At 43.8% G+C, this 44,879-nt stretch carries 42 protein-coding genes; 20 read left to right on the top strand and 22 right to left on the bottom strand.

Annotated features, from left to right (window positions below; all coding sequences use genetic code 11):
* Positions 1–49 precede the first annotated feature (49 nt).
* From AB4407_RS12665 to AB4407_RS12650, 4 genes are all read left to right on the top strand, one after another.
* Positions 50–727 (top strand): tellurite resistance TerB family protein, encoded by a 678-nt coding sequence (locus AB4407_RS12665; RefSeq protein ID WP_372120797.1) that lies wholly within the window; start codon positions 50–52, stop codon positions 725–727.
* Positions 728–932: 205 nt separating this feature from the next.
* Entirely contained in the window at positions 933–1,136 is a 204-nt protein-coding gene (locus AB4407_RS12660) for a YaeP family protein (RefSeq protein ID WP_102435085.1), read from the top strand.
* A 1-nt stretch (position 1,137) separates the two neighbouring features.
* Positions 1,138–1,329 carry a DUF4250 domain-containing protein gene (locus AB4407_RS12655; RefSeq protein ID WP_009847437.1) on the top strand — a complete coding sequence of 64 codons (192 nt, stop codon included), beginning with the start codon at positions 1,138–1,140 and terminating at the stop codon, positions 1,327–1,329.
* Positions 1,330–1,560: 231 nt separating this feature from the next.
* Positions 1,561–1,887 (top strand): hypothetical protein, encoded by a 327-nt coding sequence (locus AB4407_RS12650; protein ID WP_372120796.1) that lies wholly within the window; start codon positions 1,561–1,563, stop codon positions 1,885–1,887.
* 375 nt (positions 1,888–2,262) lie between these two features.
* On the opposite strand, the gene glyA is transcribed toward AB4407_RS12650, so the two are convergent.
* Positions 2,263–3,513 carry a serine hydroxymethyltransferase gene (gene glyA / locus AB4407_RS12645; RefSeq protein ID WP_009847439.1) on the bottom strand — a complete coding sequence of 417 codons (1,251 nt, stop codon included), beginning with the start codon at positions 3,511–3,513 and terminating at the stop codon, positions 2,263–2,265.
* Positions 3,514–3,860: 347 nt separating this feature from the next.
* On the opposite strand from glyA, the gene AB4407_RS12640 reads away from it, so the two are divergent.
* Positions 3,861–4,463, top strand: a complete 603-nt coding sequence (locus AB4407_RS12640; protein WP_372120795.1) for a YitT family protein — start codon at positions 3,861–3,863, stop codon at positions 4,461–4,463.
* 181 nt (positions 4,464–4,644) lie between these two features.
* Here the strand turns inward: AB4407_RS12640 and treC are convergent, their stop codons facing one another.
* From treC to gmhB, 5 genes are all read right to left on the bottom strand, one after another.
* Positions 4,645–6,330 carry an alpha,alpha-phosphotrehalase gene (gene treC / locus AB4407_RS12635; protein WP_372120793.1) on the bottom strand — a complete coding sequence of 562 codons (1,686 nt, stop codon included), beginning with the start codon at positions 6,328–6,330 and terminating at the stop codon, positions 4,645–4,647.
* 139 nt (positions 6,331–6,469) lie between these two features.
* Positions 6,470–7,894 (bottom strand): PTS trehalose transporter subunit IIBC, encoded by a 1,425-nt coding sequence (treB, locus tag AB4407_RS12630; RefSeq protein WP_372120792.1) that lies wholly within the window; start codon positions 7,892–7,894, stop codon positions 6,470–6,472.
* Positions 7,895–8,098: 204 nt separating this feature from the next.
* The gene (gene treR / locus AB4407_RS12625) at positions 8,099–9,043 is read right to left on the bottom strand and encodes a trehalose operon repressor TreR (protein ID WP_372120791.1); all 945 of its coding nucleotides are present in this window, start codon (positions 9,041–9,043) and stop codon (positions 8,099–8,101) included.
* 90 nt (positions 9,044–9,133) lie between these two features.
* Positions 9,134–9,475: an MliC family protein gene (locus AB4407_RS12620; protein WP_372120790.1), complete on the bottom strand. Its 342-nt coding sequence runs from the start codon at positions 9,473–9,475 to the stop codon at positions 9,134–9,136.
* A 77-nt stretch (positions 9,476–9,552) separates the two neighbouring features.
* Positions 9,553–10,137 (bottom strand): D-glycero-beta-D-manno-heptose 1,7-bisphosphate 7-phosphatase, encoded by a 585-nt coding sequence (gene gmhB / locus AB4407_RS12615; RefSeq protein WP_372120789.1) that lies wholly within the window; start codon positions 10,135–10,137, stop codon positions 9,553–9,555.
* Between the two features lie 207 nt (positions 10,138–10,344).
* Between gmhB and metN the strand changes: the two genes are divergently transcribed.
* The 3 genes from metN (at position 10,345) to AB4407_RS12600 (ending at position 12,972) form a co-directional block, all read left to right on the top strand.
* On the top strand, positions 10,345–11,379 hold the full coding sequence (gene metN, locus AB4407_RS12610) for a methionine ABC transporter ATP-binding protein MetN (protein ID WP_372120788.1): 1,035 nt from the start codon (positions 10,345–10,347) through the stop codon (positions 11,377–11,379).
* Entirely contained in the window at positions 11,369–12,052 is a 684-nt protein-coding gene (locus tag AB4407_RS12605) for a methionine ABC transporter permease (protein WP_372120787.1), read from the top strand. The genes metN and AB4407_RS12605 overlap by 11 nt, the downstream gene beginning before the upstream one ends.
* Positions 12,053–12,162: 110 nt before the next feature.
* On the top strand, positions 12,163–12,972 hold the full coding sequence (locus AB4407_RS12600) for a MetQ/NlpA family lipoprotein (RefSeq protein ID WP_372120786.1): 810 nt from the start codon (positions 12,163–12,165) through the stop codon (positions 12,970–12,972).
* Positions 12,973–13,089: 117 nt separating this feature from the next.
* On the opposite strand, the gene AB4407_RS12595 is transcribed toward AB4407_RS12600, so the two are convergent.
* Positions 13,090–13,866 carry a Zn-ribbon-containing protein gene (locus AB4407_RS12595; protein WP_012604630.1) on the bottom strand — a complete coding sequence of 259 codons (777 nt, stop codon included), beginning with the start codon at positions 13,864–13,866 and terminating at the stop codon, positions 13,090–13,092.
* A gap of 4 nt (positions 13,867–13,870) precedes the next feature.
* A complete protein-coding gene (gene syd, locus AB4407_RS12590; RefSeq protein ID WP_372120784.1) occupies positions 13,871–14,416 on the bottom strand; it encodes a SecY-interacting protein in 546 nt (181 codons plus the stop codon).
* A 131-nt stretch (positions 14,417–14,547) separates the two neighbouring features.
* Between syd and queF the strand changes: the two genes are divergently transcribed.
* From queF to xni, 5 genes are all read left to right on the top strand, one after another.
* A complete protein-coding gene (gene queF, locus AB4407_RS12585; RefSeq protein WP_372120783.1) occupies positions 14,548–15,393 on the top strand; it encodes an NADPH-dependent 7-cyano-7-deazaguanine reductase QueF in 846 nt (281 codons plus the stop codon).
* A gap of 55 nt (positions 15,394–15,448) precedes the next feature.
* Positions 15,449–17,707 (top strand): tetratricopeptide repeat protein, encoded by a 2,259-nt coding sequence (locus AB4407_RS12580; RefSeq protein ID WP_372120782.1) that lies wholly within the window; start codon positions 15,449–15,451, stop codon positions 17,705–17,707.
* Between the two features lie 118 nt (positions 17,708–17,825).
* Complete coding sequence (locus AB4407_RS12575; RefSeq protein ID WP_372120781.1) at positions 17,826–19,391, top strand: diguanylate cyclase domain-containing protein; 1,566 nt, start codon at positions 17,826–17,828, stop codon at positions 19,389–19,391.
* 287 nt (positions 19,392–19,678) lie between these two features.
* Complete coding sequence (ppnN, locus tag AB4407_RS12570; RefSeq protein ID WP_372120780.1) at positions 19,679–21,046, top strand: nucleotide 5'-monophosphate nucleosidase PpnN; 1,368 nt, start codon at positions 19,679–19,681, stop codon at positions 21,044–21,046.
* A gap of 141 nt (positions 21,047–21,187) precedes the next feature.
* Positions 21,188–21,961 carry a flap endonuclease Xni gene (gene xni / locus AB4407_RS12565; protein ID WP_372120779.1) on the top strand — a complete coding sequence of 258 codons (774 nt, stop codon included), beginning with the start codon at positions 21,188–21,190 and terminating at the stop codon, positions 21,959–21,961.
* Positions 21,962–22,110: 149 nt separating this feature from the next.
* Here xni and AB4407_RS12560 read toward each other — a convergent pair whose 3' ends face one another.
* The 3 genes from AB4407_RS12560 to AB4407_RS12550 all read right to left on the bottom strand — a co-directional run bounded on the left by AB4407_RS12560 (position 22,111) and on the right by AB4407_RS12550 (position 25,135).
* On the bottom strand, positions 22,111–23,472 hold the full coding sequence (locus tag AB4407_RS12560; RefSeq protein ID WP_372120778.1) for a sodium-dependent transporter: 1,362 nt from the start codon (positions 23,470–23,472) through the stop codon (positions 22,111–22,113).
* Positions 23,473–23,760: 288 nt separating this feature from the next.
* Positions 23,761–24,555: a YggN family protein gene (locus tag AB4407_RS12555; RefSeq protein WP_372120852.1), complete on the bottom strand. Its 795-nt coding sequence runs from the start codon at positions 24,553–24,555 to the stop codon at positions 23,761–23,763.
* Between the two features lie 106 nt (positions 24,556–24,661).
* A complete protein-coding gene (locus tag AB4407_RS12550; protein WP_372120777.1) occupies positions 24,662–25,135 on the bottom strand; it encodes a GreA/GreB family elongation factor in 474 nt (157 codons plus the stop codon).
* Between the two features lie 145 nt (positions 25,136–25,280).
* Here AB4407_RS12550 and AB4407_RS12545 point away from each other — a divergent pair, with 145 nt between their 5' ends.
* The gene (locus tag AB4407_RS12545) at positions 25,281–27,215 is read left to right on the top strand and encodes an ATP-dependent DNA helicase RecQ (RefSeq protein ID WP_372120776.1); all 1,935 of its coding nucleotides are present in this window, start codon (positions 25,281–25,283) and stop codon (positions 27,213–27,215) included.
* A 109-nt stretch (positions 27,216–27,324) separates the two neighbouring features.
* Here AB4407_RS12545 and dinB read toward each other — a convergent pair whose 3' ends face one another.
* Complete coding sequence (gene dinB, locus AB4407_RS12540) at positions 27,325–28,401, bottom strand: DNA polymerase IV (protein WP_372120775.1); 1,077 nt, start codon at positions 28,399–28,401, stop codon at positions 27,325–27,327.
* A 163-nt stretch (positions 28,402–28,564) separates the two neighbouring features.
* Between dinB and AB4407_RS12535 the strand changes: the two genes are divergently transcribed.
* A complete protein-coding gene (locus tag AB4407_RS12535) occupies positions 28,565–29,800 on the top strand; it encodes a response regulator (protein ID WP_372120774.1) in 1,236 nt (411 codons plus the stop codon).
* 135 nt (positions 29,801–29,935) lie between these two features.
* Here the strand turns inward: AB4407_RS12535 and nqrM are convergent, their stop codons facing one another.
* The 9 genes from nqrM to bolA all read right to left on the bottom strand — a co-directional run bounded on the left by nqrM (position 29,936) and on the right by bolA (position 38,053).
* Positions 29,936–30,190, bottom strand: a complete 255-nt coding sequence (gene nqrM, locus AB4407_RS12530) for a (Na+)-NQR maturation NqrM (protein ID WP_009848378.1) — start codon at positions 30,188–30,190, stop codon at positions 29,936–29,938.
* 16 nt (positions 30,191–30,206) lie between these two features.
* On the bottom strand, positions 30,207–31,211 hold the full coding sequence (locus AB4407_RS12525; protein ID WP_372120773.1) for an FAD:protein FMN transferase: 1,005 nt from the start codon (positions 31,209–31,211) through the stop codon (positions 30,207–30,209).
* Between the two features lie 174 nt (positions 31,212–31,385).
* The gene (gene nqrF, locus AB4407_RS12520) at positions 31,386–32,612 is read right to left on the bottom strand and encodes an NADH:ubiquinone reductase (Na(+)-transporting) subunit F (RefSeq protein ID WP_017631923.1); all 1,227 of its coding nucleotides are present in this window, start codon (positions 32,610–32,612) and stop codon (positions 31,386–31,388) included.
* Positions 32,613–32,641: 29 nt separating this feature from the next.
* On the bottom strand, positions 32,642–33,238 hold the full coding sequence (gene nqrE / locus AB4407_RS12515) for an NADH:ubiquinone reductase (Na(+)-transporting) subunit E (RefSeq protein WP_009848375.1): 597 nt from the start codon (positions 33,236–33,238) through the stop codon (positions 32,642–32,644).
* Positions 33,239–33,245: 7 nt separating this feature from the next.
* Complete coding sequence (locus AB4407_RS12510) at positions 33,246–33,878, bottom strand: NADH:ubiquinone reductase (Na(+)-transporting) subunit D (RefSeq protein ID WP_008223083.1); 633 nt, start codon at positions 33,876–33,878, stop codon at positions 33,246–33,248.
* The gene (locus AB4407_RS12505; RefSeq protein WP_372120772.1) at positions 33,878–34,645 is read right to left on the bottom strand and encodes a Na(+)-translocating NADH-quinone reductase subunit C; all 768 of its coding nucleotides are present in this window, start codon (positions 34,643–34,645) and stop codon (positions 33,878–33,880) included. Before AB4407_RS12505 ends, AB4407_RS12510 begins: the two co-directional genes overlap by 1 nt.
* Positions 34,635–35,879 (bottom strand): NADH:ubiquinone reductase (Na(+)-transporting) subunit B, encoded by a 1,245-nt coding sequence (locus AB4407_RS12500; RefSeq protein WP_372120771.1) that lies wholly within the window; start codon positions 35,877–35,879, stop codon positions 34,635–34,637. The genes AB4407_RS12505 and AB4407_RS12500 overlap by 11 nt, the downstream gene beginning before the upstream one ends.
* A gap of 5 nt (positions 35,880–35,884) precedes the next feature.
* Positions 35,885–37,225 (bottom strand): Na(+)-translocating NADH-quinone reductase subunit A, encoded by a 1,341-nt coding sequence (locus AB4407_RS12495; RefSeq protein WP_372120770.1) that lies wholly within the window; start codon positions 37,223–37,225, stop codon positions 35,885–35,887.
* 519 nt (positions 37,226–37,744) lie between these two features.
* Positions 37,745–38,053, bottom strand: a complete 309-nt coding sequence (gene bolA, locus AB4407_RS12490) for a transcriptional regulator BolA (RefSeq protein ID WP_009848370.1) — start codon at positions 38,051–38,053, stop codon at positions 37,745–37,747.
* A 174-nt stretch (positions 38,054–38,227) separates the two neighbouring features.
* On the opposite strand from bolA, the gene AB4407_RS12485 reads away from it, so the two are divergent.
* The 4 genes from AB4407_RS12485 to AB4407_RS12470 all read left to right on the top strand — a co-directional run bounded on the left by AB4407_RS12485 (position 38,228) and on the right by AB4407_RS12470 (position 41,973).
* The gene (locus tag AB4407_RS12485) at positions 38,228–39,379 is read left to right on the top strand and encodes a methyltransferase (RefSeq protein WP_372120769.1); all 1,152 of its coding nucleotides are present in this window, start codon (positions 38,228–38,230) and stop codon (positions 39,377–39,379) included.
* 66 nt (positions 39,380–39,445) lie between these two features.
* A complete protein-coding gene (locus AB4407_RS12480) occupies positions 39,446–40,015 on the top strand; it encodes a YajG family lipoprotein (RefSeq protein WP_372120768.1) in 570 nt (189 codons plus the stop codon).
* Positions 40,015–40,563, top strand: a complete 549-nt coding sequence (locus tag AB4407_RS12475) for a peptidylprolyl isomerase (RefSeq protein ID WP_372120767.1) — start codon at positions 40,015–40,017, stop codon at positions 40,561–40,563. The genes AB4407_RS12480 and AB4407_RS12475 overlap by 1 nt, the downstream gene beginning before the upstream one ends.
* A 51-nt stretch (positions 40,564–40,614) precedes the next feature.
* On the top strand, positions 40,615–41,973 hold the full coding sequence (locus AB4407_RS12470; protein WP_372120766.1) for an AmpG family muropeptide MFS transporter: 1,359 nt from the start codon (positions 40,615–40,617) through the stop codon (positions 41,971–41,973).
* A 98-nt stretch (positions 41,974–42,071) separates the two neighbouring features.
* Here AB4407_RS12470 and AB4407_RS12465 read toward each other — a convergent pair whose 3' ends face one another.
* A complete protein-coding gene (locus tag AB4407_RS12465) occupies positions 42,072–43,418 on the bottom strand; it encodes a DUF4397 domain-containing protein (protein ID WP_372120765.1) in 1,347 nt (448 codons plus the stop codon).
* A 513-nt stretch (positions 43,419–43,931) separates the two neighbouring features.
* Here AB4407_RS12465 and AB4407_RS12460 point away from each other — a divergent pair.
* Positions 43,932–44,819 (top strand): outer membrane protein OmpK, encoded by an 888-nt coding sequence (locus AB4407_RS12460; protein WP_372120764.1) that lies wholly within the window; start codon positions 43,932–43,934, stop codon positions 44,817–44,819.
* Positions 44,820–44,879: the final 60 nt, after the last annotated feature.

Genomic DNA, 44,879 nt, shown 5'->3' with positions numbered 1-44,879 from the left:
CACTTACTTACTGTGATTGGTATTAGACACGATTACATTGGAGGTATCGATGGATATCAAAAGCTTACTTAACCAAGCCCTTAAGTCAGATCTCGTTAAACAAGGTACTCAGAAGCTTTCCCAAGGCTCTTCAAGTTTAAGTGGCCTAACTAGTAAGAGTATCAACAAAAGCACGCTCGGAGCCTTCAGCGCAGGCGCAGTGGGCGGCGGACTCTTAGGTGCGTTAATGGGCTCTAAGAAAACCAAGAAAATGGGTAAGAAAGCCGCTGGTATTGGTGGCGCAGCGGCACTTGGCGCACTCGCTTACAAGGTCTATAACGACTATCAGTCTAAACAAGGCCAAACACCGAATGCCGAACAAGCTCAATTTGATGAGAACGACTCAAACCATAGTGTGCTGATTCTAAGATCGATGATTGCCGCATCCAAAGCCGATGGCCATGTCGATGAAGAAGAAATGGCTAAGATTGAACAAGCCGTCGAGAACATGGGCGCCGATTATCAGCTGACCAAATTGGTGTCTGAAGAACTGCACAAGCCACTCGACCCAAGTGAAATAGCTCAGTTAGCAACGTCACCTCAACAAGCCAGTGAGATCTACTTAGCCTCTTTGATTGTAGCGGATGAGCAGAACTTTATGGAAAAGGCTTACCTCAAAGAGTTAGCAAAGCAGCTCAACTTAGCTGATGAGGTCACTTATCAGCTTGAACAGCAGATCTCTAGTTAAGCGGTAATTATCAGGCACATCAGTAAATATCACACTAAGCAGTAATATCCAACTAAGTAACAAGTTAGTAAAGTGATACATTGAGCATCAACAGAATGAGATATTGAGCAAGAACAAACTAACTCTGAACTTAGTCAGATCCACTTTGTTTTTGCTTATCTCTATGTGTATATTGAGAGCAGTTATCATTTGGTTAGGTATAAAAATGAAAGTATACGATTGTTGTGATTTGGTGCGTGAACTGTATTCTCAAATTGGCAGTGGCGACCAAGGCTATATCCCTAAAGCGATTACCTGCGCGGTAAAAACCTTGAACGACCTTGCTGCAGATGAGTCTCTTCCTAAAGAAGCAAGAGATAGCGCTGCATTTGCCGCCGCGAACCTACTGATCTCAGATTTCGAGGACTAATATGAACCTCGCTAACTTTGAAAAGATGGATCCTGTGATGTTGATGAGCATCGTCAACATGAAGCTGCGTGACGACTTCGGTGGTGATTTAGATCGAGTCGTAAATTTCTATGAAATCGACAAAGCTGCATTGACCGCAAAACTTGCGTCTGCTGGTTTTGAATTCCTTCCGGAAGCCAAACAGTTTAGATAGTCATTTAGAACACACTTAATTTTAAAGACCAACCTCTGTGTTTGGTCTTTTTTGTTTGAGGTACGTAATAGGCCAAGACCAATAAACTTATTAGAAATTATCTTTTTGCGCCTATACTTTTATATCCTAGAGTCAACTAACGCGCCTTGAACCAAAGCGTGTTGTTGTATAGGCTACTCCAAACAACATATAAAACTCATCACCAAATTCGATGATATCGAAGGACTAACAATGAAAAGACTCGGACTTTTAGCCGCTATCGCAGCCGTATTTACCACAGGTTGTGCTTCAAATACTCAACAAGACAACTTCCGTGAAGCCTCTTTTGAACTGTGTAATACTGAAGTCGATATCTACTCTGTAAGCCACGATGAAAGAGTACGTATCGTCTGCTCTGATGGCTCTAAATTTGCCTTAAACAGTGAAGATACGCTAGAGATTATGCGCGATATCAACATCGACTATTGTGATGGCGAAGGCTTAGGTAAATTCAACGAAAGCCGTCACTACTACTCTTTCAAGTGTAAGTCAGGCACCCTACTTAGCATTAAAAAGTAGAAACTACACAAGAAAGCGATAAAGAAAAAAAGGGTTGATGTGAAAGCATCAACCCTTTTTAGTACCTGCCTTTCTGTATTCTCAGATAACCTAACTCTCATGCCTACAGATACAAAAAAGTCCCCAATACAGGAGCCCTTCAAATCATTTTTCAAAGTAGTCGTTTGAAATTCTAGGAGAGCACGCGGAGCTTACGAATGTAAGTGAGCATGCTCGACAACGACTTTATTACTTACGAATACCAAAAAGGCCCCAAAGGGACCTTTTAAACTCTTTTTCAAAGTAGATGAACGAAGTTTAAGGAGCTCACACGGAGTTTGCGCTAGCAAATGAGTATGTGCGACACAGAAATTCGTTCACTCTACGAAGAAAAAATTAAGCGTAAACCGGTAGACGCTTACAGATATTTAGTACTTTCGCTTTAGTTGCTTCGATAACAGACTCATCGCCCATGTTATCAAGGATGTCACACATCCAACCTGCTAGCTCTTTCGCGTCTGCTTCTGAGAAACCGCGACGAGTGATAGAAGGAGAACCGATACGGATACCAGAAGTAACGAACGGGCTACGTGGATCGTTTGGTACTGAGTTCTTGTTAACTGTGATGTTAGCTGAACCTAGTGCTGCATCTGCTTCTTTACCTGTGATGTCTTTGTCGATTAGGTCAACTAGGAACAGGTGGTTCTCTGTAGAACCTGAAACGATGTTGTAACCGCGTGCAAGGAATTCAGCAACCATTGCTTTTGCGTTAGCAACTACGCGAGCTTGGTATTCTTTAAACTCTGGTTCTAGAGCTTCTTTGAACGCTACTGCTTTACCAGCAATAACGTGCATTAGAGGGCCGCCTTGGCCGCCTGGGAATACTGCTGAGTTTAGCTTCTTGTAAAGATCTTCGCCTTCGTTAGAAAGGATAAGACCACCACGAGGACCAGCAAGCGTTTTGTGCGTTGTTGTTGTAACAACGTGAGCGTGTGGAACTGGGTTAGGGTAAACGCCTGCAGCGATTAGACCAGCAACGTGAGCCATATCAACGAAGAAGTAAGCACCTACTTTGTCAGCGATTTCACGCATGCGCGCCCAATCACAAACTTGAGAGTAAGCAGAGAAACCACCGATGATCATCTTAGGCTTGTGCTCGATAGCTAGCGCTTCCATCTCTTCGTAATCGATTTGACCTGCTTCATCGATACCGTAAGGGATGATGTTGTAAAGCTTGCCAGAGAAGTTTACTGGAGAACCGTGAGTTAGGTGACCACCGTGCGCTAGGCTCATACCTAGAACAGTATCGCCAGCATTCAGCAGTGCCATGTATACAGCGTTGTTTGCTTGAGAACCTGAGTGAGGTTGTACGTTCGCGTATTGAGCGCCAAACAGTTCACATGCACGTTCGATTGCTAGAGTTTCAACTTTATCTACGAACTCACAACCACCGTAGTAACGCTTACCAGGGTAGCCTTCAGCGTATTTGTTTGTAAGTTGAGAACCTTGAGCTTCCATTACACGTGGGCTTGTGTAGTTTTCTGAAGCGATAAGTTCGATGTGCTCTTCCTGACGAAGAGTTTCTTCTTGGATAGCTGCGAATAGGTCCGCATCGTAATCAGCAATGTTCATGTCACGCTTAAGCATCTGTATCTCCTGACTCAGATTGTACTGAAAGTTTCAAAAAAACCACACAATGACCGAGAGCAAACGTTTCCGTCACCGTTTTGATGTGACGCATTCTACATAATTTGATCTAGGTCATAAAGAGCTAATTGCAATTTTATCATGTAGTTTTTTCATAATCACATATAAGATTCATCATGGTTATTAAGCTTATCCAACCAAAGATGACGCTTACTGTCAATTTTACGCTTTACACCCTGTAAAACGCAGATTACATAGGTTTACCTTAATTTTGCCCCTCAAGCTACCGAAAGCTAAGGTTTTTATCTACTATGCACGCCTCTATTGGTTAGGTAATTATAAAAACGATGGAAAAACACTCACGTAAAGAAGATTGGGTAGCCATTCTTACTGGCACGTTTTTAGTGGCGTTAGGCGTCTTCTTTTTACAGTCAGCGAACCTGCTTACTGGTGGTACTACTGGCTTGGCTCTGCTTTTGAGTCAATTCTTACCTGTAACCTTTGGTATTTTGTACTTTGTTGCCAACTGTCCATTCTATTTATTAGCGTGGAAACGATTTGGCCGTCGCTTTGCCATTAGCAGTGCCATTGCTGGTGCGTTAGTCTCTGTGTTTGCCGACCATTTATACCTAGTAATCTCACTAGAAGTTCATAACGAGATCTATTGTGCTGTTGCCGGTGGCTTATTAATGGGCTTAGGTATGCTAATACTATTCCGTCATCGCTCAAGCTTGGGTGGCTTCAACGTATTATGTTTGTTCATCCAAGACCGCTACGGCATCTCTGTAGGCAAAACTCAGATGGGCATTGATGCTTGTATTCTGTTTGCGTCATGCTTCTTCGTATCACCTTGGGTAATTGCCGTTTCTGTATTAGGTACTGCGGTACTAAATATCGTGCTTGCAATGAATCACAAGCCAACTCGTTACTCGGTGAATTACGCGTCTTAGCGCTTATACCTGCTCTGTGTTGCTAATATCTGCGGCTTTAGCTTCTCAACTATGCTGGCAAAAACACGATGACCAAGACATCACTAAAACAAAAAGGCTTTGGGAAGCACTCCAAAGCCTTTGTTGAAACCTAAATCTTTAGGGGGAACTAAGAATAAGGTTTATTGAAGTAGCAACGAGGCTAATCTTCAATCAAGAGAATACGAGTCTCGTAAGGACGTAAGACTTGATGATGTAATGCTACTGAAGCGTTCGCTTCTTGATAGTTAGACAACAGGCTCTTCGCTTTACTCATATCAAAACGTTCCGGTAAAACGCATTCCACCTCTTCACCATAATAGTTGTTAACACACAGCAAAGTTTGCCTTTCGTTCTCACGTGCATACGCAAAAATGGATGAGTGCTCAGGCAATAGATCTTGATAGCTGCCATCCGTAATCACTGGCACTTGTTTACGCAACTCAATCAAACTCTTGTAGAAATAGAACACAGAGTCTTTATCTTCCAACGCTTGCTCGGTGTTGATTTCAGTGTAGTTATTCGCAACATCAAGCCATGGCTGAGCTTGTGAGAAGCCTGCATGCGCTTCGTTGTTCCATTGCATCGGCGTGCGAGAGTTATCACGAGATTTCTGCGCCAGAATCGCCATCATATCTTGATGCGCCACACCATCACGGTTAACCATGATGTCATACATGTTGGTGCTCTCGACATCGCGATATTGGCCGATCTCGGTGTAACCTGGGTTGGTCATGCCAATCTCTTCACCTTGATAGATATACGGCGTGCCTTGCATCATATGTACAGACGCAGCCAGCATCTTGGCCGACTCAACACGATACAGCTGATCATCACCTAAGCGGCTCACCACTCGCGGTTGGTCGTGATTACACCAAAATAGCGCTCCCCACCCTTTGCCGTTCAAACCCGTTTGCCAGTGGTTAAAGATTGACTTGAGCTGTAAGAAATTGAAGGGAGCATTGGTCCACTTCTCACCATTGGTGTAATCGACCTTAAGGTGGTGGAAGTTAAACACCATTGATAGCTCGCTGTTATCAACGTTTGAGTATTGCTGACAATGTTCCAACGTGGTTGAAGACATCTCACCCACAGTCACGCTGCCGTATTTCTGAAATACCGCTTCGCTGATCTCTTTCAGGTATTCGTGCACACGTGGGCCATCGGTATAGAAACGGCGACCATCACCAATATCATCGTTAGGAAAGTCTTGCTGCTTTGAAATCAGGTTGATGACATCTAAGCGGAAGCCATCAACGCCCTTCTCAGCCCAGAAGCTGATGACATCTTTCACTTCTTCACGTACAACCGGATTCTCCCAGTTGAGGTCAGCTTGTTCTTTGGCAAATAAATGCAGGAAATATTGCCCAGTGGCTTCATCCATTTCCCATGCATTACCACCGAACTTAGATTGCCAGTTAGTTGGTGCTTGACCGTTCACTGGGTCTTTCCAGATGTAGTAATCGCGGTATGGGCTGTTTTTGTCACCCAAGGCAGATTGAAACCATGCATGCTCGGTTGAAGTATGGTTTACCACGATATCCATCACGATACGGATGCCACGTTGGTGGGCTTCAGACAGTAACAGGTCGAAGTCTTCTATGGTGCCGAATTGAGGGTTAATCGCGTAGTAGTCTGAGATATCGTAACCATTGTCGATCATGGGTGACGCGTAAATCGGGGTTAGCCAAATCGCATCCACGCTCAAATGTTTGAGGTAATCCAGTTTCGAAATGATCCCTTTGATATCGCCAGTACCCTTACTGCCACTGTCGCAGAAGCTCTTTGGGTAGATTTGATAGATGGTTGCGGTTTTCCACCAACTTTCATCATGCTCAGTCATCGCCATCTCTAACACTCACTTACCAGAAAATATAAAATAAAAATCACCATGCAAATCATGGTCGAATAGCCGTTATAACTAAAAGAAAAGCTATAACTAAGAGAAAAAGCGATGACTCACTTGAAGTCATCGCTTGCTAAATGCATTACGCGTTGGCGGTTTCTAGTTCGCCTTTCATCTGTGCTCGTTTATAGAAGAACAATGTCAGCGTTATCGGCAGTACAATCGCCACCAGCATCGCGACTAAGTAAATCGACCAATATTGAGGTTGAATAGATAAGATACCCGGCAAGCCACCAACACCGATACCATTCGCCATCACACCTGCGCTACCACAGATTGCGGCAGCAACAGCACTACCAATCATTGCGCTCAGCATTGGGAATTTGTATTTAAGGTTGATGCCGTACATCGCAGGCTCTGTCACACCTAAGTAGGCTGAGATTGCTGCAGGTACTGAAATGTCTCGCTCACCTTCACGCTTACTTAAGATAATGATGCCGACAACCGCTGAAGCTTGTGCGATATTTGATAGCGCAATCAAAGGCCAGATTGGCGTGCCACCTAAGTCTTGCATCAGTTGTAGGTCAACGGCGTTGGTTGTGTGGTGAATACCCGTAATAACCAAAGGTGCGTAAAGGAAGCCAAAGACCACTGAACCAAGAATCGCGAAATCACCTGTCATTGCCACTTTAGCCGCGAATGCCACACCATCGCCTAGCATACGACCGAATGGGCCAATGAAAGCGTGCGCTAGAATCACAGACAATATGATCGAGACAAATGGCACAACAACGAGGTACAGATAAGAAGGAACAATGCGCTTAAGGTTGGTCTCAATGAAGGCCAGAGCCACGCCCGCTAACATCGCAGGGATCACCTGAGCTTGATAACCGACTTTCTCAATCACGAACAAACCAAAGTCCCACACCTCAGGTACCGATTTACCTATCATGTAAGCGTTCATCAATTGTGGGGAAACTAAGGTCACACCGAGCGTGATGCCCAAAATAGGGGTTCCACCAAGCTTCTTAACCGTTGCCCAACACACACCAACAGGTAGGAAGAAGAAGATCGCTTCGCCAATCAACCACAAGAAAGAATGAACGGTAGCCCAGAATTGGCTTATCTCAACCAAGGTTTTGCCGTCGAACATGCGAATGTCGCCAATCACATTACGGAAACCAAGAATCAAACCACCCGTAATAATGGCAGGTAGCAGTGGTACGAAAATTTCGGCTAAATGGGAGATACCACGCTCAAGGAAGTTCATGTTCTGGCGAGCCGCCAGTTTCGCCTCATCTTTTGATGATGCATCTTTACCCGTTTGCTCAATAAGAAGTGCGTACACCTCATCAACCTCGGTGCCAATAACCACTTGGAATTGACCTGCGTTAGTAAAGCAACCTTTTACCAGCTTAAGCTTCTCTAATTCTGCTTTGTTCGCTTTTTCTGTATCATTCAATACAAAACGCAGTCGAGTCAGACAATGGCTGACACTCGCAATATTCTCTTTGCCACCGACTAACTCGATAAGACGCGCAACGTCTTGCTTCGCTATCTCACTCATACTACCCCACCCTGGTTTCATTCAATTACTCACCTAAACCATGCAGCGATAGCCACTCGGATTTAGATTAATGGGAACATTCCCATCCGCCGTTATTATAATGCCCACATGAATGATAAATTAAAATGGGAACAGTCCCATTAATTGAAAGAGATCACACTCTAATTTTAATCTAAGCGGTTCAATTTCGCTTGATTGAGTGGATTATAGAATCGGAGATTGAGTGTGATGAGAGATCTCTGAATTGCCTAAAAGCTGAGAGATCAATAAATTAGCCGCCAACCTACCTGCAGATTGATAGCCTGGATCAATACTAAATACGCGAGGGAACAAGAAAGAGAGAAGATCATTGCCACCAACGCCTGTTACAACCACATCTTCACGTTGTAGTTCTTGTAGACGCTTGATTACGCCAAGAGCCAATGTGTCACTGGCACACACAATCGCTTGAGTTGTAGGAGTCAGTACCTCATCCACCAGCTGATAAGCGCTTTCATGATGAAGTTGGCCAGTGCGATAGTTCGCAATCACTCCAGTGCTTTCACACCAATCGAGGTAAGCCTTAAGACGCAACTCACCGGTTGATTTATCGCTAGGATCAACACCAATAAAACCGACATCTAAGATACCCTGATCCGATAGATGCGCTAACGCACTATTGATAACCTGTTGGTTATCATAGTTAATCGATGTCACGTTCTCTGTATCCAGAGCAATCACCACCGCTTTGTGTTCCCAAGCTTCAATCGCAGGAATATCACAGTCAGTAAAACCGAATACAATGATGCCATCCACATTGCGACGCTTGAGAACCTGCAGATGCTCATTGGCTTTTTCTCTATCTAGCTGGCTTTCCATGATCACGACATCGTAATCCGCTCGATACAACTCGGCCAGCATCGTACTTACCGCTTTGTTTTCAGAAGGAGAGTCCAGACGAGAGATGATGACACCGATGACTTTTTGACTGCCACCACGCATCGACTGCGCAGACTTCGAAGGCGTGTACCCTGATTCTTGAATTACTCTTTCCACCCTTTCACGGGTTTCAGGTTTTACTTTGGGATCATTGGTCAGAACGCGAGAGACGGTAGACTTACCAACACCGGACAGCTTAGCAATATCGAGAATAGTGAGTTTTTTGCTCATAAAAAGTCTGACGTTAAAGGGAAGAAATAGAAAAAAGTGAGGGCGAATCACTCACTTAACTGTTTGTAAATCCTAGTCGTTCACTATGACCTACTTTCGGCAGTTTTTATAGATAACACGACCAAGTTCTAGACGTGCATTGTCACCTTTAGTACGTAAAGTGACGCTGTTGATCAGTTCCGAAGTTCCATCATCTAAGATGTATTTCGTTCCTGAACCTGCTGGAACTTGAGTCAGACGGTATTCATTCTCAGGGAGACGTAATACCGCTTTTTCATTATCAAGGTAAGCGACTTTAAATGAAGCGTCAGACTCACATTGATAAGTCACGAATTGATTGTCCGATGTTGCGCTCTCAGTCTCAGGAGCTGCTGATTTAGAGCACCCGACTAATGCAACTGAACATAGATATGCTACTAACATAGCTTTCATACTTCGTTCCTCATCTTTATAGAGTGGGCAAATATAGTGGACAACACTCATTTGCATACTGAGCGATAGGTCTGTGTTTAGCCTTTCAAATATGCTGGTACATCTTTAATACTATCCAGCACGACACTTGCAAGCGCTTCACCTTTTTCAGTGACTGGCTTACCGGTTCTTACCAGTACTTTTGTGCCAACACCTGCCGCTTCTGCAGCCATCATGTCTTCAGCTTTATCGCCGATCATGACCGAGTTAGCCATATCAATCTTCAGAAAGTCACGAGCAGAAATGAACATACCTGGCTTTGGTTTACGACATTCACAATCTTGCTTGTAGTCACCAATACCGTGTTCAGCGTGGTGCGGGCAGTAATAGATGCCATCAAGCTCAACGCCGTTATCGACAAAGTTCCAATCCATCCACTGCGTCAGAGAAAGAAAACGGTCTTCACTAAACATGCCGCGAGCAATACCAGATTGGTTGGTCACTAGCACCAATAAATAACCCATATCTTTAAACGCTTTCGCCGCTTCAAACACACCATCGATGTATTCAAAGTCATGCTCATCATGTACGTAGCCGTGATCAATGTTAATCACACCATCACGATCTAAAAAAACAGCAGGTTTAGACAAAATTTTGTTCTCTATCAACTCTCTATTAATCATTAATTATTACACGCTTTATTTGCTTCATCACTATCTATTTAGTTTTGCGTTCGTTAACGATTTGTTTCTAGTTTAACTTCGCAACTCGCGTTTAGCCGTCTAGACGTAAAAATATCTATTGACTTAGATCATAGAACACCATAGCATCATCTGTAAATCGAGTGAGTCATCAATATATTATTCTGTTCTACCTGCACGGGTTTCTCTATGATTAAAGTGAATCAAGTCAATAAGGTTTTTCATCAAGGCACTAAAGAAATCAATGCCTTAATTGATATCAACCTCCACATTCCTCAAGGTCAAATCTTTGGAGTCATCGGCTCTTCAGGAGCAGGCAAAAGTACCCTTATCCGTTGTGTAAACATGTTGGAAGCTCCAACGTCAGGTGAAGTGATTGTTGACGGTATCGACCTGACAAAACTCAGTAAATCAGAACTTAGCGAAGCACGCCGTAACATCGGCATGATATTCCAACACTTCAATCTGCTGTCTTCTCGTACTGTCTTTAACAACGTAGCACTGCCTTTAGAGCTTGCTGGTAGAGATAAAGCTGCGATTGAAGCGAAAGTGAGTGAGCTACTTGAGCTTGTCGGCCTATCGGATAAGCGTGATACCTACCCTGCGAACTTAAGTGGCGGTCAAAAGCAGCGTGTCGCTATTGCTCGTGCGCTAGCTTCAGACCCGAAAGTACTACTGTGTGATGAAGCGACCAGTGCTCTGGACCCAGCAACGACTCAATCTATTCTTGAGCTGCTGCGTGAAATCAACCGCAAGCTACACATCACGATCCTACTTATTACGCACGAGATGGACGTAGTGAAAAGCATTTGTCACGAAGTCGCGATCATTGGCGGTGGCGAACTAGTAGAGAAAGGCACAGTTGGCGACATCTTCGCACACCCTAAGACTGAGCTAGCGCATCAATTCATTCGTTCAACGCTGGATCTGACGATTCCTGAAGATTATCAAGCGCGTTTGCAAGAGACTCGTGTTAACAGTAGCTACCCATTAGTCCGTCTTGAGTTTACGGGTGCAACCGTTGATGCTCCACTGATGACGCAAATTGCGCGTAAATTCAATATCGATGTCAGCATCTTAAGCTCTGACCTTGATTACGCCGGCGGCGTGAAGTTCGGCATGATGGTCGCTGAGCTGTTCGGTAACGAAGCAGATGATAATGCTGCTATCCAATTCCTACGCGACAACAATGTAAAAGTAGAGGTGCTTGGTTATGTCCTTTAGTTTCAACGAGATTGCTGACTGGATCAGCCTTAATGGCAACCTTCTATTGGAAGCAACAGGCGAGACACTTTACATGGTTGCAGTTGCTGGCATCGTTGGTTTCGCTGTCGGTATTCCATTAGGCGTTATTCTACACACGACTAAAAAAGGTGGTCTGTTAGAGAACACCAAACTAAACAAAATTCTTGGTGCGGTTGTGAACGTGGGCCGTTCAGTGCCTTTCTTGGTTCTTATGGTTGCGATCATCCCTCTTACTAAGATGCTAATTGGTACCTTCATTGGTACAACTGCTGCGATTGTTCCACTGACCATTGGCGCGATCCCATTCGTAGCTCGACTTATCGAAGGTGCACTACTGGAAGTACCAACAGGTCTCGTAGAAGCTGCTCAATCAATGGGCGCAACACCAACTCAGATAATTAATAAGGTACTGCTTCCTGAAGCACTGCCTACAATCATCAACTCAGTAACGATTACGCTAGTAACTCTGGTGAGCTACTCGGCAATGGCAGGTACAGTGGGTGGCGGCGGCCTAGGTGATGTCGCGATTCGTTACGGATTCCACCGCTACGATGTAACCATTATGGCAGTGACCGTTGTTATGTTGATTGTGCTGGTACAAATTATTCAATCAATTGGTGATTCGTTAGTTCGCCGAGTTGACCACAGATAAAACCTGACTTCTTTAATGTGACGTTATTTACCCCCTATTAAAAACGTTAGCCATTAGATACATAAAAACATCGAAACCAAATTAAATAGATTTATTAAAAGGAGATTATTATGAAATTTAACCTTAAAGGTTTGCTCACTATTGCAGCAGCAGCTTCAGCGCTAGTCCTAGCAGGTTGTGGTGATAAAGAAGTGGATACTTCTAAAATCAAAGTTGGCGTAATGGCAGGTGCCGAAGCTCAAGTTGCTGAAGTTGCAGCAAAAGTAGCGAAAGAGCAATACGGCCTAGATGTTGAGCTAGTCACTTTCACAGATTACGTAACACCAAACGCAGCGCTAGATGATGGTTCTATCGACATCAACGCATTCCAACATACGCCATACCTAGATCAGCAAGTTGCTGACCGTGGCTACAAACTAACGGTTGCTGGTAACACTTTTGTTTACCCTATTGCTGGTTACTCTAAAGAAGTTAAATCGGTAGACGACATCCAAGATGGTGCTCGTATTGCTGTACCAAACGATCCAACAAACCTAGGTCGTTCTCTACTGCTTCTTGAGCAGCAAGGTCTACTTGAACTTCGTGAAGGTGCAGGTCTTCTAGCTACCGTTCGTGACATTGTTGGTAACCCTAAGAACCTAACGATTGTTGAACTAGACGCAGCTCAACTGCCACGTTCTCTTGATGATGTAACTTTATCTATCATCAACACTACTTACGCGAGCTCTATCAATCTGACTCCACAAAAAGATGGCGTATTCGTTGAAGACAAAGATTCTCCATACGTGAACCTAATCGTTTCTCGTGAAGACAACCTAAATGCAGAAAACGTACAAAACTTCGTCAAAGCATATCAAACTGAAGAAGTGTACAACGCAGCTTCTGACATCTTCCAAGGTGGCGTAGTTAAAGGTTGGTAATCAGCTTAAATAGACACTTATAGATACCGAAAGGGGCTGACTCAACGTCAGCCCCTTTTTTAATGATGAAGGTTTGCTAGAAAGTAAAAGCTTCTCAGGGTGAATCAACGAAGTCGATTACTTGAGGTGATCCCAAGAAATGTTGGATACCAGACGGCAATCATCACACTTGAAATAGAAAATATCGTGGATCGGCGCATCTAACAGCCATTCACCACCACATTGCGGACATTTGCGCTCTTTTTCATCTTTCAGGCTGATCCCTCCGACACGATATAAGTAGTAGTAAGTTGGAATCTTAGTCAGAAATTCAATGCGTCCTCTTAAACCCCAACCGCGTTTGAACAATACGCTTTTGGTATCACTGATCTCGGTTAACGTTGCGTGTTCAGCACGGCAACCACCACCCATTTGCACTTCATCACAGGCTTGCCACTCGGTCTGCCATTTCAGTACGGCTTTATGATCACCATTGAATGTCGGCGGGTTACGATATAGTGGGATCGGTAACAAGCTATCGCCACTACGCAGTGGTGAACAGGTATGCACGAACGTCGTGTACAACACTTGCCAGCTCGGCGTTTCATCTTCGGCTACTTCTTCGGAGTTAAGATCTCGGCCAAGTAGACGCATCTTAGGCGCTAATAGACTCGCCGCAGATAAGCGCTCGAAACAGACTTTGACGAAGTCTGAGTGATTACGTGGATGTAAGCTATCTTGCTCCGGACACACAACGCGAACATAGAATTCACCGTCGCCCATCACGATTGGAAACTCACGACCTAACACTTGTCCGTTATAACGAAGTGCATCCATTAAGCCATTAACCGCCTTATCGACAGCGCTTACCGTTGTGTTATCAAAACACTCAAATTGAAGTTCTAGTACGTACATCTATTTATACCGCTGGTTGTAGCTTTTCTAAAAATTCTGCCAATGTCTCGGCTAGTACATCACGATTATTGGTGCCTAAACGCTCTAGGATTACGTTACCCGTTAGGTTACAGATAGAGATAACATCCAGTTCAGCATCAGTCGCAGCAATGAAAACCGTTGGTTTTAGCTTCAAACGACGCTGAGTCACTAGGTGACCTAAGATGTTTTCTTGTAGGCATTCGAAATCTTCATCACTCCAAATCTGTAACAGAGTCAGTTCGTTACCATCAAAAGTCGCGTTCATATCCGCACTAAATTGTGCGCCGTAGAAAGTCTTGACGTCTTCATGCAGAGTCAGCTCAATACCAGTTTCAACATTGGTGAAATCAGCGAATTGCTCACGTGGATAGTGTTTCCACAACACGGCATCACCACTCTTTTCTTCTATGCATGGCGATACGATGTCCACCAACTCCTCATTACGAGGTAAGCTTTGGTGTTGCTGCTGCCACGCGTCAACGTATCGCTGACTGAAAGAAAGTAGTGCGTCTTGAGCGCGTTGAGTCATGAAAATCTCCTAAACACAAAATAATAAATAGAATCCGAGCTCTTTCCGTGCCGATTAAGCGATGACTTAATGACAGGGTAATGGGGATTCAGTAAAATCGAACCCATTCTAATCGAATTTGAAACGAAAGTATGAGCAAATATTCTGACGCAAAAGAGCTAGCGGGTTTAACCCTAGGCCAAAAAACTGAGTACTCTAACCAATACGATGCAAGTTTATTGCAACCAGTACCTCGTAGCCTTAATCGCGATGATCTTGCGCTAAACGGCGAACAGCCTTTTGTTGGTCATGATATTTGGACGATGTACGAGCTTTCGTGGCTAAACACCAACGGCTTACCACAAGTAGCTGTCGGTGAAGTGTTCATTCCTGCAACCAGCCAAAATTTGATTGAGTCAAAATCTTTCAAGCTGTACCTAAACAGCTACAACCAAACTCAGTTCGAAAGCTGGGATCAAGTCACTGAGCGTCTGACTCAAGATTTGTCAGCATGTGCAGGCGAATCTGTGATTGTGAATGTAAACTCGGTAACCGACTACACCAACCAACCTATCGTGACGATGGAAGGTGACTGTATCGACAACCAAGATATACAAATCACCAGCTATGATTTTGAAGCGTCACTACTTGAAGGCGCAGCTGGAGATCAAGAAGTAGAAGAAACTCTGCATAGTCACTTATTAAAGTCGAACTGCTTGATCACCAATCAACCAGATTGGGGCAGCGTAGAGATCGCATATTGCGGTAAGCAAATTGACCGTGAAGCTCTGCTACGCTATTTGGTTTCTTTCCGTGAGCACAATGAATTCCACGAACAGTGTGTTGAGCGTATCTTCACTGACATCATGAAATACTGCGCGCCATCGAAACTCACCGTGTTTGCACGTTACACGCGCCGTGGTGGTCTGGATATCAATCCATACCGTTCAACAGAACAAGATAAACCAAGCCACAACAGGCGTATGGCTCGCCAATAATAGGCTCGATACACACACTTATTGGAACCTACCTCATCTTTAAAGGGACATTGAAATGCGTTGGTTATACGTTTTTAGTCTATTCATTTTAAGCTTAAGCACATCGGTTAATGCGTCGGTTTATTCTTCGGCGCTTCTCAATGAAGCCAATAACTTGGTTGAGATAGAACCAAGCCAAGCAAAACGAATGGCCAACAGCTACCTAACGCTACGTATCCTTTCAGATCAACGCGAGAAGAGCCCTTCAGCTATTTCTCGCGAAGAGGCCGATTCTTCGATTAGAACCCCAAACAGCAGTATCGATGCGTATAAGATCTTAGCGAAAGCAGAGTTTAATCTAGGCAACATTCGTATTGCAATTCAGCACATCGACAAAGCCTCTGAGCTAGCAAAAACCTATAAGCTTGAGTATCTAAAGTTGGATCTGGAAATACTCAGAGTGCAGTTACTTTGGCTTACTGACAGAAAATCGGGCCAAGCAGAATCGGAGCTAAAACAAATCGAAGCAAGCCTTGAGTCGGTCAATAAAACCCTGCGCCTGACGGAAGGGATCACCTATCGTTTGATCATGTTGAAAGCCGAAATTGCCTCTTACAATAACAAGGTAGGTGAAGCTGAAAAGCTCTATCAAGAAGCAAAAACCTACTTAGAACAGCGTTACTCGGAAAAAGTCGCCATCGACTATCACATCGCCGTCGGCGAGTTTTATCTGACTCATAAAGAGTACAACCATGCACTATCTGAGTTATTGTACGGCTACTGGAAATCCGTTGAAGGTAACCTGAGTGCACGCTTGGCTAAAGTAAATAGCCTGCTTGCGCAACTTTTCTTTGAACGCCAAGTATTAGATAAAGCACTAGAACACCTGTCTCAAGCCGCTGATTTTTATGATAACTTTGAAAGCTCCCCCGTCTTAGCACAAGTGCTCAAGAAAATGGGTGATGTGTACTTCTTTCAAGGGAAATACAACCTTGCCCTCGTGCACTTTTTCAATGTCCTTGACCATGAGAGTACCGACCGAGACATCCACCAAGTCATTGATATTCGTTTAAGTTTATCCGCAACTTACTTACGACTTTATAACTACCCTTTAGCTGAACAATACCTAGCACGAGCCCTTGAACTTCTAGAGTATTCCGACATACCTAAGTTGGAAGGCCGCGCTGCACTCTTATCCGCAGGTTTGGCATACCACCTACAAGAAAGCGAAGATGTAATTAAACATGCGACACGTGCGCTCGAGATTTCACGTCAGGTAGAAAACACACGCCTGTCGCAACATTCCTACCAATTGCTCTCTTTAGGTTATGAGCAAGCAGGGCGTCCACAACAAGCGCTAGCAAACCTCAAGCAATACAATATCCTTGTCTCTTTAGAACAACAAAAACTCAACCGTGTTGGTGAAGACGCATTCCGCCAACAAAAAGAGTTTGCCGAGCAAACGCTCCACTATGTAGGTCAAGAACAAGAATTAGAAAAATACAAACTTGAGCACCATAAGTTCCAGAAAATATCGTTCGCCCTATTTTTGTTCAGCATTGTCTTGTTCTTCTTTGTGCTACGCCGAGGCTACATCATTCAAAACTTAGTCACGGAAATGGATTCACTGCGTACCGACCTATTTACACACTCACGCTCAAAGCTTCCAAATCTAAGAATGCTGAACGCTAAACTATCAAATTCTCTAGAACAGACCAGCCAAAACTTCGAACAATGGCAACTTGGTGAGCTGATTCATGAACCACTCAACGACCGTTTACGCTTTGTGATGATAGATTTGCCGTTCCTACGCAATATGTACACTCAGAACGGTTATAAAGCAGGTTTAGAGCTCGAAGATGCTTTCGGCGAGTTCCTTAAATCTAAGCTCGAAGGTCCTGCGCGCGTCTACCACTTCTCGGATGCGAACTTGCTTTACATCGAACCAAATGCTGACCGTGATACATCGCCTGAGGCTATGTTCAGAAAGATTCAATCTTGGATTAATCACTTCGAACCAGAGCAAAACATTAATCGAACCGTCCGCATGGGCATCGCTGACTACCCGTTCTTGCCACGCGCTTATACCGCGATTAACGACCAAGAGCTGCTCGATGTACTATTAATGTCGACCAACCTGGCACGTGAAATAAGCCTCAAAGAACGCAGTAGCCAATGGGTTTACCTTAAAGCCATCGACAATGCCCCCGCAGCGAGCCTTGCAACGGGTAACATAAGAGAGGCTTGTAAACATGCGATTAATCAAGGGTTAATAAAGATACAATCCTCACACCAGAATGAGGACAATATCAAAAAAATGCTAAAAGATGACTGATTTGCGAGCGGTTAAACGTCGTAAGTCGTGACCTTATTTTTAGTTTTGTTATTATCAAGGTCACGGAATTTCATCTATACGATCGAGTACGATCTACGCGGCGCTAATTAATACACCTATGGGCATTCTTGAAAAAGACATTCAGGCGCAACTCCACCAGCTGAAATATCAGTTGGATCAAGTCCGCTTGACGCAAAGAGATGCCTCGTTCAAATTTATTCGAGAACAAAAAGTTCTCAAGCGTATCGTTACGTCTTTAAGTGATGCATGTGTTGGCAGCAACACTCATTTAGATGAAAACCTCATTGCCCTTAGGGAAGAGCTCGAAAAGCAAAAAGACATTAGCTCAATGATCCCCAAGTTGGCAGTATTAGAAAGGATGCTCAAGCAAAAAACGTTGGCTATGGATAAACAGAACGGATATCTGGATGATAGTATTAAGCACAGTGGGGAAACGCTGCAGCGTATAACTGGCCTTCCGGCACAGCTAAAGCGCGATCTAAGAAACTTACTTAGCTTCTCCGAGTGTCATGGCAGTCAAAAAGTCGATCATGCGATGAAGCTTCTCAGCATTTATGAGCGTGCCATTAAGATTATGGCAAACAACTCACGCACTCATTTTGCCGACGTAGATCAATCAACTGAACAAGAACTCCTTTCCGAACTATCAAACGAATTACAACATCTGATCACTGAACTCGACTTCGAGGGTGAATCGGGGGATCTACTGACCGATATTAGAGCGAAGCTACTACTTGGTGTTTCAACACAAAACCTACTTGAGCTAGCACTTCAGATCCTCAAACTGGTGATTGATGGCACGAGCCTAGAGCGTAAGCAGTCTGAACAATTTATCGAACAACTCAACTCCTCGCTCGCTTCTAGTATCAAAACAGCAGACCAAAATGCCGATCAGAGCCAAAGCTACTTTGAGCACCGCCAAGGCCTTAACTCTGAGTTGAATGAACTTGTTACTAAGAGCCAAAGCTCTGTTGATAAAGCAACGGACATCGATAACTTAAAGCTTTCGATAAACCCGCTGCTCAGTGAAATTGCCTCTCTTTCAGAAAGACTGAATCACGCAGAACAGAAAGAACAAGCTCTAATAGAGAGAATGAACTACGGAAAAAACCAGTTAGATTCTCTCTATGAAGTCACCCAAGATTACCGTAAGCGCTTAGAAGATCAGGCTCAGCGTATGCTGCTTGACCCTCTGACTAAGATCTACAACCGTACCGCCTTCACCGATCGTTTAGAGCTAGAATATCGTCGCTGGATTCGCGCACAACACTCACTAAGAGTCGTGCTGCTAGATATCGATAACTTCAAAGCAATTAATGATAGCTTTGGTTATACCGCTGGTGACAAGGCACTCAAGATCATCGCAAGAGCCATCACCAAAGAAATTGGCACTACTGATACTGTCGCTCGCTTTTCTGGTGAAGAGTTCATCTTGCTCATCCCCGAGCAAAGCGATGAATATTGTCATCAGGTAACTCAAAGCATCCAGAATCAAGTAAGCCGTTTACCTTTTAAATTCCGTGACCAACAAATCACAATTACCTTGTGCGCGGCAAGTACTCAGTTTAAAGAGTCAGACACACCTGAAGAAGTATTAGAACGACTCAATAAAACACTAAACAAAGCCAAACAACGCGGTAACAACCAACTTGTTTGGGACTAAGACCGCCCTAAATTCAATTTATTTCATTTTTTCAAATACTTATCACATACCATATCCCTCAATGTTTGCTAAGCTAATGATTAACATTCGCTTAACAAGCATTCTTGGCAAGTAATGCTGTATTTAAATCTCAGAGCAATGCTATAAAAGCCATTAAGCAACACTGTCGTAACCGTTTCGTCTGGTTAATTATCTCGCCTTTAACCAAACACTTTCAACGTTTGCTTCTCACTCTCGAGCCAGAGGGTCACTTCAACGTCCCCTGCTCTTTTCAACAAGGAGGCATTATGATCACTCATATCAGCCCTGCCGGTAGCATGGATTTACTCTCTCAACTTGAAGTTGAGCGTCTTAAGAAAACCGCATCTAGTGATCTGTACCAACTGTATCGTAACTGTACGTTGGCGGTACTAAACTCAGGTAGCCACACCGACAATTCCAAAGAGCTACTCGATAAATATCAATCGTTTGATGTTGAGGTCGTCCGTCGTGAGCGCGGGATCAAACTCGAATTGAGCAATCCACCAGAGCATGCCTTTGTCGACGGTGAAATCATCAAGGGTATTCAAGAGCACCTATTTTCAGTGCTGCGTGACATTGTCTACGTCAACATGCACCTTGCAGACAACCAAAGACTCAACCTGACCAATGCCACTCATATTACCAACCTTGTATTTGGTATTTTGAGAAATGCAGGTGCACTTACGCCCGGCATCGAACCTAACCTGATCGTGTGTTGGGGCGGTCACTCAATTAATGCAACTGAATACCAATACACTCGCGAAGTGGGTAATGAACTTGGTCTACGTGAACTCAACATCTGTACTGGCTGTGGCCCGGGAGCAATGGAAGGCCCGATGAAAGGCGCGGCAATTGGTCACGCCAAGCAGCGTTATACCGATCATCGTTACCTAGGGCTTACTGAGCCCTCAATCATTGCGGCTGAGCCACCAAACCCGATCGTCAACGAACTGGTGATCATGCCAGATATCGAAAAGCGTCTTGAGGCATTCGTTCGTATGGCGCATGGCATCATAATTTTCCCTGGAGGCCCAGGTACAGCTGAAGAGCTGCTGTATATATTAGGGATCATGATGCACCCAAATAACGTCGACCAGCCAATGCCGATAGTGTTGACAGGTTCAAAAGAGAGTGAAGCTTACTTCCGTTCTATCGATAAATTCATCGGCGAAACCTTGGGGCCTGATGCGCAAAAACACTATGAGATCGTGATTGATGATCCAGCACGCGCTGCGAAAATCATGAAGCAAGCAATGCCAGGTGTACGCTCTCACCGTAAAGAGACTGGCGATGCCTACAGCTACAACTGGTCACTGCATATTGAACCTGAGTTCCAACTGCCATTCGACCCGACACATGAATCTATGGCGGCGCTCGACCTGCACATGGACCAAAAAACAGAGAGCCTAGCCGCTAATCTGCGTAAAGCGTTCTCAGGCATTGTTGCCGGTAACGTCAAAGCCGAAGGTATTCTAGAGATAGAGAAACACGGCCCGTTCCTGATTGATGGCGACAAAGAGCTGATGACCAAAATGGACCAACTGCTGAATGACTTTGTTGAACAACATCGAATGAAGCTGCCGGGCGGCACTGACTACATTCCTTGCTATAAAATTATGCCTAATAGCGAATAACGACAAGTAACTGATAACAAGCCACAAGCATAAAGTTAAACAAGTCATGACGTTTACGTCGCCAAAGTTTCAACTCACCAAGTGATACGTTACTATAAGGGGCTAGCAGCCCCTTTTTTATTGCCTATTTAGTGAAAACTTATGTCTATCCATCTTGTTATTATCGATGCCTTGAACCTCATCCGACGCGTGCACTCCGTTCAGCCGGATCCAAACGATATTGCAAGAACCATCACCACGACAGCTCGCACTCTTAATCGCATCTTAAACGAATCTAAGCCCACTCATATCATTGCGGTATTTGATCATCATTTACAAGATCGAGGTTGGCGTGCGGAAGTCCTTCCCGCTTATAAGCAAAACCGTAAGCCGATGCCAGAACCATTAATGAAAGGTCTCGATGTGATTCAACAAGCTTGGTGGGAATTAGGTATTGATTCACTGCTCTCTGACGGCGATGAAGCGGATGATCTCGTCGCAACATTGGCAAAGAAAGTCGCTGACCACGGAGAAACCGTCACTATCATTTCCACGGATAAGGGCTACTGCCAACTGTTGTCACCAACGCTACAAATCCGTGATTACTTCCAACATCGCTGGTTAGACAAACCCTTTATCGAAGCTGAATTTGGTGTAAAGCCTGAACAGCTAGCAGATTACTGGGGATTAACAGGCGTCAGCTCAAGCCAAGTCCCCGGTATTCCAGGTATAGGGCCAAAAGCAGCCAAAGAGATATTAACGACGTACCCTGATATCGAAGCTGCATTCCAAGCGGAAGACTTACCGAAAAAATATCGTAAGAAATTCGACGAACATATCGAATCGGCTCGCGTATGTAAGCTCGTTTCTGCGCTCAAAACCGACATTGATCTTGGATTTAATCTGCAAGATATTCGGTATGAAGTCACTTCTTAAACGAAATTGGATTGGTCTTAATCGAGCGGGGTTATCTAGAATAAGAAACTGAAGAACTCAATAGTTCATGAGTAAAACATAAAAAACAAAACCACTCATTGAGAGTGGCCTTGAACTGAAATCTAATGCTCTAAACGCTAAATGTTCTACTATCCAAATGAAGCCCAGATAACCGTTGCAACTAGGATTGGGCATACGAACTTCACATACATTGGCCAAACCTTACCAAACCAACCAAGTTGAAAATCAGGACAACCTTGCTCAAGCTCTTTCACTTTTGAAGCTCGACTCCACACCCAGCCACCAAATACACAGAACATCAGTGCTGCGACTGGTTGAAGGTACTGAGTTGCTATCATCGCAACCATGCCAAACATAGCAGCAAAGTTGTAAACAATCACCACACTGAACAACGCGATAACACCACCAATCACCCAACTAGTTGGCGTTCGTCTAGTATTGAAACGCTCACTCACTAGCGCTACCGGACCTTCTAGCATTGAGATAGAAGAAGTCAGTGCGGCAATCGTTAGCAACAAGAAGAAAACAATCGAAAAGATCTGACCAAGCACACCTAAGCTATCAAACATCAAAGGCAAAACCGTAAATACTAGGGTATCAGAGCTCAGTAATGAGCCATCTTCAGCATAGATTTGAACACCTTTTTGCATCGCAACAAACATCGCAGGCATCACGACTAAACCCGCAATAAAAGCAACCGCGGTATCAACTAAGGTAACGTTCATTGCCATTTTTGGCAGGTTCTCTTTCTTACTTAAGTAAGAGCCATAAACCAACATTGAACAGCCACCAATAGTGAGCGAGAAGAAGCCCTGTCCCATTGCCGCCAGAATCAGTTTTCTATCCCACACTTTCTCAAAGTCTGGAACAAGGTAATTTTTTAGGCCTTCCATCGCGCCAGATTGCGTCATGATGTAAACAAACAATAAGCCAAATAACACAAATAGCGCAGGCATCAAACGGGTCGACCATTTCTCGATCCCCTGCTTAACACCGCCCTGAACAATCAAGATAGTCAGTACATAGAATGCGACGGTACCAAAAACATTGCGCTCAACACTGAAGCCTTTAAACCAATCAGCAGCAGCCTCTAGACCAATCAGGTCAGCGACAGCACCAATTAGGAAGCAGATCAACCAACCACCGACAATGCTATAAAACGCTAGCACTGCACTTGGAACACTCAACCCAATCCAACCGACAAATTCACCGACTTTCTTGCCTAACGGGTTTGTAGTCAAAGAACGCATGCTATCGACAGGATTTGCTTGGCCATGTCGACCAATAGCCATCTCAACCACCAGCATCGGGAAAGCAACCACGAAAATCATAATTAGGTAAACAAGCAGAAAAGCACCACCGCCGTTACTGGCGACTTGGGTTGGGAAACCCCAAATATTACCTAAGCCAACAGCTGCACCCGCCGCTGCTAAAATAAAACCCAAACGAGAGCTAAAGTGCTCTCTTGAAGAGGAAGATTGTTGGTCCATATTGCCCGCATTAAAAATCAGTGAACTAGTTTAAAAGTACAGTAATCAAAAGCAATGATAGGCACAACTAATAAATGAGCGATCTTCTAGTTTTTACAACAAATACGCTATTTAGAACCATTAAATTAACAAATAACTGGTCTTATCGTTTACCGAAAAGCAGTAAAGCAAGGTTCAGGACTAGAGAAACAATGGATTGAATTGAGATGATTACTCGTCATATTGTTCAATTTATACGAACAAAAAGAGCACCAAATGGTGCTCTTGTGACTTATAGTTAGATTCAAATTAGATCGTGAAGACTTGATAGTCTTTTAGGTTCGGAATGATTTCATGCAGCTGTTGCTCTTGTTCTGCCATCTCATCAAGAGAATCACAGAACTCATTCGCTTCCTCTTGCACTTGTTGAGAGTGTTCTTTCATGCGCTCTTCAATTTTAAGCTTTAATGCAGCCATGCTGTCAGCCAATTCAGTAAGATTTAAGCCACCATCTTGTTTCATTTTTTCTGACATCGCATTAAAAGCGCTAGAGATAAATTCTTGGTTAAAGATCTCCTTAGCCTTCTCGAAATCTTCAGACCAACCATTGGCCATCGAATCAAAACTGTCTGCTGGTAACACTAACTCTCCATCTTTGTAGTAACGAGCTTCCAGTTCATCAAAGTAGGTTTTCATTGACTCTTTTACATTATCAAATGATTCCGGTGAATCTAGGCTAGCGGCAATGTCATCAATAACGTCATTCGCTAACGCTAAGCCATCGTTAGCCATTTGCTTTGCGCGTGGTAAGTACTCACTCATGTTTTCGCGGTATTTCTCAATCGCCGCTTGTTGGTCGGCATCAAGCTCAACTTTCTCACCATGAATATATAAGTCGTTGTTACCATCAAAAACGGCAGTATCACCATTCACTTGATGGATTTCGACTTTTTGGTCATCGATTCGTAATTCATTCTTCAAATCAACTCGACACTGAGCAGCAGACGCTGGCAGACTAATAATAGCGACAGCCGCTGTTAACGATGCGATTAATACACTATTTTTCATAAACACACTGTTTTTCATAAATACACCGTGTTTCATAAATACATTGTTCTTCATAACATCCTCTCATTAATCTGACCAATTACTATACCTTGAGTTTATGCTTCTTTGTCAGAGAAACGTTTTATATATATCCGTTACTCAGTTAGTCGACAGATATGACTTCATAGCAGAACTGTTTATCCGCGACCTTAAACTCAACCTCATCGCCAACGTTTTTTCCCATTAGAGCCTGACCAAAAGGTGCATTTTCCGTCACGATAGCAACTTCATTGTTATTCCACGTGACAGACAGTCCCCCGACTCTCGGCCCCATAAAAAAGTGTTTGTATTGATCATGCTCGTCTATGACCACAACATAGCTACTCACCGTAATCTTCTCACTATCACGCAGCACTAAGTTACGATAAAACTGAATGTCATCTTCACACTCTTGCACTCTTACAGCTTGACCGTGGGCAAGATACGAGGCTTCTAGCGCCAATGTATCGTACTTATGCTCAGGCACTGTCTCTTCATCGGTCGCCGCATCAATAGCGCGTTGAGTAGCAGATTGTGCAATACGTAATCGGGATTCAAGTTGCTCTATGATTATTTGGCGAAGCTCAGACTTATTCATACTATTGGGGTGCTTTTCTATAGGAGCTACAGAATAGAATTAGGTACAATCAGGTGCAAGACATTTGATTTATCAAGCGACGCAATCATCAATAAGCGCCCGATTGAACATCAATACGACACTTAATAACTCAGGTAGAACATAAATGATTGAGCAGAAGCTAAAACAAGTATTCGGATTCGACTCACTGCGTCATGGGCAAAAGCAAGTCATTGATAATGTTCTATCTGGTCACTCGACTGCCGCCATATTCCCAACAGGCTCAGGCAAGTCGCTTTGCTATCAATTGCCAGCATTAGAGTTGCCGCACTTAACTTTGGTTATTTCTCCACTGTTAGCCTTAATGAAAGACCAGTTGAGCTTCTTACACAGTAAAGGGGTCAGCGCCGCTGCGATAGAATCTAGCCAAGACAGACAGACCACTCAACAGGTGATGCAGTCTGTGCGTAACGGAGACACCAAGATTCTGATGATCTCCGTCGAGCGTTTGAAGAACGAACGCTTTCGCCAGTTTATCTCCCAAGTGCCTATCTCGCTACTTGTGGTCGATGAGGCGCACTGTATTTCAGAGTGGGGACACAACTTTAGACCCGATTATCTCAAGCTGCCTCAATACCAAAAACAGTTGAATATCCCACAGGTATTGCTACTCACAGCAACCGCAACAACCTCAGTTATCCAAGACATGAAGTCTAAGTTTGATATTGATGAGAAACGCGTTGTTGTTACGGGTTTCTATCGTCAAAATCTCGATCTCTCGATTCAGCCTTGTGAACAAGCTAGTAAGCTAGAGACTTTGTGCTCTGTCGCTAATCAAGCGCCTCAAGCTCCAACCATCGTTTATGTCACCCTTCAGCAAACAGCAGAGATGGTGGCGCAACAACTACGCAATGCTGGAATCAACGCAGTCGCTTACCATGCGGGGCTTAAACCAGAAAATAGAGATGCTATTCAACATCAATTCATGAATGATGACGTGCATTGTATTGTGGCGACCATTGCTTTCGGGATGGGCGTCGACAAGTCCAACATTCGCCGTGTGATTCACTTCGACTTACCAAAATCGATAGAGAACTACTCGCAAGAGATCGGCAGAGCAGGCCGAGATGGTCAACCTTCAACATGTATTCTTCTCGCCAATAAGTATGGCCTCAGTACGCTAGAGAACTTCGTATTTGGTGATACGCCGGACAACATCTCCATCCAAGCTGTCTTGAAAGAGATCTACGAAAACCAAAACATTGGAGCTTCTGGTGCAAACCAATGGGAGATCATGCTTAATCAGCTATCGCGTGAGTCCAACATTCGTCAGCTGCCGCTTAAAACACTGCTAGTTTACCTGGAAATTGAAGGCGTGATTGAGCCTAAATACAGCTACTTTGCTGACTACAAATTTAAATTCATACGTACTAAGCAGCAGATCACCGAGCAATTCCAAGGCGAACGTCGTAACTTTGTTGAAGCTATCTTTCAATGCTCACCACAAGCGAGAGTCTGGTGCCAAGTCGACTTCGAGGCGCTCTGGACACACTTCCAAGCGGATCGTCAGCGTGTGATTGCGGCTATCGATTACTTCAATGAACAAGGCTGGATTGAGTTGGAAAGTAAGCAGATCACGGATGTTTACGCGATCCACAACACCTCTGAAGACATGATGCAGTTATCGGAACGTCTAACTGAATTGTTTAAGGCAAAAGAGAACAGTGAGATAAATCGCCTTAATCAAATGCTGAGCTTCTTTGAGGCAGGCACCTGCCTAAGCTCACGCCTAGCGAGTTACTTTGCCGATGATAAGGCACCAACAAACTGTGGTCATTGCTCTGTATGCCGTGGTGAAGTGGCAATATTACCAACCGTCGATGTTGAATCCGTTGACGACGAGACAGTAATAACATGGATTCATGAATTTGTATCTAAGAGTCAACAATTGATCACCGACGAAGCCATTACGCGTTTTCTATGCGGAATCGCCACACCGCTTTCAACCAAGCTTAAAGCCAGCAAAATGGTTGGATACGGGAAGCTAGAGCAACAACCATTCAGTGATACCTTAGCGCGAGTTAAACAACTTCCTAGATAAGGCATCTCACGTATTGATATAGAAACTGGCTAGGCTATGAAGTCTAGTCGGTATTCAAACACCAGTACTTCCAGCAACACCTCTAAATCTAAACTCTTAGCGCCTTTCCCTAAAAGAAGCTCAGCTGACGCATCTGGTCTTTGGGTTGTAGCATGACACTTAAACCAAGCAGGCGTATTTCTCGCCCTTGCTGCCTTTTTAGTATTTCGCTCAACAGCTCTTTGAAGTGTTCGCGATCAAGAGAGGCGTGTATGTGCTCAATAGTGGTTTGCTGGAAATCGGCGAACTTGAGCTTAATGCCCTGCTTGATGATCGCTTTACTTGGGCTAGCTTTCTCTAGACGTGTTTCAAGCTCAGGAAAAAGCTTGTCTTCTATTACCTGCCAACATTCTGCGTAAGTAGAAATATTCTGAGTAAAAGTTCGCTCCACGCCTACCGATTTTCGTTCACGCTCAATAATAACTTCTCGATCATCAATACCATGGCTGCGCTTCCACAGTGATGCGCCTTGACGGCCAAACCGGAGCAAGAGATCTCGATAGTCAGACTCCTTAATGTCCTTACAAGTAAAGAAGCCCGCTTGATGCAACTTCTCAATACTGACCTTGCCAACACCAGGAATCTTTTCGAGTGGCAATTTATCTATCACAGTTTGAACGTCTTGTGGAGGGATAACAAACTGACCATTGGGCTTGTTCAGATCTGAAGCCACTTTCGCCAAAAATTTAATCGGCGCAATACCAGCAGAAGCGGTCAGGTTAAGTTCATTCCAGATATCGCGACGAATTGATTCGGCAATAAGTGTTGCCGATCCATGACACTGTTTTGAATCGGTCACATCTAGGAACGCTTCATCCAAAGAAAGCGGCTCAATCACTGAGGTATATCGAGAAAAGATTTCGCGGATCTTCTTCGATATCTCGACATAGACTGACATTCTTCCCGGCACAACCAACAGATTGGGACAAAGCTGCAGCGCCTTTCCCGTCGGCATTGCAGAACGAATACCAAACTTGCGAGCTTCGTAATTACAGGTACTCAAAACGCCACGCTGCTTTTCATGCCCCCCTACTGCAAGTGGTCGATTTCGGTAAGCAGGGTTATCTCTCATTTCAACAGCTGCGTAAAAACAGTCCATATCAACGTGGATTATCTTTCTTACTTTCTCTTCACCCGCACTACACATCTAGGAATAATCCAACCTTACAACTGTATTTATAAACAGTATAATCAATTATTCTCAGATTTAAAATGATCTGGAGCCCAGCTAAATAGCTTTAACTTCATTAGCCACTTACTATTCTGATAGTATTGTTAGAGAGTATTTAACCTATAAGTAGGGATAACTTTTGAGTGATAAAATACTAGTAGTCGAAGATAGTCGTGCATTCAGAAACTACCTGTACCAGCAATTGACAAACGACGGCTATGAAGTTGCACTGGCTGAATCAGTGGCTGAAGCTAAAGCTATCTTAGAGCAAGAGACGGATTTCTTGTGTGCAGTGCTCGATTACTGCTTACCTGATGGTCAAGATGGCGAGATCATTGATTTGGTACTCGGCTATCAACAAAAAATCATAGTCCTAACCGGCATGTTCAACAACACACTTCGAGAACAAGTACTCGCGAAGGGTGTGATTGATTACATCCTCAAAGACAGCATGTCATCAGTCAGTTATTTGCTTCCTCTGGTTAATCGAATCTCAAATAACCGACACCATAAAGCCTTGGTTGTTGATGATTCTGCTGTAGTTCGTCGATATGTAGTGCAACTTCTTGAGCACCAATATATTCAAACGATTCAAGCGGAAGATGGCGAACAAGCACTAGAGCTTCTCCAAAACGACCCCGACATCACTTTCGTCGTTACCGATCATGACATGCCAAACAAAGATGGCATTTCGATGACCCGCGATATCCGAGTCCATCAAGATCGCAATCAGCTCGCTATTCTTGGCCTATCCGGTAGTGATGACCGAACCATGACAGCTCGCTTCCTTAAAGCGGGCGCCAACGATTTCCTATATAAGCCTTTCAACCAAGAAGAATTTTTCTGTCGTATTCATCAACTACTCGATATGAAAGAGGCCACCAATGAACTGTTTCGTCATGCCAATGAGGATGCTCTGACCGGACTTTGGAACCGTCGTTATCTATTCAATCAAACATGTAAAGGCTGCGAACATCGTAGTATCGCCATGATGGATATCGATTTCTTTAAAAAAGTGAACGATACCTACGGTCATGATGGTGGTGATGCGGTACTCATTGAAGTCGGAAAGATCATCAAAAATCATTTTAAAGATGATCTCGCCGTTCGTTTCGGCGGTGAAGAGTTCTGCATTCAATCATGCAGACCATTTGAAGAATTTGTCGACACGTTAGAATCGATGAGGGTTGCGATACAAAACCAAGAGGTTATCCATGACTCGCAACGGATTAAAGTCAGCATGAGTATCGGAGCAACCGACTTAGTTGGCAGTTTAGATGAGCAAATAAAAGCCGCGGATGAACTGCTTTATACTGCAAAAGAACAAGGCAGGAACCAACTGGTCTTTGCGCGCAACAACATGCAAATCGACTAGTAGAAATTCGTTTTTTTCCGTTTTTAATACCAAGATAAACAGCGAAACCTTAAAACTAAAAAAGCTCAAGACGATAATCTTGAGCTTCTTATTTTAAGAGTATAGATAACTCTATTCCTCTATGACTGTCACCAATTAAGCGATACGGTCTTTACTCCAAGCCGCTTCTTTTTGTTGGCGCTCAGCCAGCTTCTCTTCACGGTAAGCTTCACGTGCTTCACGCTTCTTACGCGCGTCGCAAGGTTCAGGGCAGTTACATACTTTATCAATACCAACAGCACCTAAGCCACCACAGCTACCTTTCACAACTTTCTTTTGGATAATGTAGCCAATTGACATCGCTGCGATTACTGCAAGAAAAACACCAAATGTAATCAGAAATGTATTCATAATTATCTCGCTTACCTTATTTACCTAAGTATGGCTTAAATGCTTCAGAAGCAACTTCTTTAAAGCCATCTGCTGTTTTTACCACCATGAACACAGGGATGTTATGTTGGTTTGCGACTTCCATTCCTTTCTCCTCACCTAAGACCATAAGGCCAGTAGATAAGCCGTCTGCAGTCATTGAAGACGGGTTTAAAACAGTCACAGAAACCACTTTATGATGAAGCGGCTTTCCTGTTTCTGGATTGATAATGTGTGAGTAACGAACACCATCACGTTCAAAATAGTTACGGTAATCACCCGACGTTGCGATTGCCATATCACCCGGTTCGATGATCTCTTGAATGTTGCGTTCATCAACACTTGGCTTCTCGATAGCAATACGCCAGCCCACACTTTCACGGTTTAGGCCTTTCAGACGGATTTCACCACCGACTTCAACCATGTAGTTATGAATACCGATTGAATCAAGATAGTCAGCTACCACGTCAACACCCCAACCTTTTGCGATGGTTGAAAGGTCAACATACAGGTTCGGTAAATCTTTAGTCAGCTTATTGCCTTCAACACTTAGGTGGTAAATGCCCACTTTTGCTTTACGAGCTGCCAGTTCTTCATCTGTTGGCACCACTTCAGGACGAGCTTCAGGACCAAAACCCCACAGGTTAACTAATGGACCAACCGTCACATCCAATGCACCTTCAGTAAGACCGTTCAAACGAATTGCTTCTTTCACAACTGTTGCAGTTTGTTCCGATACTTCGAAAGCATCTGCACCTTTGTGTTGGTTGAAACGGCTCAGCTCTGAATCTTCACGGTAAGTCGACATTTGATCATTCACTTCTTCAAGTAGACGATCGATCTCGGTATGAACTTCTTTAGACTCAGGAAATTCATCGCCATTGATGTACTTAATGTTATAACTGGTCCCCATTGTCGGACCACTTAAATGTACTTGCTCTCTTGCCTGCTCACAGCCCGCAAGAAAAATCAAAGAAGTTAATGCAACAAGCCAAATTCTCACTTGCTTACTCCTGTCTAATGTTGAGGATTTATATAAGGAAAAATAAGAGTGAAAAATAGGTATTTTAAATGCCTTACTCTTTCTTATATAAGCCAGTTTGTTGTCACGAGTAGTCTTAGAAAAACAAATGGCTGACTCGTAAGAGTCAGCCATAATATCAATCACTTAAATGGATTAACCACCGAAGTCATCTAGTAGGATGTTTTCATCTTCTACACCAAGATCTTTCAGCATGCCGATCACAGCCGCGTTCATCATTGGTGGACCACACATGTAGTACTCACAGTCTTCAGGAGCTTCGTGATCCTTCAGGTAGTTTTCGTACAATACGTTGTGGATGAAACCTGTGTAACCGTCCCAGTTGTCCTCAGGTTGAGGATCAGACAGAGCACAATGCCACACGAAGTTTTCGTTCGCAGCTGCTAGACCGTCGAAGTCTTCAATGTAGAACATCTCACGCTTAGAACGCGCACCGTACCAGTAAGACATCTTACGAGTAGAGTTAAGACGCTTAAGTTGGTCGAAGATATGTGAACGCATTGGCGCCATACCGGCACCACCACCGATGAATACCATTTCATTGTCTGTGTCTTTAGCAAAGAACTCACCAAATGGACCAGAAATAGTACATTTGTCGCCTTCTTTAAGAGACCAGATGTATGAAGACATCACACCAGGAGCTACGTCAGGGTTGTTTGGCGGCGGAGTTGCGATACGCACGTTAAGCTTGATGATGCCTTTCTCTTCTGGGTATGAAGCCATAGAGTAAGCACGGATCGAATGCTCTTTAACGATAGACTCGTAACGGAACAAGTTGAACTTATCCCAGTCACCACGGTATTCCTCAGGAATATCGTAATCTGCGTATTTCACGTGATGTGGTTCAGCTTCAATCTGAATGTAACCACCCGCGCGGAACGGAACTTCTTCACCTTCAGGGATAGCTAGAGCCAATTCTTTGATGAAAGTGGCTTCGTTGTTATTCGAGATAACAGTACATTCCCACTTTTTAACACCAAAGATATCTTCGTCTAGTTCAATCTCCATGTCAGTTTTCATAGCAACTTGACATGCTAGACGTTCGCCTTCGCGAGCTTCACCTTTTGTGATGTGATCAAGTTCAGTTGGAAGGATGTCGCCACCACCAGACTTAACTTTTACACGACACTGACCACAAGAGCCACCGCCACCACAAGCAGAAGATACGAAGATACCAGCGCCAGCTAGGGCACCAAGTAGCTTGCTACCAGGTTGAGTAACGATCGCCTTTTCAGGGTCGCCGTTTACAGCAATAGTGATGTCACCTGATGGTACCAGCTTAGATTTAGCGAAAAGAATCACTAGTACTAGAGCCAATACAATAATGGTAAACATCGCTACACCAAGAATAATGCTTTGCATTTGTTATTCCTTATTACTGGGTGCTTACCCTACAGTTGAACACCAGAGAAAGACATAAAGCCTAACGCCATCAGACCAACAGTAATGAACGTGATACCAAGGCCACGAAGACCTGGAGGTACGTCAGAGTACTTCATCTTCTCACGGATACCCGCAAGAGCAACGATAGCTAACATCCAACCTACACCAGAACCGAAGCCGTAAACAACAGATTCAGCAAAGTTGTAGTCACGAGTTACCATGAAAGATACACCACCAAAGATTGCACAGTTAACTGTGATCAGTGGAAGGAAGATACCTAGTGCGTTGTACAAAGGTGGGAAGAAACGGTCTAGAACCATCTCTAGGATTTGTACAAGTGCCGCGATAACACCGATGAATGCGATGAAGTTAAGGAAACTTAAATCGACACCTTCAACAAGCGCGTTTTCTTTCAGGATGTGCGTGTAAACAAGGTTGTTTACAGGAACAGCGATTGTAAGTACTACAACTACCGCAACACCAAGACCAAAAGAAGTTTTAACTTTCTTAGATACCGCTAGGAATGTACACATACCTAGGAAGAAAGAAAGCGCCATGTTTTCGATGAAAATCGATTTAACTAGCAGACTAATATAATGTTCCATGACTACCTTACCCCTTCGCTTCTACTTGTTCTGGTTTGAACACACGAATTGCCCAAATCAAGAAACCAATTAGGAAGAATGCAGAAGGTGCTAGAAGCATCAAGCCGTTTGGCTGATACCAACCACCGTTGCTCACTAGAGGTAGTACTTCCATACCAAATAGTTTGCCAGAGCCTAGAAGCTCACGGAAGAAACCAACAGTGATAAGAACGAAACCGTAACCAAGACCGTTACCAAGACCATCGATTAGAGATGGGATTGGCGCAGACTTCATTGCGAATGCTTCAGCACGACCCATTACAATACAGTTAGTAATGATTAGGCCTACGAATACAGATAGCTGCTTAGAGATATCGTATAGGTATGCTTTAAGCACTTGGTCTACCACGATTACTAATGATGCGATAATTGCCATCTGAACGATGATACGCACACTGTTAGGAATGTGATTACGGATCAAAGAAACGAAGAAGTTAGACAGAGCAGTAACGAACATTACCGCGATAGTCATAACAAATGCTGTTTCTAGCTTAGTGGTTACCGCAAGAGCAGAACACACACCAAGAACCTGTAGCGCGATTGGGTTGTTGTCCAACACCGGCGCTAAGATGCTCTTTTTAATTTCTTTTGCACTAGACATTAGTTCAGACCTCCGTCACGAACTTTTGCTAGGAACGGACCAAAGCCCATATCACCTAACCAGAAGTCAAATGTATGTTGAACACCAACGCTAGTCAGTGTTGCACCAGAAAGGCCATCTACACCGTGCTCAGAACCTTGAGGAGCGCCACCTTTAACAACCTGAATAGCAGGTTTGTGGTTTTCGTCGAATAATTTCTTACCAACGAATTGAGCACGCCAAGTTGGGTTCTCAACTTCACCACCAAGTCCAGGAGTTTCACCTTGCTCGTAGTAAGTGATACCAGAAACAGTGTTGCCATCAGTTTCTACCGCAACGAATGCGTACATCATTGACCATAGACCGTTACCGTGAACAGGGATGATAACTTTAGAAGTTTCAGCGCCATCTTTCACAAGGTATACAGTACCTGTGTTAGCACGACGAAGGATCTTAGCGATGTCATCTTCAGCTGAAAGCTTGATTGACTCAGCAGGATCTTTTGCCGCTTTACGTTGGTCGTATGCAGCAGCATCGCCGTCAACGAAATCGCCAGTAGCGAAATCAACTAGACGAGGTTCGATGTTCTCTGCGTACAGTGCTGGAATATCACCTGCAAGCTCAATACCCGCAACTTCAAGGATCTTAGTTTGCTGATCCAGAACTGCATTAGCTTGCTGCTTAGGTTTAAGAACAACTGCAGCTGTTGAAACGATGATTGAGCACACTAGGCTCAATGCGATAACAACAAACAGCGTCTTTTTAATGCTATCGTTATTACTTGCCATAGCGCGCTAGTCTCCGCTTAATGTTCTTCTCGATTACAACGTGGTCAAACAGAGGAGCAAATAGGTTTGCGAATAGAATCGCAAGCATCATGCCTTCTGGGTATGCAGGGTTAACTACACGGATCATTACACACATTGCGCCGATTAGGATGCCGTACCACCACTTACCATTGTTGGTAAATGAAGCTGATACTGGGTCTGTCGCCATGAAGAACATACCAAATGCGAAGCCACCTAGAACTAGGTGCCAGTGCCAAGGCATGCTGAACATTGCGTTAGTATCAGAACCGATCACGTTAAACAGCGTAGACACAGCAATCATACCGATCATTACACCAGCAATGATGCGCCATGAAGCGATACGCATGTAAACGATCATCGCTGCACCAATCATAAGTGCTAGAGTCGATACTTCACCGATAGAACCTGGGATGTTACCAATGAATGCGTCCATCCAAGTGATTGCTTCACCAGATGTTACGTTCATTAGTGCACTACCGCCGCCTTGAGCCCACTGGCTAAGAGCAGTTGCACCAGAGAAACCATCTGCAGCAGTCCAAACTACGTCACCAGAAATCTGAGCAGGGTATGCAAAGAATAGGAACGCACGGCCAGCAAGTGCAGGGTTCAAGAAGTTACGACCCGTACCACCGAAGATCTCTTTCGCTACAACAACACCGAAGGTAATACCTAGTGCTGCTTGCCATAGAGGAAGTGTTGGCGGAACGATAAGCGCAAATAAGATAGAAGTAACAAAGAAGCCTTCGTTTACTTCGTGCTTACGCACCATACAGAACAGAACTTCCCAGAAACCACCAACGATGAATACCGTTGCGTAGATAGGTAGGAAGTATGTCGCACCAAGTAGCATCTTGCTGCCAACACCTGCATCGGCTCCTAAGGAGGCGCCAAGCATTTCGGTTAGCCAGTAGTGCCAGTTACCACTGATAACAGATGCTAGTTCAGCGCCTGCATACATATGGTTAAGTGCTGCGATAGCTTGGCCACCCGCGTTGTACATACCCCAGAACATTGCTGGGAATACCGCGAACCAAACCATGATCATGATACGTTTTAAATCAACGCTATCACGAACGTGCGAGCTTTTCTTTGTAATAAGACCTGGTGTGTAGAACACAGTCGCTGCTGCTTCGTAAAGCGCAAACCACTTCTCGTGTTTACCACCTGGCTCAAAATGATGCTCGATGTCTTCAAGAAACTTTTTAAGGCCCATGAAAATTACCCTTCCTTCTCAATCGTATCTAGGCATTCACGAAGTAGTTGACCGTACTCGTACTTACCTGGACATACAAAGGTACACAATGCTACATCTTCTTCGTCTAGCTCTAGCGCGCCTAGTGCTTGAGCACTATCAACGTCGCCTGCACATAGATCACGAAGCAGCAATGTAGGTTCCATATCTAGAGGCATTACGCGCTCGTAGTTACCAATTGGAACCATTGAGCGGTCACTACCGTTTGTCGTCGTTGTCATGTTGAACAACTGACCTTTAAACAGGTGACCAAGGAATGAACGAGTAACAGAGAACTTGTTCTTACCAGGCATAGCCCAGCCGAATAGCTCTTTATCACGACCTTCACGTAGAACAGAAACTTGCTGATGGTAACGACCAAGGAAAGCATGTGGACCTGTTGCTTCAGTACCCGTAAGTACAGAACCAGAAATCACACGAACTTCGCCTGGCATTAACTCGCTGTCAGTCAACTCTTCAAGGCTAGCACCAATTTGAGTACGAACTAGACGTGGGTTATTCACCACTGGACCAGCCAGAGAAACAACACGCTCAGAGTAAATCTCACCAGTAAGGAAAAGCTTACCGAATGCGATAACATCTTGGTAGTTAATGCTCCACGCTACATTTTGTGCATTTACCGGGTATAGGTAATGCATATGCGTGCCTGCAAGACCTGCAGGGTGTGGGCCATCAAAAACATGTTCTTCAACGTTAGACTGAGCTGAACGAGGTAAGCTAGTACCTTTTTTACAAACGTACACTTTACCGTTAGTCAGAGTTGAAAGAAGATCTAAACCAGCAACGAAAGCATCAGACTGCTCGTTAATGATTAATTCTGGCTCAGCTGCTAGCGGATTAGTATCCATAGCAGTAACGAAAATAGCCTGAGTTTCAGAATCAACTGCTGGAACCTTGCTGAACGGACGAGTTCGCAAAGCGGTCCATGCGCCAGACTCAACTAACTGAGTTTTAACCGTTTCACGGTCAAGACTTGTTAATTGGCTAGCTTCATAGCTATTGAACGTGATTTGCTCATTGCCTGCTACTTCAATCACTACTGATTGAAGAACACGCTTAGCACCACGGTTTACTTCAATAACTTTACCGCTTGCTGGAGAAGTAAATACAACACCTGGGTTCTTTTTATCTGCAAAAAGAACTTGGCCTTTCTTCACTTCATCACCAACGCGAGCATGCATCGTAGGACGCATACCAACGTACTCTTCGCCAAGCAAGGCGACTTTAGTGATGGACTTACCATCATTAATCACCTGGGATGGAGTTCCTGCGATAGGAAGATCCAAACCCTTCTTTATTGTAATCATACGCACTTGCACTACTTTATCGGGAAAAAGATTCTTTTAATTGCGTAAATTCGGGACGTTTTAAAATCGCCCTTAGACACGACATTACAGTGTCCGGTTCTGGTAAATTCGAGATACCAAAATCGCAACATTACATTAATAAACTCATCACAAAGATTATGTGAGATTTATCAGGTGCCGTATTCTAGCATTTTTTGACAACTTGATGCCATGACCAATAACTTGAATACGGCCTTAATTTGGTGAGATTTGAAGCATATGGACTCTCAAATATGTATAAATTTGACGAGCCGCACAGATAAAATGGCTTTTGAATCGTGTTTTAAACAAGAGATTAATACTCTGTCACAAACTAATATTTTACGAGTTATGTTGAAACACTGTTAATAAAAACATTACTCATTGTGGGTATTTAAAGACGCCTAATTTGACATCAATTTGAGTGATATAAACCCTGAAAACACATCAGCCTGGCGATAAACAAGGCAGCATAGCCACCTCTTCTATCAGTTAGTTTTATTACTTACCACCGCCCATACACATAGGGCTGTCTGGCACGTTATCGAGTTGCTTCATCCATTCATCTTTTGTATAAGTGTGAATAGATAGTGCGTGAATATTATTCGCTAGCTCTTCTGAAAGTGCTTTATTTACCGCTCGATGACGACCAATAAGGCGCAAGCCTTCAAACGCATCGCTGACAACAATCACTTTAAAATGACTCTCAGAACCAGCCGGAACATTGTGCATATAGCTCTCATTGACCACGTTTAAATGACTTGGTGAAAACTCATTGTGCAATTTTGTTTCGATAACTTCTTGGATCATTATGATTCCTTAATAACGTATTGGCATTATCTGTGGGGGAAGTATAAACCCTAACTGGTCGACTGTCTGAGTATTTAATAACGAACGACTTAGGTTTGGTTGAGTTTTTTCTATCTTGTTCAGGCTGCATTTGAGACAATATCTTTGTTATTTCTTACATAAGTATCTCAAGCAATGAAAACCGAACTTACTCTTCTCGATAGAACTTTGACCTTACATCGTTTCCCCAACCGTTCAAATGAAACCCTTCAAGCTTGGGATGCGGGCGACGAATACATTATTACTCACGTTGAAGAGATGAATCTGGAACCTGGCAAACACATCCTGATCATGAACGATAGCTTTGGTGCCCTTTCAGCATGGTTCTCTAAAGATCATGATGTCACCATGATGAGCGACTCGTTTATCTCTCATCGCGGTGCGCTAAAAAACTTGCAGCGCAATCAAAGTAACCGTGTAAACTTCCTGAATACGATGGATGATATTCCACACGGTATCGATCTTGTGATCATGCAACTACCGAAAACAAACCGTCATCTAGTATGGCAATTGAGCCAACTACGCCAAGCGTTGCCAGAAGGCTGCCAAGTCATCGGTGTAAACAAAGTAAAAGATATCCACACATCTACACTTAATATTTTCGAAAAGTATCTAGGTGAAACCAAAACTTCTTTGGCAAAGAAGAAACATCGCTTGGTTTTCTCTTCACCAAATTGTCAGCCGATTCAAACGGTCGAACCTTTTGTTGAATGGGATGTAGACGGTGAAGATATTCGCCTGAAAAATTTACCGAACGTTTACTCAGGCGAGGCACTCGATCAAGGCGCTCGCTATATGCTAGAGCACATCCCACAAGATCCTGAACTGCGTCATATCATCGACCTAGGCTGTGGCAACGGAGTATTGAGTATAAAAGCCGGGCAATTAAACCCACAAGCACGTATCACTTGTGTAGATGAAAGCTTTATGGCCGTAGAATCAGCGCGTCAAAATATTAAGGATAACCTTGGCGAAGAAGGTAATTTCCAGTTCATCGCCAATAACTGTTTAGATGGTTTTAAGAAAAACAGCACTTACTTAGTTATGTGCAACCCTCCGTTCCACCAACAGCAAGCGATTACTGATCACATTGCATGGCAAATGTTCTGTGATGCAAAGCATGTTCTTAGCAACGGAGGCAAATTAATTGTTATTGGTAACCGACACCTCGGATACGATGTCAAACTAGCAAGACTATTTGGTGAAGCAAACGTTGAAACGCTTGAACTAAACCAGAAATTTGAGATATTACAAGCAACAAGAGAACCTGCGAATTTTAATAAATAAGCAGAAACGACGTCACAAGAATTTAAGATACCGAGCTCCTGGTGTGAATTTAGAAAGGATAAAGGAATGAAAAAACTGATTTTGGCTGCTTCTATTTTGGCTTTGACAGCATGTTCAGCCCCTCAGAAAGAACAGATCAACGTAATGCCAGAAGCTTCACTAAGCTCAAGCAACCTTGTACAAGGCAAAACATACACACTAACCAGTAAAGATGTTCGTGCCGCTCAATATGTTGCATTGGTTGATAGTGGCCGTTCAAACATTCAGCCAATTCACGCTAAGCAAAACATGCGAATTTCTCTAGAAAACGCTATTGCTCAACAGTTAGAGTCTCAAGGTTTTCGTGCAAGCGTAAACAGTGAAAACTCGATTGTTTTAGAGATTCAAGAAGCTCTCGTTACTGTCAAGCACACCATCATGGAAAACCAAATGGACGGTAAAGTGACTCTTGAAGTCACCGCTGAAACGCCGGAAGGTAAGCTAGTTAAGACATTCAATGGTACCGCTGTTCGCACTGGTGCATTGAGTGCATCAAACGACGACATCTCAATGGTGCTTAACGATGTCATTAACTTGGTACTTACTGAAATCGCTAATGACCAAGAGCTGCAAACTTACATGAAGGAACGTTTCTAATGGGGCGCATTCTATCTTCTATCGCATTAATGCTGGTGAGCGTGAGTGTTTGGGCTGGACCGAAAGTAAGCGTAGAAACGACATTAGGCGGCTTCACTATCGAGCTAAACCAAGAGCAAGCACCGGTTAGTGTTGATAACTTTCTTAAATATGTTGCTGATGGTAGCTACGAAGGTACTCAGTTTCACCGTGTGATCCCGGGCTTTATGGCTCAGGGTGGTGGCTTCGATCAAGATATGAAGCAATTAGCAACTTATGCTCCTATCAAGAATGAAGGCAGCAATGGCCTGAAGAATGATACTGCAACGATCGCAATGGCTCGCACCAATGCACCAGATTCTGCAACTCGCCAGTTCTTCATTAACTTTGCAGACAACGATTTCTTAAACGCTAAAGGTGGCAATCCGGGTTACGCTGTATTTGGTAAAGTAACCGATGGTTTTGAGGTTGTTCAGAAGATGGCAACCATTCCAACCAAGCGAATGGGCCGCATGTCAGACATTCCTGTCGACCCTATCGTCATCACTAAAGTGACCCTTCTTAAGTAATCCAATGTAACGCCCTTATTATTGAGGGCGTTTTCTATACAAGGACGCCCCATGTCATCAGGCACTCCCTCTCTTTCTTGGATGCAAACTTTCCGCAGCTACCTAGATAAACGTCTACTTTGGGTGTTTATGCTCGGTTGTTCAAGTGGCTTCCCATGGGTTCTGATTGGATCCAACATGTCTGGTTGGCTAAAAGATGCCGGTTTAACTCGTGCTGCGATCGGTTATTTCGGCAGTGTGTTTGCTGTCTATGCTATTAACTTTCTATGGGCACCGTTGGTAGATCGAGTCAAACTACCCGTTTTACATGCGATATTAGGCCAACGACGCAGTTGGATCTTTTTCTGCCAAACCATTGTTTTAATCGGCACCTTATTCATCGCAGGCGTCAATCCCGCAGAGAATTTGGCGTTTACCTCAATGTTGGCGCTCGCTATTGCCATTGCCTCAGCTACGCAAGATATCGCGATTGATGCATTTCGTATTGATACCTTCCCAAAATCCGAAGCATCAAAACTGCCGCAAGCTTCTGCAATGGCGGTAATTGGTTGGTGGACGGGGTATTCTCTACCAGGCTATCTCGCCTTTATTAATGCAGACTCAATCGGTTGGAATGGCGTGTATTACGGAATGGCAGGTGTCGTTGTTGTATTAATGCTGTTTACTCTTTTTGTCGGAGAGCCAAACACACAGCGTGAAGCCCTACAAGAGCAAGCACAGCAGCGTCACAACAGAGTTGTCGGTTCAAAAGTCGTCGCTTGGTTCAGCGTTACAGTGCTAGAACCGTTTTATGATTTCTTCAAACGAAACGGAGTTCAAGTTGCCATCACCCTTCTACTGTTTGTGTTCCTATTTAAGATAGGTGAAGCCTTCTTGGGTAGAATGTCTATCACCTTCTATAAAGAGATAGGTTTCAGTAACGAACAGATCGGTCATTACTCCAAATTAATTGGTTGGGGAGCAACCATATTCTTCACTTTGGTAGGCAGTGTCTTCAATGTGAAATTTGGCATTGTACGCGGACTGATGATCGGTGGTGTGGCAATGGCAGCAAGTAATCTAATGTTTGCGTGGATCGCTCAGACAGGCCCGAGTGAAACCTTGTTCTTGGCAACGATCATTGTCGACAACTTCACGACCGCCTTTTCGACAGTAGCCTTTGTCTCTTTCTTAACGTTATTAACTGGGCAGGCCTTCTCTGCAACCCAATATGCATTACTCGCATCCTTGGGTAACTTCGGTCGCACCACACTGGCTTCATTCAGTGGTGAGTTGGTTGATTACCTCAATGACTGGTCAACCTTCTTTATACTTACTGCTCTCATGGTGATACCAAGTTTGATCATGCTCTATTCGTTGCGCCACTTTTTCACTGATTTATTAGACAAAGCGAAAAACAACCACGAATAAAAGAAAAAGAAAGCAAAACAGAAGAGGGGAGCATTGAGCTACCCTCTTCTCTTTTCTCTTTTCTATTTTCTATTTTCTATTTGCAGACGCTTAACGGATTAATCTGTGGTTTCACGTACTATTAAGTTAAATCCCGTTCCCATCGAATCATCAATCGCCACAACTTGATACACAACACCGTTAACTAAGGTCGCAGGCGCGGAGTCAATAGCAACAGTAGATGGATCGCCAGCCACAGTAATCGTCACGTAGTAAGTTCCTGCTGCTACATAAATACCATTCACGTAATCTTTGAATTTCACATTACTCAACGCAGGCGTACTTCCAGAAATTCCCACGTTCTCGGTTAAGTAAATATCAACCGAAGCTGCTATTGGATTAGCCGCTGCATGAGTAATGTTCAATACCGCACTAGTCGCAACAGGACGGCGATTCTCAGGCACTACTAGCGCTTCCAAATTGAGAGGACTTACCGTCCCCACGGCATAGATGCTGTAATCCATTCCGGTAAACACCGCTAAACCGTCAACATCAATGAATGTTGGAGAGGTGGTTGCTGTTTCATAAATATCGATATCGTAACTGCCTGCTGCCAAATCTAAGAAGCCACGAACTTCTTTAAACATTAGAGCATCAAGAGGAGCAAACTTAGCCGAGTTTACAAACACATCCACAGAGGGTGCACCATCAACTAAATGCCCTACTCTCACTTCTGCAGATTCTGCCATGTCGTAAATTATAGATGAACTTTTGCCATCCATTACCATCAGCTTCACCGGAGACGTGCTGGTTGAATCCGCTCTTGGAACTGCCGCAATAGTTAACTCGCTACCGCCAGACAGAGTGATTTCACCAGAGTCAAAAGCAATAGCACTTCCACTCACGGTTTCTAATCTCACACGATATTGACCAGCAGGAATATTGAGCACATCGGTAAATCCTTTGTATCCCAAAGTTCCGATCGGTGCGCCTAGAGGATCATTCGGTGCTGTAACGTACAGATTCACATCACCAACTCCAGTTGCCGCGTGAACAACTTGCACATCCAAACTCGAACTCGTCGCCGTGCCTGCTGCAGGTCGTGTCACAACGAGAGCCTCAACTGGGTTGTTGGAAGCGTCAGCATCACCGACCACCATCACCGTGTAATCTAAATCACCGCTTAAATCGAACTGGCTTGGCGGAATCACTGTCGCCAAACCATCTCCGGGGAGTTGAACATCGACCTGTAGAGTTGTCAGGCCTTGATTGACCGAGGTATATCCAGACGCCTGAGCATAATCAACCCCAGTCCAACGAGCCTGACTATTAACTAACACATTAGCTAGTGGAGCATCTGGCGATGCGTGAACAGCTTGCAGCTGGGTGGTTGGTTGATCGTCATCATTACACCCTACAATGAATAGGGCTGACATCGCTACAGCAAGTATAGGTGAATATTTCATTGGTCTTCTCTCCAAAAAGTTCGACCAGTTCGTCACACAGAAGATAAGCTCAGGAGCATATCTTTAAATGTTGCCTCAAAATTGGTGCAATGAACGGTCTCAATATTGTCAGCGATGAAAAAAACAACCAGGGTTAAAAGTCAGGTTAGTCATCACATGAATTGTTCATCAATTGATTCAAACTTCAGTACGGAGTTGCTTGGAAATGGATCAAAGGCAGGATCGAAACGTTCGCTGAGTTAGGTGTTTTTTTACGAGAAAACGCTTAGAAAGAAATACTGTTGATTTTGATATGCATGTCACGATTTTTGGTAGAATCGTTTGCTTAGAGCGGTATTTCACCAATTTATACACAAAATAATCGAATTACACAAAATCAATAGAAGTAGGAATTCATCAAGATGCATAGCAACATTAAAGTTCCATCATTTAGATCGTTAGTGTGATCGCGCTCACCATAATAATCATAGTTTTCACTCTGTCTCACTTTTATTTGAGAACAAAATCGCTATTATGCTCGGCATTCGGACATATAAACACGCACGGATTAGCGGGTTACTTATTTCAAACATAGAGAGTTCCATTATGCGTAAATCACTTTTAACTCTTGGCCTACTTGCAGCAGCTTCTGCTCCAGTAATGGCGGCTGATTATTCTGACGGCGATACTCACAAAAATGATTACAGCTGGATGCAGTTTAATATCATGCACACTATCGATGAGAAGCCTCAAGACAAAGATCATACTTATCTTGAAATGGAGTTTGGTGGACGCTCTGGTATCTTCGATCTTTACGGTTACATTGATGTATTCAACCTAACTAACGATAGCGGCAGTGATAAAGCAAAAGACGATCAGCTGTTTGTTAAATTTGCACCTCGTATGTCTATCGATGGCCTGACTGGCAAAGACCTTTCTTTTGGCCCAGTACAAGAACTATACGTAGCAAACTACACAACTATTGATGGCAAAGCTGACGGTGGTTACGCAACTAAAACAGGTATCGGTTCAGACGTAATGGTACCTTGGTTTGGTAAAATGCAATTCAACCTTTACGCTACGTACGATCTAAATGCGAAAGATTGGAACGGTTACCAATTTTCTACAAACTGGTTTAAACCTTTCATGAACTTCGAGAACGGCTCATTCATTGCTTACCAAGGTTACATTGACTACGAATTTGGTCGTGATAGTTCATACAACCAGTCAAGCAATGGCGGCTCTATGTTCAATGGTATTTACTGGCACAATGACCAATTTGCTGTAGGTTACGGTCTTAAATTGTACCAAGATGTATACGGTCTAAGAGATGGTGCTCTACTGGATCCGAATAAACCACAAATTGGTGAATTCTCTACTTCAGGCGTAGGTCACTACTTCGCTGTAACTTACAAGTTCTAATCGAACTTCTAATAAAGTTTCCAAAATGGCACCCTCAGGTGCTAATGCCGATCAGTTAGA

Origin of the sequence: Vibrio sp. 10N.261.46.E11 (assembly GCF_041472735.1) — a bacterium.
GTDB lineage: Bacteria > Pseudomonadota > Gammaproteobacteria > Enterobacterales > Vibrionaceae > Vibrio.
Note: the sequence above shows the minus strand (reverse complement) of the source record. Positions and strands in the feature narration are given on the sequence as shown.

Coding starts and splice junctions, on each gene's coding strand:
- AB4407_RS12485 (WP_372120769.1), top strand. CDS start 38,228: ATGAAAACCGAACTTACTCTTCTCGATAGAACTTTGACCTTACATCGT.
- glyA (WP_009847439.1), bottom strand. CDS start 3,513: ATGCTTAAGCGTGACATGAACATTGCTGATTACGATGCGGACCTATTC.
- AB4407_RS12640 (WP_372120795.1), top strand. CDS start 3,861: ATGGAAAAACACTCACGTAAAGAAGATTGGGTAGCCATTCTTACTGGC.
- metN (WP_372120788.1), top strand. CDS start 10,345: ATGATTAAAGTGAATCAAGTCAATAAGGTTTTTCATCAAGGCACTAAA.
- nqrE (WP_009848375.1), bottom strand. CDS start 33,238: ATGGAACATTATATTAGTCTGCTAGTTAAATCGATTTTCATCGAAAAC.
- ppnN (WP_372120780.1), top strand. CDS start 19,679: ATGATCACTCATATCAGCCCTGCCGGTAGCATGGATTTACTCTCTCAA.
- syd (WP_372120784.1), bottom strand. CDS start 14,416: ATGACTCAACGCGCTCAAGACGCACTACTTTCTTTCAGTCAGCGATAC.
- nqrF (WP_017631923.1), bottom strand. CDS start 32,612: ATGCAAAGCATTATTCTTGGTGTAGCGATGTTTACCATTATTGTATTG.
- treC (WP_372120793.1), bottom strand. CDS start 6,330: ATGGCGATGACTGAGCATGATGAAAGTTGGTGGAAAACCGCAACCATC.
- AB4407_RS12650 (WP_372120796.1), top strand. CDS start 1,561: ATGAAAAGACTCGGACTTTTAGCCGCTATCGCAGCCGTATTTACCACA.
- xni (WP_372120779.1), top strand. CDS start 21,188: ATGTCTATCCATCTTGTTATTATCGATGCCTTGAACCTCATCCGACGC.
- AB4407_RS12470 (WP_372120766.1), top strand. CDS start 40,615: ATGTCATCAGGCACTCCCTCTCTTTCTTGGATGCAAACTTTCCGCAGC.
- AB4407_RS12510 (WP_008223083.1), bottom strand. CDS start 33,878: ATGTCTAGTGCAAAAGAAATTAAAAAGAGCATCTTAGCGCCGGTGTTG.
- AB4407_RS12620 (WP_372120790.1), bottom strand. CDS start 9,475: ATGAAAGCTATGTTAGTAGCATATCTATGTTCAGTTGCATTAGTCGGG.
- AB4407_RS12575 (WP_372120781.1), top strand. CDS start 17,826: ATGGGCATTCTTGAAAAAGACATTCAGGCGCAACTCCACCAGCTGAAA.
- treR (WP_372120791.1), bottom strand. CDS start 9,043: ATGAGCAAAAAACTCACTATTCTCGATATTGCTAAGCTGTCCGGTGTT.
- nqrM (WP_009848378.1), bottom strand. CDS start 30,190: ATGAATACATTTCTGATTACATTTGGTGTTTTTCTTGCAGTAATCGCA.
- queF (WP_372120783.1), top strand. CDS start 14,548: ATGAGCAAATATTCTGACGCAAAAGAGCTAGCGGGTTTAACCCTAGGC.
- AB4407_RS12660 (WP_102435085.1), top strand. CDS start 933: ATGAAAGTATACGATTGTTGTGATTTGGTGCGTGAACTGTATTCTCAA.
- treB (WP_372120792.1), bottom strand. CDS start 7,894: ATGAGTGAGATAGCGAAGCAAGACGTTGCGCGTCTTATCGAGTTAGTC.
- AB4407_RS12460 (WP_372120764.1), top strand. CDS start 43,932: ATGCTCGGCATTCGGACATATAAACACGCACGGATTAGCGGGTTACTT.
- AB4407_RS12505 (WP_372120772.1), bottom strand. CDS start 34,645: ATGGCAAGTAATAACGATAGCATTAAAAAGACGCTGTTTGTTGTTATC.
- AB4407_RS12600 (WP_372120786.1), top strand. CDS start 12,163: ATGAAATTTAACCTTAAAGGTTTGCTCACTATTGCAGCAGCAGCTTCA.
- gmhB (WP_372120789.1), bottom strand. CDS start 10,137: ATGATTAATAGAGAGTTGATAGAGAACAAAATTTTGTCTAAACCTGCT.
- AB4407_RS12545 (WP_372120776.1), top strand. CDS start 25,281: ATGATTGAGCAGAAGCTAAAACAAGTATTCGGATTCGACTCACTGCGT.
- dinB (WP_372120775.1), bottom strand. CDS start 28,401: ATGTGTAGTGCGGGTGAAGAGAAAGTAAGAAAGATAATCCACGTTGAT.
- AB4407_RS12655 (WP_009847437.1), top strand. CDS start 1,138: ATGAACCTCGCTAACTTTGAAAAGATGGATCCTGTGATGTTGATGAGC.
- AB4407_RS12495 (WP_372120770.1), bottom strand. CDS start 37,225: ATGATTACAATAAAGAAGGGTTTGGATCTTCCTATCGCAGGAACTCCA.
- AB4407_RS12665 (WP_372120797.1), top strand. CDS start 50: ATGGATATCAAAAGCTTACTTAACCAAGCCCTTAAGTCAGATCTCGTT.
- AB4407_RS12580 (WP_372120782.1), top strand. CDS start 15,449: ATGCGTTGGTTATACGTTTTTAGTCTATTCATTTTAAGCTTAAGCACA.
- AB4407_RS12595 (WP_012604630.1), bottom strand. CDS start 13,866: ATGTACGTACTAGAACTTCAATTTGAGTGTTTTGATAACACAACGGTA.
- AB4407_RS12555 (WP_372120852.1), bottom strand. CDS start 24,555: ATGAAACACGGTGTATTTATGAAAAACAGTGTGTTTATGAAAAATAGT.
- AB4407_RS12605 (WP_372120787.1), top strand. CDS start 11,369: ATGTCCTTTAGTTTCAACGAGATTGCTGACTGGATCAGCCTTAATGGC.
- AB4407_RS12550 (WP_372120777.1), bottom strand. CDS start 25,135: ATGAATAAGTCTGAGCTTCGCCAAATAATCATAGAGCAACTTGAATCC.
- AB4407_RS12475 (WP_372120767.1), top strand. CDS start 40,015: ATGGGGCGCATTCTATCTTCTATCGCATTAATGCTGGTGAGCGTGAGT.
- AB4407_RS12465 (WP_372120765.1), bottom strand. CDS start 43,418: ATGAAATATTCACCTATACTTGCTGTAGCGATGTCAGCCCTATTCATT.
- AB4407_RS12560 (WP_372120778.1), bottom strand. CDS start 23,472: ATGGACCAACAATCTTCCTCTTCAAGAGAGCACTTTAGCTCTCGTTTG.
- AB4407_RS12500 (WP_372120771.1), bottom strand. CDS start 35,879: ATGGGCCTTAAAAAGTTTCTTGAAGACATCGAGCATCATTTTGAGCCA.
- bolA (WP_009848370.1), bottom strand. CDS start 38,053: ATGATCCAAGAAGTTATCGAAACAAAATTGCACAATGAGTTTTCACCA.
- AB4407_RS12480 (WP_372120768.1), top strand. CDS start 39,446: ATGAAAAAACTGATTTTGGCTGCTTCTATTTTGGCTTTGACAGCATGT.